This is a genomic window from Neoalteromonas arenosi (assembly GCF_030362855.1).
Taxonomy (GTDB): domain Bacteria; phylum Pseudomonadota; class Gammaproteobacteria; order Enterobacterales; family Alteromonadaceae; genus Alteromonas_E; species Alteromonas_E arenosi.
Genome location: NZ_JAUCBP010000006.1, coordinates 154,563 through 212,233, shown reverse-complemented (window position 1 = coordinate 212,233; position 57,671 = coordinate 154,563). Strand labels below are relative to the sequence as shown.

The 57,671-nt window shown below is 45.9% G+C and carries 52 protein-coding genes, 3 tRNA genes and 2 pseudogenes (2 of these 57 cut by a window edge); 44 read left to right on the top strand and 13 right to left on the bottom strand.

Annotated features, from left to right (window positions below; genetic code table 11):
* Positions 1-400, top strand: partial view of a fatty acid oxidation complex subunit alpha FadJ gene (fadJ, locus tag QTP81_RS05185; protein ID WP_289364190.1) — the end only. The gene continues 1,721 nt to the left of window position 1, outside the view; the window shows 400 of its 2,121 coding nt (coding positions 1,722-2,121); its start codon lies off the left edge, out of view; it ends in the stop codon at positions 398-400.
* 159 nt (positions 401-559) lie between these two features.
* A complete protein-coding gene (locus QTP81_RS05180) occupies positions 560-757 on the top strand; it encodes a hypothetical protein (protein WP_289364188.1) in 198 nt (65 codons plus the stop codon).
* 87 nt (positions 758-844) lie between these two features.
* Here the strand turns inward: QTP81_RS05180 and QTP81_RS05175 are convergent, their stop codons facing one another.
* The 3 genes from QTP81_RS05175 to QTP81_RS05165 form a co-directional block, all read right to left on the bottom strand.
* Positions 845-997, bottom strand: a complete 153-nt coding sequence (locus QTP81_RS05175; protein ID WP_289364186.1) for a hypothetical protein — start codon at positions 995-997, stop codon at positions 845-847.
* Positions 998-1,193: 196 nt separating this feature from the next.
* Positions 1,194-5,642, bottom strand: coding sequence for an EAL domain-containing protein (locus QTP81_RS05170; protein WP_289364184.1), 4,449 nt, complete (start codon positions 5,640-5,642; stop codon positions 1,194-1,196).
* Between the two features lie 153 nt (positions 5,643-5,795).
* The gene (locus QTP81_RS05165; protein ID WP_289364182.1) at positions 5,796-8,582 is read right to left on the bottom strand and encodes an insulinase family protein; all 2,787 of its coding nucleotides are present in this window, start codon (positions 8,580-8,582) and stop codon (positions 5,796-5,798) included.
* A 118-nt stretch (positions 8,583-8,700) separates the two neighbouring features.
* On the opposite strand from QTP81_RS05165, the gene sixA reads away from it, so the two are divergent.
* Positions 8,701-9,204, top strand: a complete 504-nt coding sequence (sixA, locus tag QTP81_RS05160) for a phosphohistidine phosphatase SixA (RefSeq protein ID WP_289364181.1) — start codon at positions 8,701-8,703, stop codon at positions 9,202-9,204.
* A 70-nt stretch (positions 9,205-9,274) separates the two neighbouring features.
* Positions 9,275-9,451 carry a hypothetical protein gene (locus QTP81_RS05155; protein WP_289364180.1) on the top strand — a complete coding sequence of 59 codons (177 nt, stop codon included), beginning with the start codon at positions 9,275-9,277 and terminating at the stop codon, positions 9,449-9,451.
* Here the strand turns inward: QTP81_RS05155 and QTP81_RS05150 are convergent.
* Positions 9,448-10,743, bottom strand: coding sequence for an HlyC/CorC family transporter (locus QTP81_RS05150; protein ID WP_289364179.1), 1,296 nt, complete (start codon positions 10,741-10,743; stop codon positions 9,448-9,450). The genes QTP81_RS05155 and QTP81_RS05150 overlap by 4 nt on opposite strands.
* Positions 10,744-10,825: 82 nt before the next feature.
* Positions 10,826-11,629, bottom strand: a complete 804-nt coding sequence (locus QTP81_RS05145) for a cytochrome C assembly family protein (protein ID WP_289364178.1) — start codon at positions 11,627-11,629, stop codon at positions 10,826-10,828.
* A gap of 180 nt (positions 11,630-11,809) precedes the next feature.
* On the opposite strand from QTP81_RS05145, the gene ffh reads away from it, so the two are divergent.
* The 12 genes and pseudogenes from ffh (at position 11,810) to QTP81_RS05090 (ending at position 23,260) form a co-directional block, all read left to right on the top strand.
* Positions 11,810-13,213, top strand: coding sequence for a signal recognition particle protein (ffh, locus tag QTP81_RS05140; protein ID WP_289364177.1), 1,404 nt, complete (start codon positions 11,810-11,812; stop codon positions 13,211-13,213).
* A gap of 66 nt (positions 13,214-13,279) precedes the next feature.
* Positions 13,280-13,990 (top strand): substrate-binding periplasmic protein, encoded by a 711-nt coding sequence (locus tag QTP81_RS05135; protein ID WP_289364176.1) that lies wholly within the window; start codon positions 13,280-13,282, stop codon positions 13,988-13,990.
* A gap of 137 nt (positions 13,991-14,127) precedes the next feature.
* Positions 14,128-14,379: a 30S ribosomal protein S16 gene (gene rpsP / locus QTP81_RS05130; protein ID WP_100641973.1), complete on the top strand. Its 252-nt coding sequence runs from the start codon at positions 14,128-14,130 to the stop codon at positions 14,377-14,379.
* 42 nt (positions 14,380-14,421) lie between these two features.
* Positions 14,422-14,943 carry a ribosome maturation factor RimM gene (gene rimM, locus QTP81_RS05125; RefSeq protein WP_289364175.1) on the top strand — a complete coding sequence of 174 codons (522 nt, stop codon included), beginning with the start codon at positions 14,422-14,424 and terminating at the stop codon, positions 14,941-14,943.
* Between the two features lies 1 nt (position 14,944).
* The gene (gene trmD, locus QTP81_RS05120; RefSeq protein ID WP_289364173.1) at positions 14,945-15,709 is read left to right on the top strand and encodes a tRNA (guanosine(37)-N1)-methyltransferase TrmD; all 765 of its coding nucleotides are present in this window, start codon (positions 14,945-14,947) and stop codon (positions 15,707-15,709) included.
* 18 nt (positions 15,710-15,727) lie between these two features.
* The gene (gene rplS, locus QTP81_RS05115; RefSeq protein WP_289364507.1) at positions 15,728-16,087 is read left to right on the top strand and encodes a 50S ribosomal protein L19; all 360 of its coding nucleotides are present in this window, start codon (positions 15,728-15,730) and stop codon (positions 16,085-16,087) included.
* Positions 16,088-16,220: 133 nt separating this feature from the next.
* Positions 16,221-16,352, top strand: a pseudogene (locus QTP81_RS17205) (maltose acetyltransferase domain-containing protein); the annotation flags it as partial.
* A 234-nt stretch (positions 16,353-16,586) separates the two neighbouring features.
* Positions 16,587-16,700 (top strand): annotated as a pseudogene (locus tag QTP81_RS17200) (DapH/DapD/GlmU-related protein); the annotation flags it as partial.
* 119 nt (positions 16,701-16,819) lie between these two features.
* Positions 16,820-18,361, top strand: a complete 1,542-nt coding sequence (locus QTP81_RS05105; RefSeq protein WP_289364171.1) for an AbgT family transporter — start codon at positions 16,820-16,822, stop codon at positions 18,359-18,361.
* Between the two features lie 254 nt (positions 18,362-18,615).
* The gene (locus tag QTP81_RS05100; protein ID WP_289364169.1) at positions 18,616-19,707 is read left to right on the top strand and encodes a 3-deoxy-7-phosphoheptulonate synthase; all 1,092 of its coding nucleotides are present in this window, start codon (positions 18,616-18,618) and stop codon (positions 19,705-19,707) included.
* Position 19,708: 1 nt separating this feature from the next.
* A complete protein-coding gene (gene tyrA, locus QTP81_RS05095) occupies positions 19,709-20,845 on the top strand; it encodes a bifunctional chorismate mutase/prephenate dehydrogenase (protein ID WP_289364168.1) in 1,137 nt (378 codons plus the stop codon).
* A 93-nt stretch (positions 20,846-20,938) separates the two neighbouring features.
* Positions 20,939-23,260: a methyl-accepting chemotaxis protein gene (locus QTP81_RS05090; protein WP_289364167.1), complete on the top strand. Its 2,322-nt coding sequence runs from the start codon at positions 20,939-20,941 to the stop codon at positions 23,258-23,260.
* A 15-nt stretch (positions 23,261-23,275) separates the two neighbouring features.
* Here the strand turns inward: QTP81_RS05090 and pheA are convergent, their stop codons facing one another.
* The 3 genes from pheA to yciH form a co-directional block, all read right to left on the bottom strand.
* Entirely contained in the window at positions 23,276-24,457 is a 1,182-nt protein-coding gene (gene pheA / locus QTP81_RS05085) for a prephenate dehydratase (protein WP_289364166.1), read from the bottom strand.
* A 177-nt stretch (positions 24,458-24,634) separates the two neighbouring features.
* Complete coding sequence (locus QTP81_RS05080; protein ID WP_289364164.1) at positions 24,635-25,435, bottom strand: response regulator; 801 nt, start codon at positions 25,433-25,435, stop codon at positions 24,635-24,637.
* A gap of 93 nt (positions 25,436-25,528) precedes the next feature.
* Positions 25,529-25,849: a stress response translation initiation inhibitor YciH gene (gene yciH / locus QTP81_RS05075; protein ID WP_289364162.1), complete on the bottom strand. Its 321-nt coding sequence runs from the start codon at positions 25,847-25,849 to the stop codon at positions 25,529-25,531.
* A gap of 125 nt (positions 25,850-25,974) precedes the next feature.
* On the opposite strand from yciH, the gene QTP81_RS05070 reads away from it, so the two are divergent.
* The 28 genes from QTP81_RS05070 to QTP81_RS04935 all read left to right on the top strand — a co-directional run bounded on the left by QTP81_RS05070 (position 25,975) and on the right by QTP81_RS04935 (position 52,072).
* On the top strand, positions 25,975-26,280 hold the full coding sequence (locus QTP81_RS05070) for an STAS domain-containing protein (RefSeq protein ID WP_289364160.1): 306 nt from the start codon (positions 25,975-25,977) through the stop codon (positions 26,278-26,280).
* 2 nt (positions 26,281-26,282) lie between these two features.
* Positions 26,283-27,926, top strand: a complete 1,644-nt coding sequence (locus QTP81_RS05065; protein ID WP_289364159.1) for an ATP-binding SpoIIE family protein phosphatase — start codon at positions 26,283-26,285, stop codon at positions 27,924-27,926.
* A 136-nt stretch (positions 27,927-28,062) separates the two neighbouring features.
* Positions 28,063-29,073 (top strand): extracellular solute-binding protein, encoded by a 1,011-nt coding sequence (locus tag QTP81_RS05060; protein ID WP_491712950.1) that lies wholly within the window; start codon positions 28,063-28,065, stop codon positions 29,071-29,073.
* A 12-nt stretch (positions 29,074-29,085) separates the two neighbouring features.
* Positions 29,086-30,723 carry an ABC transporter permease gene (locus tag QTP81_RS05055; protein ID WP_289364157.1) on the top strand — a complete coding sequence of 546 codons (1,638 nt, stop codon included), beginning with the start codon at positions 29,086-29,088 and terminating at the stop codon, positions 30,721-30,723.
* Positions 30,723-31,793: an ABC transporter ATP-binding protein gene (locus tag QTP81_RS05050; protein WP_289364156.1), complete on the top strand. Its 1,071-nt coding sequence runs from the start codon at positions 30,723-30,725 to the stop codon at positions 31,791-31,793. Before QTP81_RS05055 ends, QTP81_RS05050 begins: the two co-directional genes overlap by 1 nt.
* 63 nt (positions 31,794-31,856) lie before the next feature.
* Positions 31,857-32,294 (top strand): tellurite resistance TerB family protein, encoded by a 438-nt coding sequence (locus tag QTP81_RS05045; RefSeq protein ID WP_289364155.1) that lies wholly within the window; start codon positions 31,857-31,859, stop codon positions 32,292-32,294.
* Between the two features lie 4 nt (positions 32,295-32,298).
* Positions 32,299-34,428: an EAL domain-containing protein gene (locus QTP81_RS05040; protein ID WP_289364154.1), complete on the top strand. Its 2,130-nt coding sequence runs from the start codon at positions 32,299-32,301 to the stop codon at positions 34,426-34,428.
* Between the two features lie 336 nt (positions 34,429-34,764).
* Positions 34,765-35,031: an EF-hand domain-containing protein gene (locus QTP81_RS05035; protein WP_289364153.1), complete on the top strand. Its 267-nt coding sequence runs from the start codon at positions 34,765-34,767 to the stop codon at positions 35,029-35,031.
* A 117-nt stretch (positions 35,032-35,148) separates the two neighbouring features.
* A complete protein-coding gene (locus tag QTP81_RS05030; protein WP_289364152.1) occupies positions 35,149-36,558 on the top strand; it encodes a sensor histidine kinase in 1,410 nt (469 codons plus the stop codon).
* Entirely contained in the window at positions 36,555-37,145 is a 591-nt protein-coding gene (locus QTP81_RS05025) for a hypothetical protein (RefSeq protein WP_289364151.1), read from the top strand. The genes QTP81_RS05030 and QTP81_RS05025 overlap by 4 nt, the downstream gene beginning before the upstream one ends.
* A 3-nt stretch (positions 37,146-37,148) precedes the next feature.
* Positions 37,149-38,495 carry a sigma 54-interacting transcriptional regulator gene (locus QTP81_RS05020; protein ID WP_289364149.1) on the top strand — a complete coding sequence of 449 codons (1,347 nt, stop codon included), beginning with the start codon at positions 37,149-37,151 and terminating at the stop codon, positions 38,493-38,495.
* Between the two features lie 91 nt (positions 38,496-38,586).
* Positions 38,587-40,560 carry a GGDEF domain-containing protein gene (locus QTP81_RS05015; RefSeq protein WP_289364148.1) on the top strand — a complete coding sequence of 658 codons (1,974 nt, stop codon included), beginning with the start codon at positions 38,587-38,589 and terminating at the stop codon, positions 40,558-40,560.
* A 110-nt stretch (positions 40,561-40,670) separates the two neighbouring features.
* Positions 40,671-42,440, top strand: coding sequence for an aspartate--tRNA ligase (gene aspS / locus QTP81_RS05010; RefSeq protein ID WP_289364147.1), 1,770 nt, complete (start codon positions 40,671-40,673; stop codon positions 42,438-42,440).
* 1 nt (position 42,441) lies between these two features.
* A complete protein-coding gene (nudB, locus tag QTP81_RS05005) occupies positions 42,442-42,885 on the top strand; it encodes a dihydroneopterin triphosphate diphosphatase (protein WP_289364146.1) in 444 nt (147 codons plus the stop codon).
* Positions 42,882-43,397, top strand: coding sequence for a crossover junction endodeoxyribonuclease RuvC (gene ruvC / locus QTP81_RS05000; RefSeq protein WP_289364145.1), 516 nt, complete (start codon positions 42,882-42,884; stop codon positions 43,395-43,397). The genes nudB and ruvC overlap by 4 nt, the downstream gene beginning before the upstream one ends.
* Before the next feature lie 25 nt (positions 43,398-43,422).
* The gene (gene ruvA, locus QTP81_RS04995; RefSeq protein ID WP_289364144.1) at positions 43,423-44,046 is read left to right on the top strand and encodes a Holliday junction branch migration protein RuvA; all 624 of its coding nucleotides are present in this window, start codon (positions 43,423-43,425) and stop codon (positions 44,044-44,046) included.
* Between the two features lie 11 nt (positions 44,047-44,057).
* Positions 44,058-45,062: a Holliday junction branch migration DNA helicase RuvB gene (gene ruvB, locus QTP81_RS04990; RefSeq protein WP_289364142.1), complete on the top strand. Its 1,005-nt coding sequence runs from the start codon at positions 44,058-44,060 to the stop codon at positions 45,060-45,062.
* A gap of 301 nt (positions 45,063-45,363) precedes the next feature.
* Positions 45,364-45,783: a tol-pal system-associated acyl-CoA thioesterase gene (gene ybgC, locus QTP81_RS04985; RefSeq protein ID WP_289364140.1), complete on the top strand. Its 420-nt coding sequence runs from the start codon at positions 45,364-45,366 to the stop codon at positions 45,781-45,783.
* Entirely contained in the window at positions 45,773-46,447 is a 675-nt protein-coding gene (tolQ, locus tag QTP81_RS04980) for a protein TolQ (RefSeq protein WP_289364138.1), read from the top strand. The genes ybgC and tolQ overlap by 11 nt, the downstream gene beginning before the upstream one ends.
* A gap of 23 nt (positions 46,448-46,470) precedes the next feature.
* Positions 46,471-46,893, top strand: a complete 423-nt coding sequence (tolR, locus tag QTP81_RS04975; RefSeq protein WP_289364136.1) for a protein TolR — start codon at positions 46,471-46,473, stop codon at positions 46,891-46,893.
* 18 nt (positions 46,894-46,911) lie between these two features.
* Positions 46,912-47,688 carry a cell envelope integrity protein TolA gene (gene tolA / locus QTP81_RS04970; protein WP_289364135.1) on the top strand — a complete coding sequence of 259 codons (777 nt, stop codon included), beginning with the start codon at positions 46,912-46,914 and terminating at the stop codon, positions 47,686-47,688.
* On the top strand, positions 47,673-49,040 hold the full coding sequence (tolB, locus tag QTP81_RS04965) for a Tol-Pal system beta propeller repeat protein TolB (RefSeq protein ID WP_289364134.1): 1,368 nt from the start codon (positions 47,673-47,675) through the stop codon (positions 49,038-49,040). The genes tolA and tolB overlap by 16 nt, the downstream gene beginning before the upstream one ends.
* Positions 49,041-49,066: 26 nt before the next feature.
* The gene (pal, locus tag QTP81_RS04960) at positions 49,067-49,633 is read left to right on the top strand and encodes a peptidoglycan-associated lipoprotein Pal (RefSeq protein WP_289364132.1); all 567 of its coding nucleotides are present in this window, start codon (positions 49,067-49,069) and stop codon (positions 49,631-49,633) included.
* Positions 49,633-50,397 (top strand): tol-pal system protein YbgF, encoded by a 765-nt coding sequence (ybgF, locus tag QTP81_RS04955; RefSeq protein WP_289364131.1) that lies wholly within the window; start codon positions 49,633-49,635, stop codon positions 50,395-50,397. The genes pal and ybgF overlap by 1 nt, the downstream gene beginning before the upstream one ends.
* Positions 50,398-50,556: 159 nt before the next feature.
* Positions 50,557-50,632: transfer RNA gene (locus QTP81_RS04950), tRNA-Lys, on the top strand.
* 33 nt (positions 50,633-50,665) lie between these two features.
* Positions 50,666-50,741, top strand: a tRNA-Lys gene (locus QTP81_RS04945).
* Between the two features lie 125 nt (positions 50,742-50,866).
* Complete coding sequence (gene nadA, locus QTP81_RS04940) at positions 50,867-51,928, top strand: quinolinate synthase NadA (RefSeq protein ID WP_289364130.1); 1,062 nt, start codon at positions 50,867-50,869, stop codon at positions 51,926-51,928.
* Between the two features lie 53 nt (positions 51,929-51,981).
* Positions 51,982-52,072: transfer RNA gene (locus QTP81_RS04935), tRNA-Ser, on the top strand.
* Between the two features lie 282 nt (positions 52,073-52,354).
* Here the strand turns inward: QTP81_RS04935 and QTP81_RS04930 are convergent.
* The 5 genes in view from QTP81_RS04930 to QTP81_RS04910 are tightly spaced (at most 33 nt apart) and all read right to left on the bottom strand, a layout consistent with a single transcriptional unit that may run on beyond the window.
* Positions 52,355-52,819 carry a YybH family protein gene (locus QTP81_RS04930; protein ID WP_289364129.1) on the bottom strand — a complete coding sequence of 155 codons (465 nt, stop codon included), beginning with the start codon at positions 52,817-52,819 and terminating at the stop codon, positions 52,355-52,357.
* 20 nt (positions 52,820-52,839) lie between these two features.
* Complete coding sequence (locus QTP81_RS04925) at positions 52,840-53,703, bottom strand: copper resistance D family protein (RefSeq protein WP_289364128.1); 864 nt, start codon at positions 53,701-53,703, stop codon at positions 52,840-52,842.
* 33 nt (positions 53,704-53,736) lie between these two features.
* Positions 53,737-54,108 (bottom strand): copper resistance CopC family protein, encoded by a 372-nt coding sequence (locus QTP81_RS04920; RefSeq protein WP_289364127.1) that lies wholly within the window; start codon positions 54,106-54,108, stop codon positions 53,737-53,739.
* 11 nt (positions 54,109-54,119) lie between these two features.
* Positions 54,120-57,233, bottom strand: coding sequence for an efflux RND transporter permease subunit (locus tag QTP81_RS04915; protein ID WP_289364126.1), 3,114 nt, complete (start codon positions 57,231-57,233; stop codon positions 54,120-54,122).
* Positions 57,230-57,671, bottom strand: the end of a protein-coding gene (locus QTP81_RS04910) for a copper-binding protein (RefSeq protein WP_289364125.1). The gene runs 1,832 nt beyond the window's last position; only the last 442 of its 2,274 coding nucleotides appear in the window; the start codon falls outside the window, past its right edge; the stop codon is at positions 57,230-57,232. The genes QTP81_RS04915 and QTP81_RS04910 overlap by 4 nt, the downstream gene beginning before the upstream one ends.

Genomic DNA, 57,671 nt, shown 5'->3' with positions numbered 1-57,671 from the left:
TGATCGCAAAGGTAAGAAAAACGGTCGTGGATTCTACTCTTATGAGGGCAAGAAACCGGGTAAAGAAGTTGACGAGTCGTTATACGAATTACTCGGTATCACGCCACAAAAGAGCATGAGTGGCGATACCATTGCCGAGCGAACCGTATTCATGATGCTAAACGAAGCAGCGCGTTGCCTTGACGAAGGCGTTATTCGCAATGCGCGTGATGGCGATATCGGGGCTATCTTTGGGATCGGTTTCCCGCCATTTTTGGGTGGGCCATTCAATTACATGGATACCTTGGGCTTGCAACACGTCGTTAGTCGTTTAAAGCACTACAGTGAGACAGTTGATACAAAGTTCGCCCCTGCTGACATTCTGGTTAAGATGGCAGAAAGTGGCGAGACTTTTTACTAGGTCTTTCGCAATGTGCTAGCACTGCGTTAGCAAAATGTTAAATAATAGTTAAAAACCGGGGTTTTCTCGGTTTTTTTCATTATAATCGATAAAAATGGTACTTAAGTTGCGCAAATAGGGTAAAATGTCGCCACTTAAATTTAGGCGCCCGAGAGAAATATGTTGTTACTTATTGCCCTATCGCTGGTTTTTTCTATGTACTACTACGTCGATGCGTTTAAGTCGGGATTGCCGCCTAAACCTTGGGCTGTCGTGGGTCTGATGTTGGGCCCTCTAGCACTGCCGATGTTTGGTATTTCAAAGCACGTGGCGTGGCGTAAATCGGTGGGCTTTGGCAACGCTCAATTATCGGCTTAATCGAGCGACAAGAATTAAAAAAGAGAGGCTAGGCCTCTCTTTGAATGTTCCATTCCTAGAGTAACTTCGTCCTTCATCACCAATTAATTAGAAACGTCTGTTTCTAGGGCGTTTCTTGCCCATTGGCTTTTCTACTACCACAATCGACTCACTAACAGTTGGCGCTTTAGCACCCTCTTCTGTTGCCACTGCCGGTTGAGCAGTGCTCATCACTAGTGCTATTGCAAACGCTTTCAACATGGTTGACTCCTCTAGTCTGTTATTAAATGGTATACCCGCCATTTTTGTGACGCGCTCCATGTACTCTGCGATATGCATGCCAACTTTTAATGACCAAAAAAGTTATATTAAAACAATGGTTTATTTGTTTTTTTTGGGGGTTTAGGGATAGGGGTTTAGTGGAGCCTAGACTGTCAAAGTCCAGTGATTTTCTCAGTTAAACTTTAGTTTCGCCGATGAGTTGGTGAAGTTTTTGGTTCTCACGCAGCAATTTTTCGAATTTATCTGCACTGAGCGGCTTACTATAGAGATAGCCTTGTAACATCTCACAATCGTAGCGTCGTAATATTGACAGTTGTTTTTCTTCTTCTACGCCTTCAGCAACAACCTTCAGGCCTAAGTTGTGCGCAATGTTGATAATTGCGGCAGCCATGTGACGGTCAACGCTACTTTCTGCAATGTCATCGATGAAGGCTTTATCTATCTTAAGCGTATTTAACGGGAAGCGCTTGAGATATGCGAGCGACGAGTATCCCGTCCCGAAATCATCCAGCGCTAGATGAATACCCCGTTCACGCAGACGCTGCATTAATTTCAATCCCTGTTCAGGATTTTCCATTAAGGTCCCTTCAGTAAGCTCACATTCGAGATGCAAGGGGGATAAACCTACTTGGCGAAGGATCCTATCGATTCGGTCATCTAAATCGGGTAACTCAAACTGACGAGCTGAAATGTTTACCGCTACGCGCCCGGTAAACAATCCTTCGTTAACCCAACGCTTTGTGTCTTCACAGGCTTTGCGCAGTACTTGTTCACCGATATCGATAATTTGTCCAGTTTGTTCAGCCAAGGGGATGAATTGATTGGGGGATACAATACCTTTTTGCGGATGCTCAAACCGCACTAGCGCTTCCATGCTGACTAGCTTACCAGAGGCAATATCGACCTTAGGCTGATAAAAGACGGTAAACAAATTATCTCGGATCCCTTGCCTTATAAGGTTTTCAATTTGAAGCTGGCGAACGGCATTTTGGTTCATTTCACCACTGAAGAATTGGTAGCTATTGCCACCACCGTTTTTCGCGAAGTACATGGCTGTGTCAGCATTCTTGAGTAATTCCTGAGGCGATTTACCATCCTCAGGGTAAAACGCAATGCCCAAACTCGCACTGAGCACAAACTCTTGTTTATTGATGACGAAGGGGCGCGATAAGGTATCCAATACACTTTGTGCAAAGTGGGTAATGGTATGGACTTCTTCTTTGTGTTCGATAAGCAAGCTAAATTCGTCACCCCCTAAGCGGTAACAGGTTGCAGCGGAGCCCGTTGTACGCTGCACGCGACGGGCAATTTGCTTGATCAATATGTCACCCGTCTGATGGCCGAGTGAGTCATTAATCTTTTTAAAGTTGTCCATATCCAAGCATATGAGCGTATGCGGAATATCTTTGCGCACTAAATTTTGGTGGCTTGCTTGGAAGAAAGAGCGATTAGGTAGATCTGTCAGCGGGTCTACATTAGCTAACTTTAATAACTCTTTTTCGGTCTTTTTTCGTGACGTTATATCGGAGAAAACGCCAACATAGTGACTAATGCTATTATCATCGCCATAGACCGCATCAATGTTGAGCTCCATTTCAAAACGCTCACCGTTAGTGCGCAGCGATTCGACTTCTCCTGACCAATTGCCACGTTGTCGCAATGATTTTTTGATTTCATCAGTAAATGCATCGGGGTACTGATGGAAAAACAGGTAACTAGCCAGCGCTTTTTCCCGTGTTTCCCCCGTATAATTACAGTACGCATTATTCACCGAGACAAACTTGAAATCAGTGTTGGTTATAAACACGCCTTCGGAGATGTTTTCGATTGAGCGCTTAAACAAATACAACTGCTCTTCGGCTTGCTTTAGATGCTGAATATTTTTCAGAGTACCGGTCATACGAAGAGGGTGGTTGTTTTGGTCGCGCTTTACGACTTTGCCTCGGTCTAGAATCCAAATCCACTCGCCTTTGAATGTTTTAGCCCGATAGGCCGTTTCATAAAACTCGGACTGACCATCTAAATGCTGGTTAAGCGCTGTTTTAACTCGCTCAATATCATTTTCATGGATATTGGCATCATAAGAGCCCGTTGTGCGTATGGTATCTTGAGGAAAGTCTAACGTGCCCCATATGTTCGATCGATGCACTTGACCGCCATAAATGTCCCAATCCCACAATTCGTCGCCACTGCTCCATAAAGTCAACTTCAGGCGTTCTTCACTTTCACGTATTGCTAGCTGTGAAGCTTTGCGAACTTGATATTGTCGGACCAAATAAAATGCAATGACCACAATAAAGAACGCGTATAAGATAAGTGCGTGGCGATGCAGCCAAACCGGTGGAAGTACCTCTACATTGAACACTCGACTGGGTGACCATTCGCCGCTGTATAAGCGCGATTGAATTTCGATGCGATATTGACCAAAGTCAACACTGCTGAACGATGCTGAGCGACTAGTTTGTTCTACCCAAGTGCCGTCTATTCCGCGAATTCGATACTCGGTATAACGACTATCTACAGGATTGATCACACCGTATTCAATCGTGAAAGAAGATTTGTTATCCAGTGTTACAGAGTCGGTAAGATAAATACTCGATGTTAACGTTGCATCCGGTTCATCACTAGGCTCAACGATGGTATTGAAAACACGTAACTGGAGGAGCTCAGGAGCACGTGTTCCGTTACTCAAAATATTGGGTTGATCGACGTAATCAGGGTAAATCATAGTGATACCTTTTTCTCCCCCGAAAAACAGTGCACCATCCTCACCTTTGGCAATTGAACCGTCCCAGTGTTCGTTGTCACCGAAGCGTTGTGAGGCAACGTAACTCCCCGTTTGCATCTGAGGCAAATTCACTTGATAGATGGCGCGGGTCCCTGCGTACCATAATGCGTCGTCGATACCCATAGCAGACATAACTTCATCAACTCTACTTTCAAGATGATCAACCACAGCAAGCGAGCTTTTGTCTAATTTGTAAGTGCCTGCTGATAAGGTAACGGCGTAATAATGTCCTGCGTAAGGGTAGAAATAAATCAGCTGTTCACCGTGTAAAGGGTGGTTCGCGTTGGCTTGAAACGGGGCGTCAAACAGTGCGCTATTGGGCTCAAATGTAATAGCGCCCATATTTGAGTTAAACCAAAGACGCCCCAGAGGGTCCTCGCCAATCGGTAGAAGAAGGTTAATCAAACTAGGCGCTGCAAACCGGGTGATAGCTCGCGTGCTTTGATTGATCTGGACGAGTCCTTGGGTATCGTGCCAGAGCCAAATGGAGTCGTTTGTGGCGTAAAGTTTGTCAATCAAATCGCCAGTGAAGTATTGCTCTACAACTTCCAGTGTGTCGTCAGCAGTCACAGAAAAATTGTATACACCACCTGATGTCGCCAACCAGATACTCTGGTCATTACCAACTACAATGTCCCAAAGGGGATAGTCTGTGGGATTACTAAACTCTGTGCTCGATTGATCATTAAACGGCATTCTAGTGATCGTGTTGGATTCGGTGGTAAACCACAAATCGCCATTGTTGGCCTGTTTGATAGACCAAACGCCGCTCACGTCTTTGGTTTCACCTTGTTGATTTACAGAGTCAATCAATCGCGGCGCAAAAGGAGAGTAGGGTAGACGTCGGTACGCACCGTCTTCTGTGCCGACCCAAATAACATTATTGCGATCGACCAGCATTTTTTCGAGATAATTACTATTGTGATTGGTATCGATGGGATTAATGAGTTGTTGGCTGATCAGTCGATTGGTTCCCATGGTGAAAATGCCGCTGGAAGATATGAACCAGACTTTGCTGTCGTGAACTTGAATATCACGCACTTCTATTTGGTTGTCATTTAATACAGATACTGGCCGAACGGTACGACTTGGCGTTATTTCATATATCCCGTGCAGGCCTCCAATCCAAAGACTGCCAGCGAATTTCTGCATTGCGTAAATTTGCGTAAATGGCAACTGAATAGACCAAGGATTGGTATCTTGTAAGTCGAAGATTTGTTGCGTTTCTTTGTCTAACGCATAAATCCCTTGCTCCTGTGCACCTAGCCATATCTTATCGGTATCGTCATAGATAAAACTGATCCCGGTTGTAGGTAACCCTTGCGAGTTGAGCCTTTGTAACCGGTTTTCGCTCAATACAAACTCATATAAACCGTCTGTGTCTGCAATGATGAGCTTGCCATTGCTGCCTTGCGCGATAGCAGTGACTTCGCCGCTCACCAGCGCACTATTTTCAGCGGTATAATTAATAAAATGATTTTTGCTATCGTCATAGCGAGAAAGGCCTGCATCCGTGGCAATCCACACACGACCTAATTGATCAGCGATAATATCGGTTACTTTACCACTGACTAAACTGGTGCCATCACCTTTAACGTGCTTGTATTTAACGACCTTGTAACCATCGAAACGACTTACCCCCTCCTCCGAGGAGTCTGTCCATATAAAGCCGTGGCTATCCTCGACGATTGCGTAAATCTGAGCATCTTCTAGGTCCGTGTTTGTGAATGCTGGGCGGAAGTCATTTTGCGCGAAGACAGGCGTGCTCACCATCCAACCTAGGATGGTTACAAAACACAAGTAAAAAGAATAACCTGTGGCTCTACTTATTCGCACTTAAACTCTTGGGCAATGTTGCTTGCCTTCTAATAATTGTGTGTTGATTTTGCATTCCTTGCACGAAGGTCTAAATATGCCAATTTGAGCCGTTATCTACAAGTAATTTCTTGCGTGTTGTTCGAGCTTGATTAAATCATCGACAACTGCTTCTTACGCATATGGCATAGTGCTTTTAAAATCACTAAGATCATTAATATGAAAGGTGTTGCTGCGCGCAGCAAAATCCCGAGAGGAGTCGAGGTTGCCAAAGCTGTAAAGCACCAATTCTCCAAACGAGTTTCGCTCTAGTAGTTTGGTGGCGTGCGAAACAAGTTGTTCAAACGATAGGTTGTGCACTGCTGTGGCAATCCGCTGGTTGCGGTCAAATGAAAAGTCGCCTAAGCCAATACTTATCCAAAGACGTTGAGCGCGCGCCCCTGAGTTAACATCCGGTGCCATGAGTTGACGAATGATGTTTGCTTGGATTTGCGGCCAGAATTTTTCGTAGTAATCGATGTGTTCTAGTTGTCCCATTAAAAAGCTGGTCATTTCATTGATCAATTCATTGGCACTGTGAGTGGGGGATTGGATGTAAAAGGCCATACCGGGATGTGCATTATGCGTAACGTAACCACTCCCAACTACATAGCCTAATTGCTTTTTAGTTCTTAGCTGTTCGAAAAATGGTGTAGCAAGTAGTTGCTCCAATACAATAGTCAACGCTGTGTCGAGTTCACTGGTCGAAGGTGCTTGCAAAAATATCAAAGCTGCAGCGTCACTGTGCACGCTGTCAACGTGTTGAAAGTAAGTGGTATTGGCCGGCAGTGTTAATACATCTCGATTGATTGGCTCTACTTTTTGACCGGAAGGTTGTTGGCACTGAATGCTTTCAATAATGGTCTCTGCGTCATTAGATCGCCATTCGCCATGCAAAAAAGCCTGTATAAACTGTGATTCGAGTAATTTTTTCCGAGTACTCATCACCTCGTCAAATGAGAGTGTTTGGGCGTGTTCTAATAAGGTTTGGGGAGCATAACTGTAACGTTGGATAATTACCCCTAATCGCGTGAACAAACGGTTTACGGGTTTATTCAACAAGTGATTTTTCAAACTGTTAATTTGTAAACTCTGCAATCGAGAATAATGCTCGGCGAAATCTGTCTGAGTAAATACCTCGTGCATTAGGTCAAGTAACAAGTGTTTTTGCTTAAATCCGAAACCAGAAGTATGTATGCTCAAACCTCCTTGATGACCGTATATACGATAGTTTAGGCCTGCAACTTCGGCTGCATAATAACCTTGCTGTAAACGGTCGTTGAGACATGCAAGCCACAATTTTTTGGCCATGTGAACGCGTGGACCAGTTGTGTTAAAGGGGCAATCTAATGACAAGTAAGCATCGGCTTTTGTCGTCTCATGGTGTAAATCGGTTGCTCTCCAAATCTCGGCATTGGCTGAATGCCAAAAACGCTCAGGTAAAGGGGTTCGCGGTAGACTTTTGCGCCGTTCTTGGCGTTTACTGATATAGGGGTTTGGAGCTGGCAACTGCAGTGCAGCTAAATCCACATGTGAATTAGTCGATGAAGACCAAGCCGCTACTTGCACATCAGAAAAGGGTTGTTGACGAAAAGGAGTATCGTACCACTGTGCCACTGTATCGGTGTCAATGGTCTTAGCAATTGACTTTATGCGTAGATTTGCGGTGCAAAAGTGCGCCAATAATGCTTTGACATCATGGCTATTAAACTTCACTTGATTGGTTTGTAGCTCAAGCATTTCGGCTAAGTCATACTGCAATAGGCCTTCACTGAAGTGACTAGCCAATTCAGGATCGGGCACTATCCGATGTTGTTGCTTGAACAAAGTGTTGAGTTGCACTTTTTCATCGATGCGCCATGTAAGCGTTTCCGATGCCCGGATTTTTTCGATGTACGCTAATATACAGTGAATAATGTCGAAGATGTGACCCTCTGCAGCCGGCGTCAATTGCATATTGATATTGAAATCTTTGAAGTTCGACCCCTCTATACCACCGCCAGCACTTAACGAGACAATCCAATTGTTTTCCTTGAGTATAGACAGCACACTACCTGGACCCTCGTCGCCAAGTAAATGACTGATAAAACTTAAGGTTTCGATATCTTTGGGTGTCATTCTACCGAGTGTAAAGGTTGCAATGAGGCGTCGAGCTTCACTCATTGATTGCACCTCAATTAACAACTGTTTGTGCTTGGGCAAGTACAGCTCAGGGTATTGCTTACATATGCGTTTAGGCGCTTGGGGGAGCGCAGAAAAACTGCTCATTAGCGCATCTAGTGCTTGGCTGTGTGGCAGTGATGAAATCAATGCGATTTTACAGTGTTGTGCGACAAATTCCCGGCGGTGAAAAGCTCTCAGCTTTGATTGTAATGCGCATGTCGAATGCCGATTGAAAATTTCTTTATTGCCGACCGAAAATTGACTGAAGGGGTGTTCAGGGTTGCACGTTTCTTTGTGTACTTGATAAAGCCGGCGCAAATCGTCTTTGCGTTTGAAAACAAATTCGGCTTCTATGGTCTCAACTTCTTGCGCGATACTACTCTCTAATAGGAGTGGCGACGTTACTAATGCCGCCAGATAAGTAAGCACTTGGCTTTGCTGGTCTAGTGGGTATCGACATAAAAATGTCATCGTTTCACCAGCCGTCATTGCATTTATTTGTCCACCGAGCTGTTCAATTGTACTGACGACTTGATTAGGCTCAGGGAGGAGTGTATTACCCATGAATAAGCAATGCTCGAGCAAATGAGCCAAGCCGTGACAGTCACTGGGATCGTCAAAGTGACCACATCCAAACGTAATAGCAATCGCACAGGAGTGTTTATCTTCGCAGTTGATGTGCAACAACTCCAACCCGCTTGACGTATGGGTCGTCGCATATTTTTCATTATCAAAAGTCAGGTGCGTTTGTTTGTTCAAAGCTAATTGCTCGCGCGGTTGAATAATTTTATCGCCAAAACACTTTGCCTAAGCGCTCAGTTTGTGCGTAAATCCATATTACAGAGTAGCGTAGCGAATAAAACCTTATTTATAAAATATGAATGGTGTTGGTCAGTCATTAACGCGCATATTTATTCTTCGTCATGGGGAAGCTGAGGCCTCCCTGTCGAATGATAAAAAGCGACAGCTGACTAAGCGCGGCCGGAATCAAGTTAAACAAGCCAGTGTTGATATGCAACCATTTATGCAAAACCTTCACGGGTTTCAATTAGCGCTTGTCAGTCCCTATGTTCGCACTCAGCAAACGTTCGACCTGGTCGCAATGCAATATGGTGTAGAAAAGCGCATCGATACTAATGACGTAACCCCGAATAGTTCCGCTCGGGATGCCGCCGATTTATTACTAGGATATAGCCTTGAACAGCAGCCAATCAACAATGTGTTGGTTGTAAGTCACATGCCATTGGTCAGTTTTTTAACCGCTGAACTCGCTCATCTGGAATTGCCACCGATTTTTTCAACCAGTGCCTTTGCGGTTATTGACATTGTTGCCGAAGCAGGAAGTGGAGAATTAATTTGTTTGCATCATCAGCACGATTAAAGGTTTAGAAAACCGAATTTCAACCGATACACTTAAACATCATTAAGCAAATAATTTCACTCTCAGAGACATGACGACTCGACCGGTAATGGCGTTGCCTGCGCAACTTAAAAAAGCTCTTGAGCAACATCGAATACAAGCAGACGTTGCCGATGATGAAGAGCTTGAGTCACTAATAAGCAAACTGGATGTGCTGAATGACAAAGTGAGTTTTTATAAAGCAAAATTGCGTAAAAAAAACGCTTAATTGTCCTCACCTGACGGGGTTGTCGGTTTGTACAGAGCAGGCATGATACGCAGCGTCTTGACCTTGTTTTCGCTCATATCAACAATTTCCATTGGATAGCCTGCAAGTCGCAAACTTACATTGTTCTCTGGGATTTCTTCCAAATATTCAACGACTAAACCGCTAAGTGTTTTCGGCCCTTCTGTCGGTAACTCCCAGTCCATTTCTTTGTTGAGTTCACGCACGTTTGCGCTCCCATCAACTAAGACACTACCATCTTGCTGGACCGTTACTTCTTTACTGTGAGCGGGCAGCATACTGGTTGTGAAATCACCAATGATCTCTTCTAAGATATCCTCAAGTGTCACTAGACCTTGAATATCTCCATACTCATCAACGACTAGGCCTATGCGCTCTTTTTCAGTCTGAAACTTGTACATCAAGGTATGCAGTTTAGTCGACTCTGGTGTGTAGTAGATTTCTTTAACGGCGCGCAGCAGGGTCGCTTTGGAAAATTGGTCTTTAGACAGTAATCGCAATGCATCGCGAACGTGCACAAAACCAACAGCGTCATCAATGGTATCGCGGTATAACAGCACCCGAGTATGTTGCGAATTGACTAGCTGACGTTGAATATCTTTCCAATCGTCATTGACATCAATTGCGAAGATTTCATTGCGAGGGACCATGATGTCTTCTGCGGTGACATTCTCCAGGTCAAGTATGCTCACCAGCATATCTTGGTGGCGCTTGGGTATCATGGCACCGGCTTCATATACCACTGTACGTAGCTCTTCTCTGCTGAGTGAATCGTTGTTGCCGTCCGCAGGACTAATACGCAGAAGCGCTAGCAAACCATTCGTAATGCCGTTAATCGCATATACGAAGGGCTTCATTACAGTCATCAGCGGTAAAAGGACTAGCGAGCTGGGGAAGGCTATTCGTTCCGGATATATAGCAGCAAGCGTCTTGGGGGTAACTTCAGCAAAAACCAAAATAATGAGCGTGAGCGCAACGGTTACAATTATTGGGCCCCATATCGGGCCGAATAGACGCTCGCAAATTTCTGTCGCTACCACTGTTGCTGCGATATTAACTAAATTGTTGCCGATTAAAATGAGGCCAATGAGTCTGTCGGGGCGGTTGAGTAATTTCTCGACACGCATCGCTGCGCTGTTTTTTTCGCTTATAAGATGTTTGAGACGATAGCGGTTTAAAGACATCATCCCCGTTTCTGAGCTTGAGAAATAGGCTGAGCACAGAATGAGCACTCCCAACATGATAAATAGAGTGCTGGTGGTTATTGCGTCCAACTAAGTTTCCTTGTTTGCCTTGGAATTGACAATGTAGTGCGCATTAGTTTTGGTTGCAAGGGCTATGTGGCTTGAATGGTACTTAAAGCAATACTTCACGCACAAACCGACTTCCAAAATAAGCAAGTGTTAGCACAACACTGCTAACCGAGACCAACATCATCAGTGTTCTGCCGCGCCATCCCCAGATTGCGTTGCCAATAAGTGCTGTGGCATAAACTGCTAAAGCGATAACAGACAGAACGGTCTTGTGAATATGCTGTTTGTCTAGCATGTCATCCAAGAACACCCCGCCACTGACAATTGCAATGAATAACAACCCCGTGCCAACGTATAAAAGTTTAATTAAAATACGGTCGAGCATCATTAAAGGCGGCAGCGAAGAGTGTAAAATTGTACTGTCTTTTTGCTTTAGTTTACCGCCTATATAGTTTACTTGCAGGGCGTATAAAAGCGCTATGATAAGAGTGCCGTAGGCAAACAATGACAAGGTGATGTGGATAACCAGGCCCGGTTTCAAGGCAATATTTATCGCATATGCATCTGGCACAAATACACTGAGCAAAATAGCCACAGCAGAAAGGCCAAACACAACGGGCAGTAAAATGACGTTCTGAAAATAAAGGCTGCTGATCAACATTGATATCGTCATTAACCAGGCGACCAAAGAAAGCACATTCGCCATTGTCATATTCTGGTTGTCGCCGCCATTTATAGCCAAAAACAAAGCCGCAGCGTGTCCAGCAATTGCGCCAATCGCAAGGAGCCGGTTGATTCCATCGCGAGGTCCTTCGCGGTGAAAAAAGCGCCGCATTAATACTGCACTAGCAGCAATGTAAAGGGCACATGCTAGTAATGCGAATAGTATTGTTGCTGAGTCGACCATAAAAGAAACATATATTGGTTTTTGACTAAATGTCCGCAAATAGTAATCAACCAGTTCGGGAATTACTATGCTTTTGTTGAATATTCAGCGTGCTAGCAAATTGAATTGTGCACAGCCATTTAACCCTGCCATACATTTTGCGTATAATAGGCAGCATTAACTGTTTAGAAAAAGTCACTTATGTTTGAGAATTTAACCGACCGCCTCAGTCGTACGCTGAAAAATGTCAGTGGGAAGGGGCGACTGACCGAAGATAATATCAAAGACACATTACGCGAAGTTCGCATGGCTCTGTTAGAAGCTGACGTAGCGCTTCCCGTTGTTAAAGCTTTTGTGAATCAAGTAAAAGAGCGAGCGCTTGGCACTGAAGTGAGTAAAAGTCTGCAACCGGGGCAGATGTTTATCAAGGTCGTACAATCAGAACTTGAAGCGGTTATGGGCAGCGCGAATGAGCAGCTAAACCTTTCTGCTCAACCACCTGCGGTCGTGTTGATGGCCGGTTTGCAAGGGGCGGGTAAAACCACCAGTGTGGGGAAACTAGCTAAGCACTTGACCGAGCGCGAGAAGAAAAAGGTCTTGGTTGTCAGTGCAGACATTTATCGACCTGCAGCGATCAAACAGCTGGAAACCTTGGCGTCGGAAGTGGGAGTAGAGTGCTTTCCTTCAACGATTTTGCAAAAGCCTATTGATATCGTAAATAGCGCTATAGCGCATGCCAAACTCAAATTCTTTGATGTATTGCTAGTTGATACCGCGGGTCGTTTACACGTCGACGGCGAAATGATGGACGAGATCAAGGCGCTGCATGCAGCGGTCAAGCCCGTCGAAACGCTATTCGTTGTTGATGCAATGACTGGTCAAGATGCCGCAAATACCGCCAAGGCATTTAATGATGCACTGCCACTGACTGGTGTTATTTTAACTAAGGCGGATGGTGATGCTCGTGGCGGTGCAGCACTGTCGGTAAGACACATAACGGGTAAGCCGATTAAGTTCTTGGGGATGGGCGAGAAGCTAGATGCCTTAGAGCCTTTCCACCCTGAGCGGCTAGCATCACGTATTCTGGGTATGGGCGATGTCCTTTCGTTAATCGAAGAAGTTGAGCGCAAGGTCGATAAAAAGAAAGCTCAACAGCTCGCCAAGAAAGTTCAGAAAGGCAAGGGCTTTGACCTTCAAGATTTCAAAGAGCAGCTTGAGCAAATGCGCAATATGGGTGGCATGATGTCACTGATGGATAAATTGCCGGGCATGGGCAATATGACGGCGCAAATGAAGGATAAGGCCAACGACAAGCAGTTTGTCCAAATGGAAGCTATTATTAACTCAATGACACCGGCTGAGCGCGCTCGGCCGGATGTGATTAAAGGCTCGCGTAAAAAGCGCATCGCCGCAGGTTCCGGTACGCAGATCCAAGACGTCAACCGTTTGCTGAAACAATTTACGCAAATGCAGAAAATGATGAAAAAGATGTCGGGTGGCGGCATGAAGAAAATGATGCGCAACATGCAGGGTATGATGCCACCCGGTGGGGGTGGAATGGGTGGTATGGGTGGACCAGGAGGTATGTTTCCACCGCGTCGATAATAGTCTGAATGGATACGGAGTAACGCTATTTACAGATTTGTGGTAACGGCTGGTTGGCTAGTGTGTATGTTGCTTGCTTCGAATGTCAGCGCATGTGAAAAAGCGGTAGTGTTGTCATTTTCTGGTGACTGGCAGCCTTATTTTTATCGCATCCAAGATTCGACCTACAGCGGCGATGACTTTGAACTGCTTGAGCAGGTGCTTACGTCAATGTCTTGTTATCTGAATGTTTTACCCATGACTGAGCGTAGAGTAAGTCGTGAACTTGCCAAAGGAATGTTTGATGTTTCGTTGGGGGCTAGCTATACCGACGAGCGCAATCAAGATTATCACTTTTCTATTCCGTATCGACAGGAACACGTTGGGTTTATTATGTTAGCCTCTAACCAGCGAGATACTGAATCGCTAGAGCAACTGTTAGCGGATGGGCATTTCGTCGCGATGAATCTAGAAGGTTTCTTTGGTGATACTGTGGCCCAGCTACTCAATCAATACCCCCAACAATTTATTCATATGTTTGACTTGAACGGTCGATTGCAATTGTTGCGCGACGCTAGCGTAACTGCGGTTATTGATGACTATCATGCATTGTGTAAATCGCATCGTGCCGAGGGCTTTAATACTTTTGTGGTTTCCCAACGAATTTTACACACCGCTGATGTACATTTTATGTTTAATCGCGCCACTGTTTCTGTTGATTGGGTGACGGAATTCAATCAGCAGCTTCTACGGCGGTTAAACACCGCACAGACGACTACCAATAAAGCTACTTGCTAAGCGATTTATCTCTCTAAAGCGCTTGATTTAACAATCGTTTGCCGTATAATCTCGCGACCTTAATTTTGGTGTGTCTTACGGGCAGCCGTGATTAAGGTAATTAGTTGACGATAACGCTACAACGAGTTGAGGCATTTATGGTTATTATTCGTTTACAGCGTGGTGGTGCTAAAAAGCGCCCATTTTATCAAGTTGTGGTGGCAGACAGCCGCCGTGCGCGCAACGGTCGTTTTATTGAAAACATCGGCTTTTTCAATCCAACAGCGCAGGGTCAAGCAGAGCGTTTACGCTTAGATCTTGATCGTGTTGAGCACTGGGTTGGTCAAGGCGCTGGTTTATCTGACCGCGTTGCACGCTTGGTAAAAGACGCGAAAAAAGCAGCTGCATAAGCAGTTTTGTTCGCAAACAAGCAATGCTTAATTGAGGTATAGATGAGTCAAGCGTCTGACACATTGGTAGTAGGCAAGATCGGCGCGCCATACGGCGTTAAAGGTTGGGTCAAAATCAATAGCTATACCGATCAAGCAACTGGCATTTTTGATTATTCGCCGTGGTTTATCGGTGATAAGCAAGAAATACAGGTTGAGCATTGGCGTCTAAGCGGCAAAGCGTTAGTGGCTAAATTGAGTAGTATCGAAACCCGAGATGATGCTGAACGCATCAAAAACTTGGATATTTCGATTACTGCGAGTCAGTTACCGACGCTTGAAAGTGATGATTACTATTGGCGTGACCTGATCGGTATGCAGGTGGAAACACTTGATGGATATGGATTAGGTGTAGTCAAAGAATTGTTTGAAACTGGGGCTAACGATGTGATGTTAGTCAAAGCGCAGAGCAATGACGCTTTTGGTCAAAAAGAACGCATGTTGCCGTTTATCCGCGAAAGCGTGATTAAATCGGTCGACATGGAAGCGAAAACAATCATCGTCGATTGGGATCCAGGGTTTTAAAATGCCAGCCGCAGGTTGGTTTGGGTTGGTTAGCCTATTCCCCGATATGTTTAATGGCATAAGTGAGGAAGGGGTGTTTGGCAGAGCTGTTAAAAATGGCCTGCTTGAAATCGCTCATTTTAACCCGCGTGATTACACCCATGACCGACATCGCACAGTTGATGAGCGGCCATACGGTGGCGGTCCCGGTATGTTGATGATGGTTCAACCGCTTACGGACGCAATTCTTGCTGCTAAACAGGCGGCAGGAAAAAACACTAAGGTGATTTATTTATCACCGCAAGGTCGCAAGTTAGACCAAGCTGGCGCAGCTGAATTGGCAGCAGTAGACAACTTGGTTTTGGTTTGCGGACGCTATGAAGGCATTGATGAGCGAGTAATCGAAGCCCACATTGACGAAGAATGGTCGATTGGTGATTACGTGCTAAGTGGCGGCGAATTGGCTGCCATGGTGTTGATGGATACGGTCGCGCGGTTAAAACCGGGTGTATTAGGGCATCAACATTCGGCACAGCAAGATTCGTTTAGTGATGGTTTATTAGATTGTCCGCATTATACGCGACCGGAAGTGTTAGGTGATAAAGCCGTACCCAGCGTTTTGCTGAGTGGCGATCACGAAAAAATCAGGCAGTGGCGCTTGCAACAATCGCTTGGTCGAACATGGTTGCGACGCCCTGAATTAATTAATTATCGAGCTCTGACTGAGGAGCAGAAGCGTTTGCTTGAAGAGTTTCAACAAATGCAGAAGCAGCAAGATGACAGTTAACTCGAATGTGAGGATATGATGAGCAAAGTTAGTCAAGATATCATCAAGAAAATTGAGCAAGCACAGCTCAAAACTGACGTTCCTGCGTTTGGTCCAGGTGACACAGTAGTTGTTAAAGTGCGTGTAAAAGAAGGCGATAAAGAGCGTCTTCAGGCGTATGAAGGTGTTGTTATTGCGAAGCGTAACCGTGGCCTGCACTCGTCTTTCACAGTACGTAAAATCTCTAGCGGTGAAGGTGTTGAGCGTGTGTTCCAAACACACAGCCCAGCTATTTCAGCGATTGAAGTCAAGCGTCGTGGTGACGTGCGTCGTGCTAAGCTTTACTATCTCCGTGAGCGTTCAGGTAAGTCTGCACGTATCAAAGAGAAGCTTAACTAATTTACTAATTTTTGCGTTACCGTTAACTAATTCAAAAAGCCCGCTTCCGCGGGCTTTTTTGTATCCAGTAGCCATTGAATTAAAGGTTAGCCTTATTTATCGTGTTCGGCTGACACAGGATCAAGGCACAGCAATGACCCAGTACGCACAAATTTTCCCCCAGCAAGAGCCTTTTAAAACGCAATTACATCGCGCTAAGCAGCTCTGTCATAAATACAATCAGTTATCGCCTGACCAAAAGTCAGAGCGTAAAAATATTTTAAAAAAACTCTTACCGCGAGCAGTGAATCCGCAAATTGAACCTAATTTTGCTTGTGATTTTGGCGCAAATATCATTGCGCCACACGGCGTTTACCTCAATCACAATGTAACCATCCTAGATGGTGCAGAGGTTGTGTTTGGTCGTTCTGTGCTCGTGGGGCCAGGCGTAGTTATTACTGCGACAACGCACCCTAAAGATACGGCATTGCGTCAGAGTGGCGAGGAGTGGGTCGCACCAATAAGTATTGGTGACAATGTTTGGATTGGTGCGAATGCGACGATATTACCCGGAGTAACTATTGGCGCCGAAGCAATTATTGCGGCAGGTGCCGTTGTGAGTAAAGATGTTGCCGCGAAGACTACCTTCATAAAATGACCATTTTAAGGGCAGGTAATGTTAGCCACTTTGCGTTGGCTGTGGTTAAATATTGGGGCTTTTAAAAACTAGAATAAACAGCTCAAGGCAACTCAATGACAACAACAAATTCTACTTGGGTAACCCGCGCACTCGACAAAGTCGAAGTGGTCGGAAACAAGTTACCAGATCCAGCAATTATATTTTTTATCTGTCTCGTAATCGTCTGGGGTTTATCCGCGGCGCTATCGGGCATAAGCTTTGACAGTATCGATCCTCGCACTGGCGAGGCGGTGGTGGTCAATAACCTCTTGACGGGCGATTCCCTGGCTGACTTTTTAAGCCGCATGGTGACTATCTTTACCGGTTTTGCACCCTTAGGCGTTGTTCTAGTTGCAATGTTAGGTGTGGGTGTGGCTGAACACTCCGGCTTTATCAGTGCTGGCCTTAAGCGCATGCTAGATGCTACACCGAAGAGCCTGTTAACACCGATGGTAGTATTAGTTGCAATCATAAGTCACACGGCTACTGACGCGGGTTACGTATTGGTGATCCCACTGGCGGGTGTAATTTTCTATGCCATGGGGCGTCATCCGCTTGCGGGTATTGCTGCGGCATTTGCCGGAGTAAGTGGCGGGTTTTGTGCCAACTTTATTCCTTCGGCTATCGACCCTTTGCTGCAGAGTTTTACGCAAAGCGCGGCGCAGATCATCGACCCTGATATCCAAGTCAATCCACTTAACAACTGGTTCTTTAATTCAGCATCAACCTTGTTGATTGTTAGTATCGCGTGGTATCTAACCGACAAAGTGATTGAGCCGCGCCTCAAAGACGTTGAAGTTGATGGTGATCCAGCAGATATTCCAAAGTTCGAAGATTTGTCACCGAAACAAACGAAAGCACTACGAGCAGCAACAATTACTATGCTGCTGGGTATCGCTGCGCTTATTGCTATTTTGGTTCCAGAGACGTCACCTATGCGTGATAGTGAGGGGCAATTAACCTCGTTTGCTGCACCGGTAATGCAGTCCATCGTGCCGTTAATCTTTTTGTTATTCCTATTACCGGGTGTTGTTTATGGCTTTATGTCGGGCACTTACACAACAACCAAAGACATGATTGATAGTATGACTAAAGCCATGCAGGGGATGAGTTACTACATCGTTATGGCGTTTTTCTGCGCGCTGTTTATAGATGCTTTTGGCAAGTCAAATTTAGGTGCTTTATTGGCAATTGAAGGTGCACAAGTGCTTAAGTCACTGGCATTGCCCAGTATGGTAACCATTGTGGGTATCATCTTTTTGACGGCTTTCGTAAACTTGTTTATTGGTTCATCATCAGCGAAATGGGCACTGTTAGGACCTATTTTTGTTCCCATGCTGATGCAGTTAAACATTTCTCCTGACCTTACCCAAGCAGCGTATCGTTTAGGAGATTCCTCGTCGAATATCATTACACCACTGATGCCTTACTTCCCGTTAGTGGTGGTGTATTGCCAACGCTATGTTAAGTCTACCGGGATCGGCACGTTGTTGTCGCTGATGCTGCCATTTAGTATCGCGATTCTGTTGCTGTGGACGGTATTTTTACTCGCCTATTGGGGCCTTGGCCTGCCGTTGGGTATCCAAGCGAGTTATGTGTATCCAGCTGCGGGATAATCGCTATTCTATACGCGCTAGCCGAGGTCAATCGGCTAGCGTTGTTATCAACCTTTTTGTTCCTCAAAACCAATAACTTCGATTGATTCTCGCATATGGCTTGCGTTAAGCTTTAGTCCCTGCTAAAAAGTCAAGTGCTACATGCAAGTGTGTTTAGGTAGGCTGTAAACATAATTATACAAAGACAGAACGCCCTCGTTTTACCGCATTCACTTTTTATTTCATTTTTTTCATTGAACGTTACTGAGAGATCCATGTTAAAGGACACGATAAACAATATTCACGTTAGCTCTGAAGAGGTTTTGCTGACCCCGGAAGCTTTGGCGCAAGAACTGCCAGTGAGTGAAAAAGCGCTAAAGGCGATCGCCGAATCGCGAAAAACGATTGCCGACATCATACACCGTAAAGATCACCGCTTATTAGTTGTATGTGGGCCATGCTCAATTCACGATACAGAGGCTGCTAAAGAGTACGCGCTGAAGTTGAAAGAGCTGCACGAAACGTGCAAGGACAGTCTCTATATTGTCATGCGCGTTTATTTTGAAAAACCGCGGACAACCACCGGCTGGAAGGGGCTGATTAATGATCCACATATCGATGGTTCATTTGATATTGAGGCCGGGTTGCGTACAGCGCGAGAGCTGCTGATATGGTTAGCTGAATTAGGAATGCCAATGGCGACTGAGGCATTAGATCCCATCAGCCCTCAATATTTAGCTGAGCTCTTTAGTTGGGCAGCCATAGGCGCGAGAACCAGCGAGTCGCAGACCCACCGCGAAATGGCGAGTGGCCTGTCTATGCCTGTCGGTTTTAAAAATGGTACTGATGGTAGTCTGCAAATAGCGATTAATGCGCTCAAGTCAGCGGCTTCTGGCCACCGATTTATGGGGATCAATAAGCAAGGCCAGGTAAGTATCATAAAAACGCAGGGTAATCCCGATGGACATATTATTCTGCGCGGTGGTAAACAGCCGAACTACGATAGCGTATGTGTATCGGAGTGTGAACGAGAATTGCGTGAAGCGGGCACAACCGCCAGTTTAGTGGTCGATTGTAGCCATGCTAATTCGTCTAAGGATTATCGACGCCAACCTCTGGTCGCTCAGAATGTTGTTAACCAGATTTTAGAGGGAAACCAGTCTATTATTGGTATTATGTTGGAAAGTCACATTAATGCAGGGAATCAGGCGAGCGATGGTATCGCGCGTGAACAACTTGCACATGGCGTTTCGATTACCGATGGTTGCATCGATTGGGCAACCACTGAGAGCGTCATCTCACAAGCACGCGAGCGTTTGATAACCGTATTACCACTGCGACAAAGTAAATACACGAGTCAACAATAGCATGGCGGATTCACCAGAACAGGTACTTAGCAGTTTACGCGAAGAAATCGACCAGCTCGATTCTCAGTTGGTCGATTTACTTAAACGGCGCGCTGCTGTAACGGCAAAAGTCGGCCAAGTGAAGAGTCAGACAGGCATGCCGATATACGTACCTGAACGTGAGTCCCAACTCATAGCAAAACGTCGAAAACAAGCCGAGCAGCAGGGGGTCTCACCTGTGTTGGTAGAGGATTTGTTGCGACGGATTATGCGTGAATCTTACGCCACTCAAGACGGTGAATTTTTGCAAACTAATCCAGCGATAAATAAAGTAGTAATCGTCGGCGGTAATGGTTCTTTAGGGCGAATCTTTGTCGAGCTGTTTAAACGCAGCCATTACCCTGTAACAGTAATTGAGAAAGACGACTGGCCTAACGCTGATTCGCTTTTGGCAAATGCTAAATTGGTCTTAGTTTGTGTGCCTATAACGCTAACAGAGCTCGTTATTGAGCAGCTGCCGCGTTTGCCTGATGATTGTATTTTAGCTGACATCACCAGTGTTAAAGCAAAACCACTTAACGCGATGATGCAACAACACTCTGGGCCTGTTTTAGGTTTACACCCGATGTTTGGCCCCGACTCAGCGGGTATGGTCAAACAGGTGGTGGTTGTTTGTCACGGCCGTATGGCCGACAAATATCAATGGCTAATTGAGCAATTTCGGGTGTGGGGAGCCAAAATTGAGGAAACGGATGCCGCCGAGCACGATAGAGCAATGGCGTTCATTCAAGTCATGCGCCACTTTAATACCTTTGTATACGGGGCGCATTTACGGCATGAAAATCCCGACCTTGAACTACTGACTAACTTTAGCTCCCCGATCTACCGGCTCGAGCTTGCGATGGTTGGCCGATTATTTGCTCAAGCCCCTGAATTATATGCCGATATCATCTTCAATGACCCAGAAAATGTAGCGTTGCTAAAACGCTTCAATCAACGCTTTAACGAAGTCGTTACACTATTTGAAGCGGGTAACAAAGCTGAGTTTATCAAACAGTTTCTACAGATTGGTCGCTGGTTTGGCGATTATGCCAAGAAGTGTTTGGTCGACAGTAAACGCTTATTACTCAAAGCGGATGACGATCAAATGCTCAGATAATGCTGACTGTTACTGGTCATACCTGTTGGAGTGGTCCAGTCCAATAACTTAATGCTATAACTCTACGAGCTCGCCTCAATACAAGGGAACAATATGACGCTTAAATCTCGGCTGCTGTTAACTGTGCTTTCATTGGTTTTCGGCGCGATATTAGTCAGTACTATTCTGGCTTACTATATTGCCGTCAGTAACTCAACAGAAGCCTTGCAAAAGTCCGCACAAGAAAAGCTCACAGTCGAGAACACACAGACGTCTGAAGCGCTTAAACAATACTTTCAATTTATTGAATCGCAAATCCGAACTAAGTCATTTGAGCCTGCCATAGTAGACGCAGCAGCGGCATTTGTGCCGGCGTTTAACCGCTACTCTAGTCAGCGCCAACCGCTGAGTGCGTCTGAAAGAGCCACATTAGAGAGTTATTACAGTAACGATTTTGCTAATTTATACGCTGAGCGGAATAATGACATGCTCAGCAATCCAACCGGCTTAGTTGAGGGGTTGAGTAATAATGCCAAAGCGTTGCAATACGACTTTATTGCTGGCTCGCGTTTTGCGATTGGTGAGAAAGACGGTTTAGTCCGATTGGAGAATGACTCAAACTATGCGAGCTTGCATGCTCAGTATCACCCTGCAATCCGCAAGTTTCTGCAAGAATTTGGCTATTACGATATTTTTATTGCTGATATCGACACGGGTAATATTGTTTACAGCGTGTTTAAAGAGTTGGATTATGCCACTAGTGTTACCACTGGCCCCTATGCCGGCACCGGCATTTCAGAAGCGTTTCAGTTAGCCGTTAATGCGTCTAATGAAGATGATGTATTTTTCAGCGAATTAACCACATATTTACCGTCCTACGATGCAATGGCTGGGTTTATTTCTACACCGATCTATAAAGACGGCCGAGCGATTGCAATTCTCATTTTTCAGATCCCGCTAGACACTATTTCTAACCTTCTAACCCATGATCAGAAGTGGTTGGAAAAAGGTTTTGGTGAATCCGGTGAAACCTATTTAGTCAGTCCCCAAGGTAAGCTTGTTACAGAGAGCCGCTTTTTTCTGGAAACACCAGAACCTTATTTAGAGGTCATATCTGACAAATACCCTGATGTCGCACAAACAATCCGCACCAGTGGTACTTCAGTTGGTAACCAACCGGTTAACACAGCGGCTTCACAAGCAGCCCTGCGCGGTGAATCCGGATTTTCGGCAGTGCTTGATTACCGCGATGTTGAGGTGTTCTCCTCATACTCACCGGTGGTGATCGGCGGACGTACTTATGCGCTATTGGCGGAAATTGATGTCGAAGAAGCTCTGCGTCCGGCCAAAGCATTAGGCGATTCACTGCTGATTTCAGTAACGATTTCTGCCGCTATTCTTATCGGTGTAGCATCCATTATTGGTTTGTGGATTGCTTCGCGGTTAGTTATTCCGTTAGTTCGCTTGGGAGACGCCTGTGAAGGGCTTACTACCGGAGAAGGGGATTTAACTATGCGCTTAAGTCGCAGTCGTATTCCTGAGATCAACCGAATTGTCGAATCTTTCAATACATTTATCGGTCAAATTCGCGATATTATTTCGCAGGTTAAGGATGATGCTGAAACGCTCGCTGCTGCATCAGAGCAACTGAGTGCTATCACGAATCAAAGTGAGGCTACGTCGAAGCAGCAACGCGATCAAACACATATGGTCGCTACCGCAATGCAAGAGCTCTCGGCCTCGATCGCTGAGGTGTCGCATAGCACGGTATCGACCCGCGATTTTAGTGTTAGAGCGAAAAATAGTTTAGGCGAAAATATGGAACGCGCCGATATGGCTGCCGACAATATTAAGTTGTTGGTAGAGTTAATTCGTGACTCCAGCGAGGTTATCACTTCCTTAAAAGCCGAAGTCAATCAAATTACCGCAGTGCTTAATGTTATCACCAGTATCGCTGATCAGACCAATTTGTTGGCGCTCAATGCAGCGATAGAAGCCGCGCGTGCTGGCGAAGCTGGGCGAGGCTTTTCGGTGGTTGCCGATGAAGTTCGCGCTCTAGCAACTCGGTCGCAAGAGAACGTGGTAGAGATTTCAAAAACAGTCGAAAAAATGAATATCTCGTCGGATAAATCCGTCCATGCAATGGAGCGCGCCGCTGCTGCTGCTGATGGTGGAATTCATTTAGTCGATCTGGTGACTACCGCTATGAATGAGTTGTCTCAGACCATTGATAAAGTGCAAGATATGGCCAATACAGTGGCCACAGCTACAACTGAACAAGACTCTACGTCAGATTCGGTCACACAAAATGTTACGCAGATTTCTGATATGGCCGCTGACGTTGAAAATGGTGCCACTCAGACCAGTAAGTCAGCCAAGGAGTTGGCCAGCATAGCAGCTCATACCAACGAGTTAGTGAGACGCTTCAAAGTATAGCTTTATGTACGCTTGCTATTCCGCAAGCGCATTTACTGCGGCTACTCGAGTGGGGCTTATCTCTTCACTCGGATAACATCCCAACACTTTGAAGTAACGGGTTATGGCCGCTAACTGCTCTAAAGCATTTTGCATTGGCCCGTCTTCGATATTGCCATCGACGTCCAAGTAAAACATCTCTTCCCAAGGGTTACCCGTGATAGGACGAGACTCTAACTTCGTCATATTGATATTGTTGTCCTTCAGCACCAATAACGATTCAACCAGCGCGCCCGGCTTTTGGACAGTCGACATCACTAAGGTCGTTTTAGCCGGTACCTGCAATGGCACGCTCACGGCTTTTCGCGAGACCACAATAAAGCGTGAGTGATTCTCTTTTTGATTCGCCAAATTTGATTTTATTGCGTGTAAGCCATACAGCGCACCGCCTGCTTCACTACCAATTGCAGCAACACTGGGGTCGTCGGTTTCACTGACGGTAATCATTGCAGCAGACGTACTGTCACAGGGTTTAACTTCGACGCTACCCAGTTCTGCCAGGAAATGGCTGCACTGGGCAAATACTTGAGGGTGTGCATACAATACTTTGATTGCAGAGATGGACGTCTCCCCTTTGACCAACAGGCTGTGCTTAATCGGGTGGGTGAGTTCACCAACAATGCTTAGCGAGGTATGTTGGAGCTGATCATACACTTCATTGATACTGCCGGATGAGGTGTTTTCGATGGGTAATACCGCGTAGTCGGCTTCGTTTTTTTCCACCTTAGAAATGATCTCAGCAAAGCTTTGACAACCAATTTCCATTAGCTCACCGGCGCGCCGGGAGAAATACTTTTGCGTTGCTAGATAACTGTAAGAGCCTTTATCGCCCAAGAACGCAACGCGGTTTAGCGGCAGTTCGCTATCTGGGTTTGCGCGAGAGGCTAGCATGGCTTGTTGGTTTAAAACAGAATCTTCAATAATCACGTGAAATAGCTGGGTGACGTAATGCGGATCTAGACCAACTGTTTTACCTTGCTTGATAAGCCGTATTAACAATTGTTCTTCGCGTTTTTGATCGCGCACGGGTATGTGGTGCTTGATCTTCGTTTCCGCAACCTGGTTAGTGAGACCGCGGCGCTTCGCTAGTAACTCAAGTAACTCGGAGTCAACGGCGGTAATAGATTTTCGAAGTGCCTCTAGCGCATCAGTGGCCATAATTATTCCCAATTAAAAAAAAACCTCCCAGTGGGAGGTTTTTGTTGATACACACACTACCGCCCGCCGTCACCCGAAGGTAAAGGTAAACGTAAAAAAACGAGCGATAAGTGCAATAAATTTCATTCCTAGACTCTATGTTGAAGCGTTACCGTTGTCAACGCCAATGTAGCACGATTATTCACTTAACAGCGCTGCCAACATGGCTCGCACTTCTGTCGCTTCGAAAGGTTTGTCGCACAATGCATTAACCCCCGTTTGTTGGATATTGGTCATGTGCGCACTGTCTGCAGCTTCTGAAGTGACCATGATAATTGGAATATGGGTTGTTTCCGGATTAAAACGAATAAATTCTGACAGTTCGCGACCATCCATTTCAGGCATATTGTAATCAGTGACAACCAAATCAAACTCTTCGTCCTTTAAAAATGTCAGTGCAAGCGCGCCGTTTTCAGCTTCGCGGATCTTCCTCAAGCCCATACCTTCAAGGACTCGACGAATATGATTACGCGCTAAGCGGCTGTCGTCGACAAGCAATACTCGCACTTCGTGAATGTCAAACAACTCAAGATCGAGTTCATCGGTATTGATGAGGTCTAAACTGGCGTTCAATGCTCGCGATAAGTGCACGGGTTCGAAGGGTTTGGGGAGAATCGCCGCCACGCCAGCTTGCTTAAACTCTTCGAGTTTACTGAGCCGGTTTTCACTCGATACCAACATAAACGGAGTCGCCGACAACGCCTCATTTTCTTTAATTGACTTGATCAAATCTAGGCCAGTTCCGTCTTCAAAGTACATCGCACTGACTACTAAATCTGCAGCGTGATTTTTAAGTGCCGCAGTGGCTTCAGCAACTGTCGAAACGGCATCGATTTCCTTGACATTTTCCTTTAACAGCATCGCTGTAATAATTTTGCGTTGGGTATCGGAAGGCTCAACTAACAAAAGGTTAAGGTCTGAAATTGATAGTTTTTCCATAAATGCTCAAAATACTGGCGAGTACTACTCGGCGTTAATTATTGCTTGTAAGTGTAGTTCATTGTGACAGTCTCTAACAACGGCTTTTAGTTGCTAACCACCGGCAAGTTTCACTTGATAGCCTTTCTGCTCTAACAGAGCTTTTAATTTGTCTCGGACATCGCCTTGAATTTCGATACTTGCGTCTTTCACGGAACCGCCACATGCACACTTTTTCTTAAGCTCTTTGCATAGCGCTTTAAGTTCTGTTTCAGTCAATGGTAAACCGCGAATGATTGAGGCACCTTTGCCTTTGCGTCCTTTTGTCTCTCGGTGGATCCGAACAATACCATCTCCCTTTGCAGTTGCGACGGCATTGGCTTGAGGTTTTATTCGCCCTTGCTCGGTTGAATACACCAGTCGATTGTCAGACATAACGATGTTTCCCTTAGTCTAGACTTGATATTTTTCAATGATTTAATTAGCACAAAGCATGAAAAGCAGTGCTACACTACTATTACATCTTAATTGTCTAACTTTAACAACGAGTACGTGTAATTATGGCCTTGGAAGCGCAGTTATCAGCAGATGAAAAAACCCTTATTATCCGCATGGACGATAAATTTGATTTTGGCAAAGTTCAGGACTTTCGCGCTGCTTACTCAGGGATTCCCGATTCAGTCAACACCATTGAAGTCGATTTAACTGAAACAGAGTACATGGATAGCTCGGCCTTGGGCATGTTACTCAATATGCAAAAAGTACTAAAAGGTAAAGTGAGTCTCTATCGCATCACCCATTCACGCCCGCAAGTCTTAAAAATATTGACTATATCTCGCTTTGATAAGAAATTCGAAATCGAATAACCATGCGGGTATTGGTCGTAGACGATGAGTCTATCAATCGTTTTTTATTAGTACACATGCTGGAAGAGCAGGGCTATCTGGATATCTATGAAGCCCGATCCGGTCATGAAGCTTTGCTACTGGCTGAAAAAATTAAGCCCGACTTAATACTGCTCGATGTCGTTATGCCGGGAATGGACGGATTAGAAGTGGCAACGCGATTGAAGTCGACCAATGATGTGGTTTATTTGCCGATTATCTTCATTACTTCGTTAGATGAGAAAGACACAGTTGTTCGTTGTCTCGATGTTGGTGGCGACGACTTCGTTTCCAAACCCTTTGATAAAACAGTAGTGTTAGCGAAAGTAAAAGCACATTTACGGACCCGCGAACTCAGCACTAACATCAACGCTCAAAACCAAGAGCTGAAATATTTTCGTCACACGGTTGAGCGCGAGCACGAAATTATTGAGCATATTTTTTCCAAAGCAATCATAAACAACCCTGCGGTGACGCCCTTTTTTGATTACCGCAATATCCCTGCCACTGAGTTTAGTGGTGATGTATTTTTATGTGAATCGAGCCCAAATGGTGGACTTTACTTTTTAATCGGTGATTTTACCGGTCACGGATTAGCATCAGCAATCGGTGCACTGCCGGTCACCCGGGCGTTTCAAGCCATGGCATCAAAAGGGTTATCAGTGTCAGAAATCGCTTCGACACTGAATCGAACTCTTGAAAACTTATTACCAATTCACATGTTTTTCGCCGCAGCTATTGTTGAAGTGAATGAAAATGGTCGGCGCTTTAGTGTTTGGAATGGCGGAATGCCAGACCTCTTGCTACAGGGGCCTGATGGTCAATTGGAAAAGCGGTTTTCCTCTCAACACATGGCATTAGGCATCCTTGATAATCACGAGTTCGAAGATGACGATGAGGTATTTGAAGCTGCGCCGGGCTCAAGGATACTGGCGTATACAGATGGCTTGATTGAGTTGACCAACGAAAGCGGTGAAATGTTTGGTGAGGTAGGGCTTGAAAAGCTATTTATCGGTAACCCACATATTTCAGTTGAAGACTTGACGGCGCACATGCGCGATTTCATGGGGGAAACTGAGGCTCATGATGATGTCACACTGACACTTTACCAGTGTCAGGATTTATCGTCATTGCGTAAAGACAATGTAGTTACACCATTACCATTTCGCGTCAACGTCGATTTAGGGCCCACATTGCTGAGATCCGGTGAATCTATTCAACATTTTATCGATCTGATTTGCAGTCAATTGGGTCTGTCGTGGATTCGCTCGGATTTATTCACGATCCTAACTGAGTTATACAGCAACGCACTAGAGCATGGCGTCTTGGGTATTTCTTCCAGCATGAAGCGCACCAGTGAAGGTTTTATCGAATACTACACTTTGCGCTCTGAGCGATTAGAACAGCTTACTGAAGGTTTTGTTAAACTCGAAGCAAGCTTTGACCCCAGTCAACGGCGATTGCAGTTGTTAGTAACTGATAGCGGCAAGGGATTTGATATCGACAATATGCCAGAGCCTGATCCAGAGCAAAGTTTTGGGCGTGGTATTGCGATGCTTAATACACTTTGTGAGACTGTAGAATTTTTCAACAAAGGCACCACTGCAAAAGTCACTTTAGCGCTGTAAAAAGTAGCTTTAACGCAATTATATCAGCTAATTCAAATAATCCGCTTGTGTAAGACGTTATTGAGAATTATTATCAACAACGTCAAGTTTACAGGAGCTATTTGTGAAGTCACCGTTGAAAATTGTCATTGCGTTTATCGTCTTAGTAGGCATTGTAGGTTGGTTTTTGATTGGTCAACCATCTGAGACAGAGTCGAGCGAGTTAAACGTTTATTCGGCGAGAAAAGAGGCGTTAATTAAGCCTTTACTTGATAAGTTTTCAGCGGCGACGGGCGTTACCGTCAATTTAGTTACGGGAAGCGCCGATGCACTCATTACGCGAATGCAAACAGAAGGGCAATTCAGCCCAGCAGATATTTTAATAACGACCGATGCAGGTCGCTTAGTACGGGCAAAAACCGCTGACTTAACCCAACCAATCCAGGTAGAAAATCTGGCGCAATTGCTACCGGATTACTTACGTGATGAACAGCAGCATTGGGCTGCGCTAACTATGCGGGCACGACCAGTGATGTATGCGCCTGACCGAGTAGATCCGAGCCAAATCACGAGTATGCTGGATTTAACTAAACCCGAATGGCAAGGGCGTATCTGTATACGCTCATCAAGTAATATCTACAATCAATCGATGATTGCTGCGTTAACTCTGGAATTGGGTGAAGAGCAGGTGGAAGAATGGGCGAAAGGCATTGTAGCCAACATGGCCAGACCTCCTGTCGGTGGTGATCGCGACCAAATTAAAGGCGTAGCTGCCGGCGAATGTGATATTGCAGTGGCAAATACGTATTATCTTGCCGGAATGCTAGCTTCAGATGATCCAGAGCAACGTCAACAAGCGCAGGCTGTTGATGTTTTGTGGACGGATCAGAATAGTTTTGGCACTCATGTAAATATTTCTGGGATCGCAGTTGCTAAATACGCGCCTAATGCTGAGGCGGCTAACCAGTTAATCGCCTTTATGTTGGAAGCTGAAAGCCAGCAATGGTATGCCCAAGAGAACCATGAATATCCCGTTTTGGAAGGTGTTGAATGGAGCCCACTGATGCAAGACATGGGACAATTTAAAGCGCTCAGTGTCGACTTGGATAAGGTAGGTGCAGGTAATGCTGCGGCTCTGCAACTCATGGACAGAGCCGGTTGGCAATAGAATGCTTTGTCAGTGATTAAGTCGATTCTCGCGACAAAAATAAGACCCAATATACCAGTCTTACTTACGGCGGCGCTGTTAGCGCCGCTTGCTGTTGTGATCGCGCATTTTGCGATTCCTGATGTGTCTATTTGGCAACATCTGATCGATACGGTTTTAGCAAGCTATGTCATTAATAGTACTATTTTAGCCTTGGGCGTAGCCGTTGGTACTTTACTGTTAGGGACTTTGACAGCTTGGTTAATGAGTCATTACAGTTTCACGGGGAGGCGCGTTTTACGTGTGGCTTTACTGCTGCCACTGGCTATGCCCGCGTATATTATTGCGTATAGTTACACAGGCCTATTGGATGTGTCAGGTCCGTTGCAACAGGTGTTACGAGAAACATTTGAGTGGAGAGTCGGCGACTATTGGTTCCCACAAGTTCGTTCATTGCCTTCGGCGATCATTCTGATGTCGTTAGTCTTGTACCCTTACGTTTATATATTGGCGCGTACTGCCTTCAGTGAGCAAAGCGCGAGCATGCGCGAAGTGGCAAAAATCCACGGTTATAGTAGTGCTCAGTACTTTATTCGGGTCAGCATCCCGCTAGCCAGGCCTGCGCTATTTACCGGTGCCGCACTCGCTATGATGGAAGCGTTAGCCGATTATGGTACTGTTCAGTTTTTTGGTATCAATACGTTTACCACGGGGATTTTTCGCTCTTGGTATGCCATGGGCTCTAGAACAACAGCCATTCAGCTGGCGGGGATTCTAAGTTTATTTGTATTACTTGTGTTGGTATTCGAGCAGCATAGTCGGCGCCGGATCAAATATTTTCAACAAACCTCAGTAAGATCTTCACCGCTAATCGTTTTATCTGGTTGGCGTAATTCGGTTGTCTGTGCTTGTTGTTTTTTGCCTTTTTTGTTGGGTTTTGTCATCCCCTCTGTGCAATTGTTGGTTTGGGCATCAATGACATTCGAACATATAGTTTGGAGCGATTACTGGCAATTGGTCAGCGCGACGTTTGGCTTGGCATTGGTTACTGCTTTTATCGTAGTACTCATAGCTGCTTTATATACCTATCAAAATCGCTGGTCAGGTTCGGCCCTCAGTCGCTGGCAAATTCGCCTATTGAGCTTAGGGTATGCTCTGCCGGGTATGGTCATTGCGGTTGGCGCTTTAATGGTGCTCGGTTGGTTAGATGGCAACATTAACAACCTATTACACGCAGTAACCGGTCGATATGCAGGGCTTATACTGTCTGGAACAGTGTTCGCTTTGGTTTTCTGTTACTGTGTTCGGTTTATGAGTGTCGCACTACAAAATACTGAAGCAGGTATACTACGCATTAAGCCCTCTCTGGATGAGGCGGCACTGACGATGGGAGCCACGCGGTCAGAGGTATTATCGCGCATTCATTTACCCTTATTACGCGCCTCATTGTTTAGCGCTGGATTGTTGGTATTTGTCGATGTGCTCAAGGAGCTTCCGGCTACGCTTGTTCTCAGGCCATTTAACTTTAATACATTGGCAGTAAGGGCCTATGAAATGGCCTCAGATGAGCGCTTGTTTGAGGCTGCAATGCCAGCATTGACCATAGTCGCCGTGAGCCTCGTGCCAATTTTCTTGATCACTAAAACCATTGATAATACGAGTGAGGGCTGATGTTAACAGTCAGGGATTTAGCCATTAGTTATGCAACGCGAAATGACAAGGTGTTGCAGAACGTCACTTTTCATCTTGAACCTGGGCAGATCGGCTGTATTTTAGGCCCATCTGGTTGCGGAAAAACAACCTTACTCAGAGCTATTGCTGGATTCATTCAGCCCCTTGCAGGTGAGATTGAATTAGATGGTAAAGTTGTATCTTCGTCGAATGCAATGCTACCTCCTAACCAACGTAACATTGGTATGGTATTTCAGGATTTTGCGCTTTTCCCACACATGACGGTGGCCGAAAATATCGCATTTGGTTTACGAGCAATGAATCATTCTGAATCTGCGGCTCGAGTCGATGAGCTATTAGCATTGGTCGAGCTCTCTACCTATAAAGATGTATACCCTCATGCACTTTCAGGAGGGCAACAGCAGCGAGTGGCTCTAGCGCGAGCACTAGCGCCCAAGCCTAAATTGGTGCTGCTAGACGAGCCTTTTTCTAATCTGGACTCTGCCTTACGCGAACAGCTGGCTCAAGATGTTCGCGGTATGCTCAAAGCGGCAGGGGCGACGGCGATTATGGTTACTCATGATCAACACGAAGCATTTGCTATGGCCGATCAAGTCGCTGTCCTTCAAGATGCTAAAATGCAACAAGTAGGCACTCCTTATGAGCTGTATCATCAACCGCAAACAACATTTGTCGCTGGTTTTATAGGTGAAGGCGTGATGTTGGAAGCTAAGTTGAATGCAAGTGGTCGCCTTGAAACAGTCATTGGCGATTTTGATGCCGAACATGCGACTTACTGTGATGGAGCGCAAGCAGCAAAAGGACAGACATTGCAACTATTGGTGCGACCTGACGATATTGTCCACGATGATTCGAGTCGTTTCAAAGCGATCGTCGTTAATCGCCATTTTCGCGGAGCGAGTATTTTGTACTACTTAACGATATCAGAGTCAGATGATGATCAGTGTCACCCGCTGTTATGTCTAGCGCCGAGCCATCACGATCATCAAGTTGGGGAGTCCTTTGGCATTCGATTAGACATGGATCATCTAATACTGTTTCCGCAATAGGCCTGCATAGACGTTGAGTCTGGGCTAGTATAAACTGATAGGATTATCTATGGTGAAGTAGTAATGATTAAGTCTTTTCTCGCGCTCTTCGAACGCCAAGTGGCCGATCAACCAAATGACCAACACACACTAGAACTCGCTAGTGCAGCATTGTTGTTTGAGGTCGTAAGGGCTGACCGAGAGTTTGCCGCGGCGGAGCGAGAACAGGTTAGTCAAATTGTAACCCGCGAGTTTAACTTAAGCGGTCCCGAACTTAAGGCATTACTGAGCGATGCTGAGGAGCATGCTGAAAATGCAGTGGATTTAGTTCAATTTACGCGTATTCTAAACCAACATTATGACCTGCCGCAGCGAGCTGCGTTTATTCAACACTTATGGACTGTTGCCTACGCCGATAACGAGCTCGATATGCACGAAGAACACGTGATTCGACGTATCGCTGATTTGATGCATGTACCTCACAGTTTATATATGCAAGCAAAGTTGAAAGTGAAACAATAGCCGCATGTTCGACCGCCTATTTTCCAGTATTAAAGCAACTTTATTGTTTTCTGCACTGAGCTTTACGCTAGCTTTGTCTGCAGCAATAATGGCACTGACTGTCAACGAACATGAGACGTTGTATCTCAAAACCACAACGGCCAATCTTCAATCATTGACGACCAATATCAGTAATGACTTGTTGTTAGTGGTAGGCGCCGATTTGGATATTGTTTCATTGACGGCAACACTCCTGCGATTCGATTCCTACCCAGATATCGTTTTTGCCAACGTTTATGATCGTGATTTACAAATCATTCAACAATATATTGGCCAAGCGGGGAGGGACCGGCTAGACACTGTGGATAAATTATCCAATGCTATTGTCGAACCAGCGCTGGGCACGTACCGCAGTGGCGATTACTTATACAGCGTAAACCGCATCGGTGAAAGTAAGTATCCGCAGGGGTATCTTGTGGTTATCTACGATATCGAAACAACCTTGTCGACGAGCAAGCAACAGTTAGTACTGGCTACATTGCCATTCGTTGTTATTGTCTTTGTCTGTTTAGCAATCTTGTATTCGTGGTCATTGCGTAACCGCATGCGCCCATTAGTCATGTTGTCCGACTTTACGCAAAAATTGCAATTCACGAAAGATTACGGGCAACGCTTTGAGGTGCAAGGTAACAACGAAGTATCGCGATTAGGCAAAAATATAAACGGCATGATTGCGACCATTGAAAGTGAGTTAAGAATTAACCGCGAACAGACGGCCCAGCTCATTGATCAGCAGCGTACCATGACTCGATTAGCTAATTATGACAGTTTGACTGGTTTGCCTAACCGTCAGTTTGTAATGGATACTCTCAAGTTGGAATTAGCGCGAGCATTGCGCGCAGAGGAAGATTTGGTGCTTATGTTTTTCGATCTTGATGGATTTAAAAGCATCAATGATTCGTTAGGCCATGAAACAGGTGACAAGGTACTTATTGATGTTGCCGGTCGCGTGAGCTCGCTGATGCGTGACGGGGATTTAGTCGCGCGTTTAGGGGGGGATGAGTTTTTGGTCATTCCCGCGCGTGAAACCACAGAAACCAATATACATCGAATGGCGAATCGCCTAATCGATGCCTTTCAAGAGCCGTTTTGTTACAACGGTCTCGATTTGTTTGTTGGTGTAAGTATCGGCGTATCGCGCGCAACGGATGCCAATTTTGAGCTAAATGAATTGGTGGGTAATGCTGATATTGCGATGTACCGCTCTAAGGAGGCCGGTAAGGGGACTTACACTATCTTCGATAGTTCGATGATTGAAGACCACAAACGCAAACTCATGATCGCAAACAGCATCAATTCAGCAATCAGCAATAATGAATATCGGGTGCATTACCAACCTAAAGTGAATCAAAATGGTGAGATAGTGGGGTTTGAAACCTTACTGCGTTGGGCTCACCCTATCCTCGGTATGGTATCACCGGCAGAATTTATCCCGATAGCCGAACAAGGCGGTAAGATACCAGCAATAACATCTTGGGTATTAGAGCAAGCGTGTCGCGACTTAGACAAAATCAAAGCAATATTCCCACAGCGTTTTCGGGTTTCGGTAAATTTGTCGGCGTTTGACCTGCGCAATCCAGCGTTATTTGATTTTATTACCAATACCTTCGACCGCCATAACGTGGATCCGCGCTTTTTTGAATTAGAAGTAACAGAGTCGGCCTACTTGGAAAGCTTTGCGGCCAGCGATAAATTCTTCCGTCGAGTGAGTAATATGGGGTGTGCGATTTCGCTAGATGATTTTGGCACCGGTTATTCATCGTTGGGCTACCTCACACAAATTAGTATCGATACACTCAAGATAGACCGCCAGTTCATTCGCGAATTAGATACCTCTGAGCGGAGCCGAATGGTTACTGGCACCATAATTGATTTGGCCAAACGATTAAACCTAACAATATGCGCAGAAGGTATCGAACAAGAAGGCCAAATTGCCTATTTGGCATCACAAGGGTGCGACCATATGCAAGGCTTCTATTTTAGCCGGCCATTGCCGTTGGAGGAACTGGCTAATTTACCTCGCCGTTTTGAAATCCCCGGTCAGAATGAGTCTCCACAATTAAACATCAGTTACGACACACGCATGGGCTCGTGAGCGTATTGAAGCGAATTGCCAACACATTGGCAAAATGCACGAGAAATACAAAAAACTATTTAAAACAGCAGGTTAAATTTTCTCGCGGGCGGTAAAGACTATTCATTTCACGTGCCTGCTACCTAAAGGTGCGGACTTTTTTTACGTGTACTGCCTTTTGTCTGATATGGGCAACACAAAATGCATTAACAGTTCATCTGGTTTATCGCAACTTGTTGTATTTTAAATGTTTTAACGTTTTGGCATCAGTCCTGCTCTTATTATCCTGAACCCAGCATGACGCTTTGTGTTTGTTCTACAGCGCACGCGTTAAGCAACATTTATAAAGAGGAAAGGATGATGACTAAAACTCAAAAATTCACTGCGTTAGCAGTTACTGCAGCAGCAGTTCAAATGGCGACAATGACTCCTGTTCACGGGCAGGCCGAGCTAATGGCCTTGTTGGATACTGATCAAGATGGGTTTATCAGTCTCAAGGAAGCCGTTGGTGATTCACTGCTGTTAAAAAACTTTGGTCTAATTGATACCAATGAAGACGGTAAAATTAGCCAAGAAGAGTTGCTGGCGGCGAGCGCATTGGACCGAGAAGATACTCAAGGCTAGTTAAGCTGCATTTACGTTTTAATGAGCGTCGTATATGGCTAAGTACGGCGCATTTTGTTTGCTGCTCAGTCGTGACTATGCAATCCTTCACGCATTAATAGCAAAGAGAGTGAAGATTTGCAGATACGTTCATTGCGTCAGTTGACGTTAGTCAGCTTTGCAATTGCGCTAATCCCCCTGATTGCATTGTTGTGGCAGAGTCAATCTGATTTGGCGAATATCGCTAGTACAACCGCGCAAGATAATACGTTTTTTGTTGCAATCGTTGGTGCATCGCGCAATATCGATAGTGATGCCATTGATATTGAACGATTGATTCGTCAACACCTTATTGTTCGCGACGATCGACTCAAGCTGTTAATCAAAGAGCGATTGCGCACATTCACCCTGGACTTAGATAATCTCTGTGAGTCATTGCAGCAGGGAGTAGCGTGCTCAAAACTGCAACGTCGAACCCATCGCCTCGCTAATTTTGCCGAAATTGAACAACAAGTTCAGCTCGACGCGCAACTAAGCGAGTTTCGTGATTACGTTGCGGAACTGCGCAGAGCAGTAGGCACAGTTATTAGTCAGAGAATTGTTGAGCAGCAACAAATGATGGCTTCACAGCGCCAAAAGCAAGTGTGGTCGACTGCTATTCTAGCGCTTCTTTCGCTGGTTTTAATTATTAAAGGTAGTCAACTTATTGCACAGCCATTTGAGCAGCTCAAAAAACTGATTGCTAGCATCGCTCAACAGAACGGCGAACTACCTCCTATTAGTAACAAGGGGCCAATCGAGCTGCTTAGTATCGAACGAGATTTACATTGGTTGGCCGACCGACTTCAGCAACTCGAACATTTGCGCACCGCACTATTACGCCATGCTTCCCACGAGCTAAAAACGCCGTTAGCGAGTATCAAAGAGGGGTGTTCGCTGCTCAACGAACAGGTGGTCGGTGAACTCAACCAATCACAACGCGAGGTACTGTGCTTACTCAACGCTAGTACTGATAGACTTAACACTCTTGTGGAGCAGTTACTGGACTACAATTTGCTATTGCAACAAGCAGAGCCAGTCATGGTAGCGACGAATTTAGCTGCTTTGATCGAGGCTTGCTTGCAAGAAAACGCTTTGGCGCTAAATCACAACGAACGTCGTGTGGATATACGATTAGACATAGAGTCAATAGTTGTTGACCCGGATTTACTCCGCCGTATTTTGGATAATTTACTCTCTAACGCAATTGCCCATGGGGCATCGGATAAAACGATATTTTTGCATATCTATAGTTCTGCAAACTACTATGTTATGGATGTGGCTAATTTTGGCAAGCCTATCGCACTCGAGGATCGCGAGCGGTTGTTCGAACCTTTTAGTCGCGGTAATACACAGCGTAATGATCAAGTTGTGGGTGCTGGCCTTGGTTTGTCTATTGTGGCAGACTGCGCTCGCTTAATGCAGGGGAGAGTTTCCATCGTCGATCATGCTATTGCCGATGTATGTTTTCGAGTTGAGCTACCCAATAAGGAGAAGTCCACAGCGTGATTAAAATCTGTAAACATCGACTAATGCTGTTACTGTGCTGTATGACGCTCGGCGGTTGTCAGAGTTTGTGGCAACCAACTACGCTCCCAGAGTCAGCCCAAGATGTTTCGCGCGATTGTGTGTTTGTCACTAAGCCGACGTCGATTCCAGAGTCGGACCCCTCACTTAAAGAGTGTTCGATGCATATGTGGCTAAGCTATTGGCAGACAAAAGCACAACAGTCATGGCGAGAACGCAAAGTTGAACTAGCTAAACTCACAAATAGCCGTACTGATCAACTGCGTGGATTTTTACTCGCACAGCCCACCGATACTCCTTATCAAAATAGATTACGAGCGCAGTTGCAGTTTGAGTCATTGCAATCACTATTATCCGCTGACTTCGCGCAATTACTGCGCGAGCTAGCTTATGAGCCCAGCCAACAACTACTCGAATACGAATCAGCAATAAGCATTTTAAGTGAAGTAAACACAAGGCAAACGAAGCGAATTGAAGAGCAGGCGCAGTTATTGCAAGAGCAAGAAGAAAAGCTCAATCAACTTTTATCGATTGAAGCGAAAATTCTTGAAAATACCTTGGAGCAGTAATTAATGACCAAACACAGCGAGCCATTTCTCCCGACTATCCTACTTGTAGACGATGATCAAAGTTTGTTGCGATTAATGACCATTCGTCTCGAGGGAGAAGGTTTTAGGGTGGTATGTGCTGAAGATGGTAAAGATGCTCTCAGACAAGTTAATGCGCATGAAATTGACGTTGTTCTGAGTGATTTACGCATGCCGGGGCTTGATGGATTATCGCTGTTTGAGCAATTGGTTGCACTGCGCAAAGACCTGCCGGTGGTATTGATGACCGCCCACGGGACTATCGCCGATGCCGTTGCTGCTACAGAGCGGGGAGTCTTTGGCTTTTTAACAAAACCAGTGGATCACAAGCAGTTACGCCAGATCCTCGATAAGGCTTTAAGCCAAAAGCGCACCGGTCAGTCAGGAGACTGGGATGCCGAGATCATTACCCGGTCATCAGAATTGCAGCAGGTGCTTGACCAAGCACACCGCATCGCCAAGCGCGATGTCAGCGTATTGATATCAGGCGCCAGTGGCACGGGTAAAGAGTTATTGGCTAATGCGATTCACAAAGCCAGCAAGCGTGCTGACAAACCATTTGTCGCAATTAATTGCGGTGCCTTACCAGAGAACCTTTTAGAATCAGAATTGTTTGGTCATACCAAAGGTGCTTTCACCGGTGCAGTACAAGCAAGCCTTGGATTATTTCGTGAAGCCGACGGTGGTACCTTGTTTCTCGATGAGATAGGCGATATGCCAACACCACTGCAAGTAAAATTATTACGCGCGTTGCAAGAGCAAAAAATTCGACCCGTTGGCAGCAGTAAGATGGTCGATATCGATGTGCGAATCATCTCTGCGACGCACAAAGATCTCGAGTGGGAGATGCGCGAGGGGACGTTTAGGGAAGACCTCTATTATCGTCTCAACGTGGTTAATTTGAAGTTGCCGACATTGAAGGAACGAGCTGAGGATATTCCATTACTTGCACGGACACTGTTGCAAAAAAGCGCCACTCGGCATCAAGTCAAAGTTAGCCGTTTTTCTGATGATGCTATGCAGTTGCTAGCAACTTCGAATTGGCCCGGCAATGTCAGGCAATTAGTTAACGTTGTAGAGCAGTGTGTTGCTCTCACGCAAACACCAGTTATAGCGGCGCACTTAGTTGAACAAGCGTTATCTTCATCGTCTCAGAACTGGCCGACGTTGACAGAAGCCCGGGATGCCTTCGAACAGCGTTATCTATTCAAACTACTCAAACTCACTGACGGTAATGTTACGCGCGCCGCTGAAATGGCCGGCAGAAATCGCACTGATATGCACAAGCTGATGAAAAAGCATGCTCTTGAGGCCGCTAACTTTAGGCACTGATTGAAAGGTTGTTGCTCAAGGCTGGCTGTTGTGCAAATGGTAGCCTCTGATACAATGGCTTAAGTCTTAAAACCTAAAGTCTCTGCAGAACATGGCTATTTCGCGACGTCTAATAGCGTTGATATTAAGTGCATTCTGGCTATTGTTGATATCCTGCCGAGTCCACTCACAGGTAACGGACGACCCCATCTTTCGACTGCAGTTGCCCAGCCCCTTGTCGCCTGAAATTATTAGTCAATACGGCAATGACCAGCTAAGCGCGCATCTTGCTCGGTTAATTGAAACGCCCAAACTACCCGCTCGAGACGCATTGGCCGATACGCTTGCTATTCGCGATTACGCAGCGCAAGGCAATCAGATAGAACTCGAAATTGATGCTGCTTCTGCTGCGGTCATAATATTGGCTCGCCTTAATGAAGTCGAGCACATCAACCGACTGGTCAACACATATTTACCACAAGCCATCAATAGAGATTTACCTGTCCCTGCGTCGAGAATTTATCGGGGCTTGTTGCGAGTAGCTCTGCTAGAAGGCAATGAGAAACGACGTGTCGTCATTAAGCGACAGTTGTTGGGGTTGCTTGAGAAAGGTCTGCCCGCGCGGGATGAGGGGCTGATTTTACTGTCATTGGGAACAAGTGACTTTTTTGCGCGACAGTATTTTTCATCTTTGCAGCACCTTCGCAGAGCCCAAGATGTGTTCGCTCGACATGAGTTACTCAATGACAAAGACCGAGTGCTTAGTATTTTGGCTATTGCCAATAGTCGGTTAGGTAACAAACAGCGTGCTATAGATATTCAACTCGAAATTGCTGATCGAATGCGTTTAGGTGAAAAAAGTCTCAATTGGTCAATTATTGACTTCAATATCGGTAAAGCCTATTTGTCGTTGGGTGAAAATCAGGCGGCTAGCCTTTATTTACTTAGCTCCCGCGACATAGCGCAAGAATTTGATGATCCGTCGGGCGTCGCTTATGCAAATGATTTACTGGCACGGATTGCGCTGCAAGAGCAAAAGTTTGCGATGGCGAGTGCATTAGCGAGTGGGGCAGCTGAAACTTTTGCTTCTCTTGATAATACTGAGCGACTGTTAAGTTCTCTTATCACTTACGCTTCTGCCGAACTGCATTTGGGTAATACAGCAATTGCTCAACAACAATGGTTGAAAATCACACAGTTAAACGAGCAACAAACAAATGCTAGCCTAATCGCCGATATCATAGAATTGCGTGCGTTATTCGCTGAAAAGCGCGGTGATTTTCAACAAGCCATTGCCTTATATAAGCAGTACTACCAAGCGGTAATTGACTATAAGGAAGAGGCTCAAACCAATGTAGTGTCGCAATTGATGTCTGAAATCTCCGACGACGCTCAGCAAACCGACAACCGTTACTTGATCCAGCAAAATGCGTTGAATCAAGCTACGATAGAAAAACAAAAACAACAGCAGACTATTTTCTATTTGTTATTTGCCTTGGCTGTTTTGATCGTTTTGGCTATTTCAACGCTTATCGTCTTGCAGTGGCGCAAAGCCAACAATATGCGTGAATTAGCGCTTACTGATGAATTGACGGGAGCTCCTAACCGCAGAGCCTGTATGCGTGCAGCCAAGCTAGCTTTTAATCAAGCAGCAGCCGGTCACTATTCGTTAGTTGTCGCGGCAATCGATCTCGATCGTTTCAAATCCATCAATGATCGCTTTGGTCACGATGTTGGCGATCGGGTGTTAGTTTTATTTGCAAACGCTGTGCGTTCAGTTTTACGTGAGCAAGATACCTTTGGTCGATTGGGCGGCGAAGAGTGGTTACTGATATTTCCACGTGCGGATTTGATGCATGTCGATACCATTTTTGAGCGATTGCGCAGTGCTTATCAGGAGCTTGGTCAAGAAGTACCGGTGCCAGAACACGAATTAACCTTTTCGATGGGAGCCGTTTCATCATTGGACAATTTCGCCAATGTTGACAATATGCTTTCACAGGCGGATAAGTTGGTTTATACCGCTAAATCAAAAGGTCGCAATCGATTGGAAATAAATCAGCTCGCAAACATTAACACGCTCTAGTGTTCCGCCGGTCACTTCGTTATACTTGCCGGCCTATTAATTCACGCTATTTTACGACTTAAGCGCCCATTCCCTAGCGCGCTTAAGCAAGGTTACTTTTGAGGTTCTCAATGCGCACTGATTATTGCGGTAATATCACCGCAGAATACATGGATCAAACAGTTACACTTAACGGTTGGGTGAATAAACGACGCGACTTAGGCGGCGTTATTTTCCTCGATTTACGCGACCGAGAGGGTATCATGCAAGTTGTGTTTGACCCTGATGTGGAAGCGGCTTTTACCACAGCCAATAAAGTGCGTAACGAATTCTGTGTAGAAATCACTGGCCGCGTTCGCGCACGTCCAGATAATCAAATTAATAAGGATATGCGCACTGGTGAAATTGAGATCCTAGGTAAGTCAATCACTATCATCAACGCTTCGGCACCACTACCGCTAGACTCGAATCAAGAAAACAGTGAAGAGCAGCGCTTGCGCTACCGTTACTTGGATCTTCGTCGTCCATTGATGGCTGAACGATTGATGTTCCGCGCGAAAGTGACGGCTTTTGTTCGTCGCTACTTGGAAGATAACGGCTTTTTAGATATTGAAACGCCAATCCTAACCAAAGCAACACCTGAAGGTGCACGTGATTACTTGGTGCCAAGTCGCACCCACAAAGGTGAGTTCTTCGCGCTACCGCAATCACCGCAGTTGTTTAAGCAGTTGCTAATGATGTCGGGTATGGACAAGTACTATCAGATCGTTAAGTGCTTCCGTGACGAAGATTTACGTGCTGACCGTCAGCCCGAATTTACCCAAATCGATATCGAGACCACATTCCTTGATGCCGACGGTGTAATGGCTATCACCGAAGATATGATCCGTAAGTTATTCCAAAGCTTGCTGAATGTTGATTTGGGCGACTTCCCGCGTATGAGCTACGCCGAAGCGATGCAACGTTACGGCAGTGATAAGCCAGATTTGCGTAACCCGCTAGAGTTGGTCGACGTTGCGGATTTAGTTAAAGACGTTGAATTTAAAGTATTTAGCGGTCCTGCTAACAATCCAGATGGTCGCGTTGCCGTTATTCGTGTACCAGGCGGTGCTACGTTATCGCGCAAGCAGTTGGATGATTACGCAAAGTTTGTAGGTATTTACGGTGCAAAGGGCTTGGCGTGGTTAAAAGTTAATGATCTAGCTGCGGGCGAAGCAGGCTTGCAATCGCCAGTTCTTAAGTTCCTTGGTGGCGAAGTCGCTGCCAATATCGTTGAGCGCGCGGGTGCCGCTGATGGCGACTTGCTGTTGTTCGGTGCTGACACGGCAATGGTAGTAACTGAAGCCATGGGCGCATTGCGACTTAAGCTAGGTGAAGATTTAGAACTTCTCAGTGGTGATTGGAAGCCATTGTGGGTGGTTGACTTCCCAATGTTTGAAGAGTTCGACGGTCAATTCCATGCGCTGCATCACCCATTTACTGCCCCGCGCGATATGACACCAGACGAGCTTCGCGCTAACGCCAAGGGAGCGCTTTCTAATGCCTATGACATGGTTTTAAATGGTGTTGAGCTCGGCGGAGGTTCGGTGCGTATTCACCATGCAGATATGCAAGCAGCGGTATTCGAGTTGTTAGGTATTGACGAGCAGGAGGCCGAGCTTAAGTTTGGCTTCTTACTTGAAGCATTAAAGTACGGTACGCCGCCACATGCCGGCTTAGCGTTTGGCTTGGATCGCATGGTTATGTTAATGACAGGTGCAACATCTATTCGCGATGTTATGGCATTCCCAAAAACAACAACAGCGGCCTGTCCTTTAACTGATGCGCCAGGGGCAGCTAATCCCGAGCAGTTGAAAGAGCTGGGGATTACTGCCGTTAAAACCGAAGGAAGTTCAGACTAATTTGACCCAATTTAAACGGCCCGAATCGGCATTGGTCGTCATTTATGACAACCAATGCCGAGTGTTGCTTTTGCGACGCGACGATGATGCGCAGTTCTGGCAGTCGGTCACTGGCACTGTTGAAGCTGGTGAAGCGCCAATTCAAACTGCGTATCGCGAGGTTTGGGAAGAAGTGGGGATCAAATTAGACCCGGTTAATATGCCGATCCAAGATTGTCATACCGTAAATCAGTTTGAGATCCGTAAACGTTGGCAGCATCGCTATCCTCCAGGCGTAACAGTCAATACTGAATACGTGTTTAGTGTGTGTGTCGACGGTGATTTGCCGATCTGCTTAACAGAGCACACGGCCTACGAGTGGCTTAGTAAAGACGCGGCAGTCAAACGCGTCTGGTCTGAGACCAATCGCTTGGCTATCGCCCAATTTGTCCCGGAGCGAGCATGATTATTTTGGGCATTGACCCGGGCTCTCGTGTTACCGGTTACGGCGTTTTACGTTACCAATCGAATAAAATGCAATACGTTGGCAGCGGATGTATTCGCGTCAGTGGCGAGCTCGATAATCGTCTCAATCAGATTTTTAACGGCGTGACTGCAATTATCGAAGAGTTCCAGCCATCTATGTTCGCGATTGAACAAGTATTTATGGCGAAAAACCCTGATTCGGCGCTGAAGCTAGGACAAGCCCGCGGCGCTGCTATCGTTGCTGCAACCCAACGTGAATTGCCCGTAGCAGAGTATTCTGCACGGCAGATTAAACAGTCTGTTGTGGGACGAGGCAGTGCTGAAAAAGCCCAAGTGCAGCATATGGTCACACAGATGTTGGGGTTAAGTGCTACGCCGCAAAGTGATGCGGCGGATGCATTAGCGGTGGCGATTTGTCATACTCATACCACGCAGAGTCTACTCCGCCTTTCTGGGCAAGCAACCAAGACCGTACGCGGCAGATTACGCTAAATAAGAATAAATCAGAGAGAATTAAATGATAGGGCGCTTACAAGGTTTACTACTGGCAAAACAACCGCCAGAAATCCTCCTCGACGTAAATGGTGTGGGTTATGAAGTGCAACTTCCGATGACGTGCTTCTACGAGTTACCTAGCGTCGGAGAAACGGCCACTGTGTTTACCCATTTCGTCGTTCGCGAAGACGCTCAATTGCTGTATGGCTTTATTGATGTGAATGAACGCACTTTATTTCGTGAGCTAATTAAAGCCAATGGCGTAGGTCCAAAAATGGCCCTTACTATACTCTCAGGCATGAGTGCCGCTCAATTTATGCAATGCGTTAAGCTCGAAGATGTCACCAGCTTAGTGAAGTTACCTGGCGTGGGGAAAAAGACCGCAGAGCGTTTAGTCGTTGAGCTGCGTGATAAATTAGCTAAGTTAAACCTAAATACGGGGGCTGATGTCAGTGACGCCTTTGTTACGCCAACAGAAACTGGCTCAACTATTATACCCGTTAGTGATGTCAAAGAAGAAGCCATGAGTGCGCTGGTTGCACTAGGGTATAAGCCACCGCAGGCAAGCAAAGCGATTAACGCGGTCTATCAAGACGATATGTCGAGTGAAGCGCTTATCCGTGAAGCCCTGCGCTCGATGGTTTAGGGAGAAGGTGCATGATAGAAGCTGATCGAATTATAAACGCTGTAAGTCAAGGTGACGACGAAGCTGTTGACCGCGCTATTCGACCCAAATTGTTAGCTGATTATACCGGGCAGCCACATGTATGTGAGCAGATGGAAATATTCATCGAAGCCGCGCGTAAGCGCCAAGATGCGCTCGATCACCTGCTTATCTTTGGACCGCCAGGGTTGGGTAAAACTACGCTTGCGAATATCGTCGCCAATGAAATGGACGTTAATATCAAAACCACTTCGGGTCCGGTATTAGAAAAAGCCGGTGACTTAGCCGCGCTACTGACCAACTTAGAAGAAAACGATGTGTTGTTTATTGACGAGATCCACCGCTTGAGCCCGGTGGTTGAAGAAATACTTTATCCAGCCATGGAAGATTATCAGTTAGATATTATGATTGGTGAGGGACCCGCTGCGCGTTCGATTAAGCTCGATTTACCCCCGTTTACCTTAGTGGGTGCGACGACCCGCGCGGGGAGCTTAACGTCGCCATTACGCGACAGGTTTGGCATCGTGCAGCGGCTTGAATTCTACAATATTCGCGATTTAACCGAGATTGTTAAGCGCAGCGCAAAATATTTAAATATGGATCTCAATGAACAAGGCGCAGCCGAAGTGGCCGCGCGTTCTCGCGGTACACCGCGTATTGCAAACCGCCTGTTGCGCAGGGTGCGTGACTATGCTGAGGTTAAAGCCAGCGGCACCATTGACCAACAGGTATCTGCTGCGGCGCTGGATATGCTTGATGTCGACCAACAAGGGTTTGACTACATGGATCGCAAATTGCTGATGGCTATTATTGATAAGTTTGATGGCGGTCCGGTTGGACTGGATAATTTAGCCGCAGCTATCGGTGAAGAAAAAGACACAATTGAAGATGTGTTGGAACCTTTCTTGATCCAGCAAGGCTTCCTGCAGCGCACACCGCGAGGACGTGTTGCGTCTCAACGAGCCTATCAACACTTTGGTTTTGAACCTAAGCAATAGGCAAAAAAAAGCCCGCTTAGTGAGCGGGCAAAGTAAACAACTAGTGTTTAAGGAAATAAATCCAGGGAACTCATGTCAACAAAAAAACGGAATGTCTTGGTGACAGATGCGCGCATTATATCGACTAAAACGCCGCTGACAATTGAGAATAAATTGAATTTATCATTAGAAAATATAATGTGTTAAAAAAGTGTTTATTCTATTAATAAGTTGTGTATGTCATGCACGGTAGGCTTTTGCTGTTTGGTTACATTAAGCTTTTATTACAACATGTCTTGTTGAACGATGCGAAAAACTAATTATGAGTAATTATTCATCCAACCCGCATAAACTGCAAATTCGCGTGTATTACGAGGACACCGACGCCGGTGGCATTGTGTATTACGCTAACTATTTGAAGTTTTTTGAGCGCGCCCGCACAGAATGGCTGCGTGAATTGGGCTTTGAGCAAGACAAATTAATGGAACAATCTACAGGCTTTGTCGTCAAACGAGTTGAAATGCATAACCATGCGCCAGGCCGGTTTAACCAACTGTTGAGTATTTATAGTGAGGTAGTAAACTGCAAAGGCGCTAGTTTGACATTCAAACAAATAATAAAAGGGCCAAAGCAACAGCTGGTGGCCGAAGCAGAAATACTCGTCGCTTGTGTCAATTTGGACAGCATGAAACCTGTGCGAATTCCAAGGGCAATTTTAGGGGAATTAACACGTGTCGACTGATCTCACGTTTATCGGCCTGTTTATGCAGGCGAGCCTAGTAGTAAAGTTGGTGATGTTACTGCTTATCACCATCTCGGTAGTATCTTGGGCGTTCATCTTCCAACGCAATGCGGCTCTTAAGCGGGCACAAAAAGAAATGATCGCTTTTGAAGATAAGTTCTGGTCTGGCGCTGATCTCAATAAGCTGTATTCCGAACTCTCTGCACGCCAGAGCGTTGATGGTATGGGCACCATATTTTGCGCCGGTTTTAAAGAATTTGTGCGTTTGCGCAAGAGCAGTGCGGCCACGCAGTCAATCGTCGATGGTACATACCGCTCTATGCGTATCGCCATGTCACGTGAAATTGATAATCTTGAACATCACCTACCATTTTTAGCCACGGCCGGCTCGATCAGCCCATACATAGGCTTGTTTGGCACTGTGTGGGGGATCATGAATTCCTTTATTGCACTAGGCCAAGTTCAGCAAGCCACATTAGCTATGGTTGCACCAGGTATCGCCGAGGCCTTGATTGCGACAGCAATTGGCCTATTTGCTGCAATCCCTGCGGTGATTGCCTATAACCGGTTCTCTAATCAAGTGGAAAAGATTGAGAATAACTACGGCATCTTTATGGAAGAGTTTTCTGCGATCTTGCATCGTCAAGCGCTGGCCAACCAATAACCGCGACTAGTGGAGCATTTACAATGTATGTAAGAAAGCGCCGCCGCCCGGTCTCTGAAATCAATGTAGTCCCCTACATTGACGTTATGTTGGTGTTGTTAATTATCTTTATGGTAACTGCACCACTGGTTAGCCAGGGCGTCAAAGTCGATTTGCCCAAAGCTAATGCTGAATCCATTGAGCAAGAAGATAATCCGCCGCTGGTGGCTTCGATTGATGCTGATGGTTTGTATTACCTCAATCAAGGTGAAGACGAAGAGCAAGCCATGTCTGCTGCTGATTTAGCCACGTTAGTTGCTGCGCATTTGCAAAAGCAGCCGGACACCCCAGTCGTGGTAAAAGCCGACGGCTCGGTACCATACAACGACGTTATCCAGTTGATGGTGCTATTGCAGCGTGCTGGTGTGCCGTCTGTAGGATTAATGACTGATCCGGTTGATAGCTAATTTTATTGTACCTGGCCAATGAAACTCGATCCTGAAAATAAATCAATCCTCCAATCCTTGGGCTTACACGCCGGGATTGCTGCAGTATTGATGCTCAGTGTTGCTTTTGGTCATGAACCTTTGCCCGAGCTTGGTACCGATCAGCCAGTGGTGATCCAAGCCGAATTTATTGATGCCCAAGCGATTTACGATAAGCAGCAAGCTGCAATAGCGGCTGAACAAGAACGCCAGCGCGAAGCTCAGCGGCAGCGTGAAGCTCAACGTCAGCGAGAGGCGCAGGCAAAACGTGCAGCTGAAGAAAAAGCCAAGCGTGAACGCGAAGCGCGAGAGCAGCGCGAACTGGAGCGCAAAGCGCAAGAAGCCGCGGAGCGCAAGCGTCAAGAAGAAGAGGAAGCCAAACGTCGCGCTGAAGAGCAAGAGCGCTTAGAGGCTGAGCGCCGGGAGCAAGAAGAGCTGCAGCGGTTAATGGATGAGCAATTAGCGGCCGAGCAGGCAGCACAGGCGCAGAGAAGGCAGCGACAGGTTTTGTCAGAAGCTGAGCGTTACAGAGCGCTGATAAACAGTACGATAAATCAATATTTGTATAACGATGGAAGTTTTAACGGTAAGTCGTGTTTACTAAATCTAAAATTCGCATTTAGCGGGTTAGTGACTCAAGTCGAAATCATTCGTGGCGATCCAGCCTTGTGCCGTGCGTCTAGGGCGGCTGCGCTGAGGCCGGATAAGGTTCCTATGACGGATGATTTGGATGTATATCAAGAATTAAAAGAAATGGAACTATGGGTAAATTTGTGAGAATTAAATTATTAATTGGTGCGTTAGCTCTTATTTGCTCGACCTTCGCAGTACAGGCTAAATTGCAATTAGTTATCACCGAAGGCGTAGATGCTGCTCGTCCTATTGCTATCGTACCGTTTAAGTGGCGTGGCGATGGTTTATTGCCTGAAAATATCGACCGAGTGATCACCGACAATATGCGTCGCAGCGGCAAGTTTAATCCAATTACAATGAGTACTATGCCGCAGTTTCCTGCCTCCGATGCTGATGTGAATTACGCTTCTTGGGCGGCTACTGGTGTGGATACCATCTTGGTTGGCTCGGTAGAAATGCAAGCCGATGGGCGCTATCAAGTCACCTATGAGTTGATTGACGTACTGCGTGGGCAAATCACCGGTGGCAATGCGCAAACTTTGGTTGATGGTCAGTTGCAATACAACAACGACCACATCATTGCGCGCGGTAGTTCGTTTATCGGTGAAGATGACTTTCGTCAACACGCCCATCAAATTAGTGACGCCATTTACGAACAGTTGACGGGTGAGCGCGGCGCGTTCCAAACGCGATTGGCCTACGTGATAGTGCGTGATCGCGAAGTGCATGAATTGCCGTTTCAACTGGTTATTTCAGATTATGATGGTGCCAATGAAACCCGCCTCCTATCATCGCCAGAGCCTTTAATGTCACCGTCTTGGTCGCCTGACGGCGAGCAGTTAGCGTACGTGAGTTTTGAAAATAAGCGCCCGCAGATTTTTATTCAGGATATCTATACGACTAGTCGTACGCGAATGACCGACTTCCCCGGGATTAACGGTGCGCCGGTATTTTCTCCAGATGGCAAGCAACTGGCGATGGTTCTGTCTAAGGATGGCAATCCAGAGATTTATGTGATGGATATTGCCACCCGTGATTTGCGTCGAATTACCCGTCACCGGAGCGTTGATACTGAGCCATCTTGGACGCCAGATGGAAAAAGCTTGATATTTAGTTCAGAGCGGGGTGGTAAACCTCAGATTTATCGCGTAAATTTGGCAACTGGGAGAGTGCACCGTTTGACCTATGAGGGTGAAATGAATTTAGGTGCATCGGTTACTCCGAATGGAGAAGACCTTGTGCTGGTCAACCGCACTAACGGTGACTACCACATTGCTCGCCAGCGAATTACGGACGGAGCGATTCAAGTGTTGACTAGAACCTATTTAGACGAGTCGGCCAGTATCGCCCCAAATGGAAGTATGATCATATACAGTGCGCTACACGAGGGAAAACAGGTATTATCTCTCGTGTCGCTAGACGGAAGGTTTAAAGCGCGTTTGCCTGCAGCCGATGGCCAGGTGAAGTCGCCTAGCTGGTCACCATTTTTGTTTTAAATGTTACACACAATAAGGAAAAGAAGATGCAAACGAACAAACTAATGAGAACGTTGGTCCTCGGTTTATCAGTAGCAACGCTAGCCGCTTGTCAATCAGGCCCGTCTGAAGCTGAGCTTGAAGCAGAGCGCAACCGCGTTGCACAAGAACAAGCGGCAGCTGAAGAGCAAGCGCGTATTGCTGAGCAGAAACGCGTTGAAGCTGAAGCGGCCAAGCGACGTCAAGAACTTGAAGATGCTAAAAACGCTGAACTGGATGCGCTTAAAAACCTTAACACAGTATTGTTCGATTTCGACCGTGCTACGGTTAAAGCCGAATTTACCGACGTACTGAAGCGCCACGCAGACTTCCTTATTGCTAACCGCGACCAAAATGTTGTGATCAATGGTCACACTGATAGCCGTGGTACACCTGAGTACAACATCGCCCTAGGTGAGCGTCGTGCGAAAGCCGTTGAGACTTACTTCCTAAATGCCGGTGTGCGCGGTTCGCAAATTTCAGTGGTTTCTTACGGTGAAGAAGATCCTGCTGTAATGGGTGCAACTGAATATGCATTCGCACAAAACCGTCGTGCGGTAGTTGTTTATCAATAATGCGTAAATCACCTCTGGTTTTAGCCAGCATCTTTACAGTAACCTGTGCAGCTGCTGCTGCACAGGCGCCTGTTGTTGATGCTAACAATGGTGACTTTGAAGCTCGGCTAGCGGCGATCGAGAGCATTCTCGACAGTCGTACCGAGAGCCAACATCGGTTACAGTCGCAACTTGATTCATTGCAATCAGAAGTCGATGAGTTGCGCGGTGCTGTTGAAGTACACACCAATCAACTCGAGAAAATTCTTCAGCGTCAGCGCGAATTGTATCTTGAAATTGATAAGCGAGTGGAAGCCCTGAAAACGGCAACCGTACAACAGCCAGTTACAACACCTGATGCTACCACGCAAACGCCAGCGGTGACACAGCCTGTGACCACTGCTATATCTGAAACTGAAGCTTATGAAAATGCGGTTAACTTGATCTTGAAAGATCGCGATTACGCCGCAGCAGTACCCGCGTTCCAACAGTTTATTAGTCAATATCCAGACAGCGAGTATGCCGCAAATGCACACTACTGGCTGGGACAGTTATTGTTTAATCAACAGGATTGGGTTACTGCTCAGCAACAGTTTGGTATTGTGGTTGATCGATTCGCTGATAGCAGCAAGCGCGCCGATTCAATCTTGAAACTAGGCATCATCGCCGAGCGTCAAGGTAATGTGGCGCTTGCCCGCCAGCGCTTCAATCAAGTGGTTGCAGAATACCCAGATTCGTCTGCGCGCAAGTTGGCTGATTCGCGCTTAGCGCAAATCGGCGGTTAAGATTTAACACTAATTTGTTCAGATAACGAGCAAGCAGGTGGGTTGGGGTCGAATAGTTGAAAATTTTAGGATTTTTGACTTGCACCTCGCGGTGAAATAAGTATTATATGCCGCCGTTGCCAAGTACACGCATATTTGGCACGGCGTTATCGCTTGATTGGGTCGTTAGCTCAGCTGGTAGAGCAGTTGACTTTTAATCAATTGGTCGCTGGTTCGAATCCAGCACGACCCACCACTCAAGCGCATTTCGAAAGTATCTCATTGTTAAGGGTCGTTAGCTCAGCTGGTAGAGCAGTTGACTTTTAATCAATTGGTCGCTGGTTCGAATCCAGCACGACCCACCATTAACAATGACTTCTCCTCATGCATACATTATTCGAACTTCTTAACTCAGTAATGTGTAATTTTTATGACAAGCCTGTATAATTCGCGCGTTATTTACAACCAGTGATAAAAGCGACTACAGAGCATGGCAGTAACTCTTCGAATTGACGAAATCAACTATCCGTTTCCGGCTAAACCTAAAGCCTTAAGCGCGGATCGTGAAGCCTTCTTAAAAGCTGAAATTAAAAAGCTGTTAAAAGCACAAAATGCGGTATTAGTTGCTCATTACTATACAGATCCTGAAATCCAGGCACTTGCCGAAGAAACCAACGGCTGCATCTCTGATTCCCTGGAAATGGCGCGATTTGGCCGAGATGCTGACGAACAAACATTAATCGTTGCTGGCGTTAAGTTTATGGGGGAAACGGCGAAGATCTTAAGTCCAGAAAAGCGCGTGTTAATGCCAACACTGGATGCGACCTGTTCACTGGATTTGGGCTGCCCAGCGGATAAATTTACCGAATTTTGCGATGCTCACCCAGACCACACTGTAGTGGTTTATGCCAATACTTCAGCAGCGGTAAAAGCCCGCGCTGATTGGGTAGTTACATCAAGTATCGCTCTAGAAATTGTCGAGCATTTAGACAGCTTAGGTGAAAAGATCATTTGGGCACCAGACCGACACCTCGGCAATTACATCCAGAAGGAAACGGGTGCTGATATGCTTATGTGGCAGGGCGAATGTATTGTGCACGATGAGTTTTCATCACAAGCACTGCGCGATATGAAGCACTTACACCCTGATGCTGCAATTCTTGTTCACCCAGAGTCACCGGCTAGCGTGGTTGAAATGGCTGACGCGGTAGGTTCGACTACGCAATTGATTACTGCGTCACAAAACTTGCCACACAAGAAGTTTATCGTGGCGACTGACCGCGGTATTTTCTACAAGATGCAGCAACTGGCGCCAAACAAGACGTTTTTAGAGGCGCCAACCGGCGGTAACGGCGCAACCTGTAAAAGCTGCGCACACTGCCCGTGGATGGCAATGAACGGCTTAGAGGCTATCTACAGCGCCTTAACTGGCAATCACAGTGAACACGAAATTCATGTAGATGACGCACTGCGTGTAGACGCGATGAAACCGCTGAATCGCATGCTGGATTTCGCCGCAGAGCTGAAGCTAAAAGTCAAAGGTAATGCTTGATAAGCCAAGCACTTTTACCTACTATACGCGCGCTTTGTAAAAGCACCGAATTTGGAGAGATGGCTGAGTGGCTGAAGGCGCACGCCTGGAAAGTGTGTATACGTTAATAGCGTATCGAGGGTTCGAATCCCTCTCTCTCCGCCAAATACAAAAAAGCCCGCGAATGCGGGCTTTTTTGTATTTGTTGGAATCAGACGGACGTGAATCCGAGGCAGGGTTCGACAAATTGCGGCTTAGCAACTTGAAATGAGCGCTTTAGCGCGAAGCCTGATAGACACTGTTTGATAATATTGGGTTTCGTTTAGTGACTTATTTCCTTGAATTTAATATCTACACACTCGCTTGGCTTGACGTATATGACAAATTCTGAGTTCTCAATGGTGCGAGCTTGGGCGAAAACCTTACGTCTAACTATCTTGAGTTATATCAATGAGACCAGTGAATATGTTTTATCAGCCATTGTCCGTTTTGGTTTTCCAAAGCAATAGTTTCCATTGCTTCGTAGTCACGAGCTTTCTCATTAAACGTTCCTTGTATATGACTACGAGATATTGATATTGCTACATTCCCAAATACCATTACTTTTTGTTCAATCGTTTTTGTTTCAACTGCCGCAAGATATTTCATATCAGACAACATATGATGATTTGCATATTCATCAGCACTGCGTTCTACACCACCGCCTTCGTAAACGGTAAGGTCCTCAGCCAATAACACTCGGGCTTGATCAACGTTCCCAGTATTTAATGCCATGTGAAACGCCTGCACAACTTTGCCCGGTGGCGTATCAACGCCTATAAAAACTCCTTGCTCAGAATCTTTGTTTTCGTGTGCCAAGGCTGTAAGACTCAAAGCCGCAAGCAAAGCTAGAATGAATTTTACCTTTATCATTTTCTTCTCTCTTTCATGTATCAGTATTCAGGACCCACAACACTGCTAAGCACTGCTGTAAGAAGCAGTATCAATAAAGCGATAACCATTTCAATTGAAATTGAATGCTTAAGCCTAGCGCTACCTAACTCTCTTTTTAAATTCGGAACAAGCCTATATTTATGTTTCACTGCCAACAGTAAGATGAAAGCAACCAGTATTAATTTCACAACAAGCATTTGTCCATACCGAGAATTTAAAAGGCTCTCGAAACACCCTAATAATGAGTATGCCAGTCCAAGCCCCGCGATGAAGAGCGTGCCCATCATAAAACGTGCTTGTTGACCGAATTTAGCCATTACGCAATGAAGCTCGCGGGTCTTTAATCGGGAGCACGCTTGTTGCAAAGGGTAGAGCGCACCAATCCACCAAGCCATTATAAGCACATGGGTAAACAAAAGGGCTTTTTCTAAGTAACCTTGGCTGGAAATATGACCGATTAATGTGAATGAATAGGCGATTGTGATCAGACTTAAAAGTAAGATAAAGCGTTGTAGGTAACGCCATTTGCTCTGTGAAAAACAAAACAAAGCTGCTAAAGCAAAAGCAAAACTCAGCACTCTACAAACAGTAACTTCACCTACAGCAGTCGACCACATCATACTGATTAGGTCCTTATCCAAAGCCCCCTTTATACCTTCTTCTGCCATAGCGCCAACCTTCGCGAAAAACCAAAATATGCTCGCTATCAGAGCAAGAAATAGGATTGTTTTCTCAATATGCTTGGTTCTATCGTTTTTGTTGTTGATGTGGGAGAAGAATAGACATCCAGCCAAACCCGCAAAACCCATGTATATTAGAACTTTTGATAATACAGTTATCGAATTCCAAATCATCATTTCCATAGCAGGTAACCAGTCTCCTCATAGACTTGATGGCTAATGAACCATGAAACTAAATGAGTGCTTCATCTTATGCCCATCTTCACCAAAGAAAGTTACATCCACTGTGTAGGTGTCTGGAGTGAGTGTCGGGAGCGGTAGGGTAAAATTGACAATTGCCTGCTTTGTGGGTTTGAAGTCAGTCTCAAGCTTATTGCCTTGGCGGTTTCTCACCGTCAATTTAACAATGCGTGAGGCTTTGCTGAACGTCAACGAAATGTTTTCAGGGGAAGCCATTAACATAGCGTTGTCCGCAGGCGCAGTGTCGGTCACACTAACATGCGCCAATAGTTGTTGGTTGAAACCAACAACTATAGCCATTGATAAACCTATCGCTCTGAGCGTACTTGTAAATTTAAAAATTTTCATTTCTTCCTCTTTTATCGTTTTGATTTGGGTGAACGCCATAAAAAATACACGGCGGGTAACACAATTAGGGTTAATATGAGCGCACTGATCATACCGCCGACCATTGGCGCGGCAATACGACTCATCACTTCAGAGCCAGTTCCGGCGCCATACATGACTGGCATCAAGCCGAAAATGATGGACGTTGACGTCATCATGACCGGGCGGATGCGCATTTCGCAACCCTCAATAACAGCGTGTTTTAACGCCTCTACACTAAATTCATTACCTAAATGGTTAAACCTATTATCAAGATAGGCCAGCATGATGATCCCGATTTCAACCGCAACGCCAGCCAATGCAATAAAGCCCACACCAACAGCGACTGAAAAATTAAAGTTTTCTAGATATATCAGCCACACGCCACCGATTAATGCGAAGGGCAATGTGCCAATAATCATTGCAACCTGAGGAAAACTTCGAAAACTGGCATATAGTAAAATGACGATAATCCCTAAGGTCAGGGGGATAACATAGGTAAGCTTTTCTTTCGCTCGCTCCATATATTCGAACTGACCACTCCAATTTAGAGAGTACCCGGGCGGCAGGTCCACTTGCTCGGACACAATCTGTCTCGCTTGAGCAACATACTGGCCGACGTCAACATTCTCAATGTCGACGTACACCCAACCATTGGGACGCGCGTTTTCACTTTTAATCCCCGGTGGGCTGTCCTCAACTTTAATAGTCGTGATATCTCCGAGCTGAATGTGTGCACCACCTGGGGTCACAAATGGAAGTCGACGGAGCTGCTCGGGAGAATCTCTGTAATCTTGCGGAAAGCGCACTTGCACAGGGTAGCGCTCAAGCCCTTCAACGCTGGTAGTCAGATTCATACCTCCCACACTACTTGCGACAAAAGACTGTACATCAGCAATGTTCAATCCATAACGCGCAGCCTTTAGGCGGTCAATATCGATAGTGATATAGCGACCACCTGCCACTCGTTCCGCATAAACGGAAGCAGTTCCGTTAACCTCACCCAACAAATGCTCAAGCTGCTGGCCGATAGTTTGAACTACTGACAAATCTGGCCCGCCTATTTTTATACCAACAGGGGTTTTTATTCCCGTGGCTAACATATCAATACGGGTTTTAATCGGCATTACCCAGGCATTCGTCAGCCCCGGAAAATTGACCAGGCTGTCAAATTCAGCAATTAAATCTTGTGTAGTGACCCCTTCTCGCCACTCGGCTTGAGGCTTCAATTGAATAAAGGTCTCAATCATCGTCAAAGGCGCAGGGTCAGTCGCAGTGTCTGCGCGTCCTACTTTGCCAAACACTGTTTCTACTTCAGGCACAGTTTTAATCAGTTTATTGGTTTGCTGCAAAATGTCTCTCGCTTCACCAATGGAAACAGCTGCATAGGTAGTCGGCATGTACATCAAATCTCCCTCATCCAAAGGTGGGATAAACTCGCTACCAATTTTATTGACTGGCCAAAACCCTATAAGCAGAACTACAACAGAAAGGAGGATGGTGACTTTAGGAAAGCGCAATACGGCCCTTAATACAGGGCGATAGACTGCGATGAGCGCGCGATTGATAGGGTTTTTATGCTCAGGGACAATTTTCCCTCTGACAAAGTAGCCCATGAGCACTGGTACCAAAGTAATCGCTAGAAAGGCAGCGGCCGCCATGGCATAGGTTTTGGTGTACGCCAGCGGACTAAACATCCGTCCCTCTTGCGCCTCAAGCGTAAATACGGGCAAAAAACTCACCGTAATGATCAGCAAGCTAAAAAAGAGAGCAGGCCCTACTTCCGAAGCTGATTTGGCAACAATTTTCCAGCGATTTTCCTTAGAAACGTCCGTCTTCTCCATGTGTTTGTGCATATTTTCAACGAGCACAATCGCACCATCAATCATCGCTCCAATCGCAATCGCAATGCCGCCGAGGGACATGATATTGGCGTTAAATCCTTGCAAATGCATGATAATAAAGGCACCTAGTATACCGATAGGTAAACTAATAATGGCGACTAAAGACGAGCGAAGATGGAATAGAAAAATCACGCAAATTAACGCTACAACGCCAAATTCTGCTAATAGTTTTTTAGTTAAGTTATCTACAGATCGTTCGATCAAGGCAGAACGATCATACACAGGAACAATTTCGACACCGTCTGGCAAACTGTCCTTTAAATCATTCAGTTTGGCCTTAACACCATCGATAGTGGCTTGAGCATTCTCTCCAAAGCGCATGACGACAATACCGCCAACACTTTCTCCTTCGCCGTTTAAATCCGCCAAACCCCGACGCATTTGAGGACCGATCTCCACTGTTGCAATGTCTTTTATGAGAATAGGTACACTACTATTTTGGGCACCTGCACGAAGCCCAACAGGAATGTTTTCAATATCCTCCTTGTTCTCTATGTATCCAGTAGAGCGGATCATGTACTCCGCTTCCGCCATTTCCACTACCGATGCACCAGTCTCTTGATTGCCACGCTGTACAGCCATTTGTACGTGGGATAGTGGTATATTCAGTGCTTGTAGTTTTAATGGATCTACCATGATTTGGTACTGCTTGACCATGCCGCCGACTGTAGCGACCTCGGAAACGCCGGATACGGTTTGTAATTCGTACTTTAAGAACCAGTCTTGAAGACTTCTTAGTTCGCTTAAATCATGCTGACCGCTTGTGTCTGTCAGTGCATACATGTATACCCAGCCCACGCCGGTTGCATCTGGGCCAAGTTGCGGTTTGGCTGTTGCAGGTAACGAGGGAGCGACTTGGGATAAATATTCCAATACCCGACTTCGCGCCCAGTAGAGATCCGTATCATCGTCAAAAATAATATAAATGTATGAATCACCAAAAAACGAAAAGCCCCTCACCGTTTTTGCATTGGGTACAGATAATAGTGCCGTGGTTAGGGGGTAGGTCACCTGATCCTCAACGACCTGTGGCGCTTGGCCTGGATATGACGTTTTAACAATAACTTGGACGTCACTTAAATCAGGTATGGCATCTACGGCTGTGTTTTTGATTGAATACAGCCCGCCGCCAATTAACATGAAAGTGGCGAGTAAAACGAAAAACCGATTGTGTATGGACCAGTGGATGATCGCGTTTATCATTCGTGACCTCCCGGTGTAGGCTCATGTGACCGCTCATGGCTGTTCATCACATGCAGGGTTTTCACTTGAAACATGCCGGTTTTTTCTCGAATAATTTCTACATGGACCGTTTCGCCAACCACAAATGCATTTATATCTATGTCGCTGGAAACGGTGAAATCCATTGTCATGCCCATCATGTCAAAGGCATCGAGATAACCATGGGTTAAGTTAACGCGACGCCTTTCTACATCAATCTCATTGACTGTGGCTTGGGTCCACGCGCTTAATCCTTTATCTGCTTCTTCGTTGTTTGTCATGTCCATTCTTTCCGTTGACATATGGCTATGTTCGGTATGAGTGCCAACACTATCATCGGGTGATGCCTTATCGACAAAGTGGACAGTCTTTATTTGAAACATGCCAGAAGGTTCTCGAATGACTTCAATGTGGATTTCC

What these genes read in the sequence shown, in the direction of transcription:
- QTP81_RS05180 (WP_289364188.1), top strand. Translation starts at nt 560, where the DNA reads ATGTTGTTACTTATTGCCCTATCGCTGGTTTTTTCTATGTACTACTAC.
- QTP81_RS05175 (WP_289364186.1), bottom strand. Translation starts at nt 997, where the DNA reads ATGTTGAAAGCGTTTGCAATAGCACTAGTGATGAGCACTGCTCAACCG.
- sixA (WP_289364181.1), top strand. Translation starts at nt 8,701, where the DNA reads ATGAATGGTGTTGGTCAGTCATTAACGCGCATATTTATTCTTCGTCAT.
- QTP81_RS05155 (WP_289364180.1), top strand. Translation starts at nt 9,275, where the DNA reads ATGACGACTCGACCGGTAATGGCGTTGCCTGCGCAACTTAAAAAAGCT.
- QTP81_RS05145 (WP_289364178.1), bottom strand. Translation starts at nt 11,629, where the DNA reads ATGGTCGACTCAGCAACAATACTATTCGCATTACTAGCATGTGCCCTT.
- ffh (WP_289364177.1), top strand. Translation starts at nt 11,810, where the DNA reads ATGTTTGAGAATTTAACCGACCGCCTCAGTCGTACGCTGAAAAATGTC.
- QTP81_RS05135 (WP_289364176.1), top strand. Translation starts at nt 13,280, where the DNA reads ATGTTGCTTGCTTCGAATGTCAGCGCATGTGAAAAAGCGGTAGTGTTG.
- rpsP (WP_100641973.1), top strand. Translation starts at nt 14,128, where the DNA reads ATGGTTATTATTCGTTTACAGCGTGGTGGTGCTAAAAAGCGCCCATTT.
- rimM (WP_289364175.1), top strand. Translation starts at nt 14,422, where the DNA reads ATGAGTCAAGCGTCTGACACATTGGTAGTAGGCAAGATCGGCGCGCCA.
- trmD (WP_289364173.1), top strand. Translation starts at nt 14,945, where the DNA reads ATGCCAGCCGCAGGTTGGTTTGGGTTGGTTAGCCTATTCCCCGATATG.
- rplS (WP_289364507.1), top strand. Translation starts at nt 15,728, where the DNA reads ATGAGCAAAGTTAGTCAAGATATCATCAAGAAAATTGAGCAAGCACAG.
- QTP81_RS05105 (WP_289364171.1), top strand. Translation starts at nt 16,820, where the DNA reads ATGACAACAACAAATTCTACTTGGGTAACCCGCGCACTCGACAAAGTC.
- QTP81_RS05100 (WP_289364169.1), top strand. Translation starts at nt 18,616, where the DNA reads ATGTTAAAGGACACGATAAACAATATTCACGTTAGCTCTGAAGAGGTT.
- tyrA (WP_289364168.1), top strand. Translation starts at nt 19,709, where the DNA reads ATGGCGGATTCACCAGAACAGGTACTTAGCAGTTTACGCGAAGAAATC.
- QTP81_RS05090 (WP_289364167.1), top strand. Translation starts at nt 20,939, where the DNA reads ATGACGCTTAAATCTCGGCTGCTGTTAACTGTGCTTTCATTGGTTTTC.
- pheA (WP_289364166.1), bottom strand. Translation starts at nt 24,457, where the DNA reads ATGGCCACTGATGCGCTAGAGGCACTTCGAAAATCTATTACCGCCGTT.
- QTP81_RS05080 (WP_289364164.1), bottom strand. Translation starts at nt 25,435, where the DNA reads ATGGAAAAACTATCAATTTCAGACCTTAACCTTTTGTTAGTTGAGCCT.
- yciH (WP_289364162.1), bottom strand. Translation starts at nt 25,849, where the DNA reads ATGTCTGACAATCGACTGGTGTATTCAACCGAGCAAGGGCGAATAAAA.
- QTP81_RS05070 (WP_289364160.1), top strand. Translation starts at nt 25,975, where the DNA reads ATGGCCTTGGAAGCGCAGTTATCAGCAGATGAAAAAACCCTTATTATC.
- QTP81_RS05065 (WP_289364159.1), top strand. Translation starts at nt 26,283, where the DNA reads ATGCGGGTATTGGTCGTAGACGATGAGTCTATCAATCGTTTTTTATTA.
- QTP81_RS05050 (WP_289364156.1), top strand. Translation starts at nt 30,723, where the DNA reads ATGTTAACAGTCAGGGATTTAGCCATTAGTTATGCAACGCGAAATGAC.
- QTP81_RS05045 (WP_289364155.1), top strand. Translation starts at nt 31,857, where the DNA reads ATGATTAAGTCTTTTCTCGCGCTCTTCGAACGCCAAGTGGCCGATCAA.
- QTP81_RS05040 (WP_289364154.1), top strand. Translation starts at nt 32,299, where the DNA reads ATGTTCGACCGCCTATTTTCCAGTATTAAAGCAACTTTATTGTTTTCT.
- QTP81_RS05035 (WP_289364153.1), top strand. Translation starts at nt 34,765, where the DNA reads ATGATGACTAAAACTCAAAAATTCACTGCGTTAGCAGTTACTGCAGCA.
- QTP81_RS05020 (WP_289364149.1), top strand. Translation starts at nt 37,149, where the DNA reads ATGACCAAACACAGCGAGCCATTTCTCCCGACTATCCTACTTGTAGAC.
- QTP81_RS05015 (WP_289364148.1), top strand. Translation starts at nt 38,587, where the DNA reads ATGGCTATTTCGCGACGTCTAATAGCGTTGATATTAAGTGCATTCTGG.
- aspS (WP_289364147.1), top strand. Translation starts at nt 40,671, where the DNA reads ATGCGCACTGATTATTGCGGTAATATCACCGCAGAATACATGGATCAA.
- ruvC (WP_289364145.1), top strand. Translation starts at nt 42,882, where the DNA reads ATGATTATTTTGGGCATTGACCCGGGCTCTCGTGTTACCGGTTACGGC.
- ruvA (WP_289364144.1), top strand. Translation starts at nt 43,423, where the DNA reads ATGATAGGGCGCTTACAAGGTTTACTACTGGCAAAACAACCGCCAGAA.
- ruvB (WP_289364142.1), top strand. Translation starts at nt 44,058, where the DNA reads ATGATAGAAGCTGATCGAATTATAAACGCTGTAAGTCAAGGTGACGAC.
- ybgC (WP_289364140.1), top strand. Translation starts at nt 45,364, where the DNA reads ATGAGTAATTATTCATCCAACCCGCATAAACTGCAAATTCGCGTGTAT.
- tolR (WP_289364136.1), top strand. Translation starts at nt 46,471, where the DNA reads ATGTATGTAAGAAAGCGCCGCCGCCCGGTCTCTGAAATCAATGTAGTC.
- tolA (WP_289364135.1), top strand. Translation starts at nt 46,912, where the DNA reads ATGAAACTCGATCCTGAAAATAAATCAATCCTCCAATCCTTGGGCTTA.
- tolB (WP_289364134.1), top strand. Translation starts at nt 47,673, where the DNA reads ATGGGTAAATTTGTGAGAATTAAATTATTAATTGGTGCGTTAGCTCTT.
- pal (WP_289364132.1), top strand. Translation starts at nt 49,067, where the DNA reads ATGCAAACGAACAAACTAATGAGAACGTTGGTCCTCGGTTTATCAGTA.
- ybgF (WP_289364131.1), top strand. Translation starts at nt 49,633, where the DNA reads ATGCGTAAATCACCTCTGGTTTTAGCCAGCATCTTTACAGTAACCTGT.
- nadA (WP_289364130.1), top strand. Translation starts at nt 50,867, where the DNA reads ATGGCAGTAACTCTTCGAATTGACGAAATCAACTATCCGTTTCCGGCT.
- QTP81_RS04930 (WP_289364129.1), bottom strand. Translation starts at nt 52,819, where the DNA reads ATGATAAAGGTAAAATTCATTCTAGCTTTGCTTGCGGCTTTGAGTCTT.
- QTP81_RS04925 (WP_289364128.1), bottom strand. Translation starts at nt 53,703, where the DNA reads ATGGAAATGATGATTTGGAATTCGATAACTGTATTATCAAAAGTTCTA.
- QTP81_RS04920 (WP_289364127.1), bottom strand. Translation starts at nt 54,108, where the DNA reads ATGAAAATTTTTAAATTTACAAGTACGCTCAGAGCGATAGGTTTATCA.
- QTP81_RS04915 (WP_289364126.1), bottom strand. Translation starts at nt 57,233, where the DNA reads ATGATAAACGCGATCATCCACTGGTCCATACACAATCGGTTTTTCGTT.